Source organism: Clostridium ihumii AP5, assembly GCF_000612845.1.
Taxonomy (GTDB): domain Bacteria; phylum Bacillota; class Clostridia; order Clostridiales; family Clostridiaceae; genus Clostridium_J; species Clostridium_J ihumii.
Genome location: NZ_CCAT010000062.1, coordinates 230686 through 271585, shown reverse-complemented (window position 1 = coordinate 271585; position 40900 = coordinate 230686). Strand labels below are relative to the sequence as shown.

The 40900-nt window shown below is 24.8% G+C and carries 40 protein-coding genes (1 of these 40 cut by a window edge); 24 read left to right on the top strand and 16 right to left on the bottom strand.

The window, feature by feature from the left end:
- The first annotated feature begins 568 nt into the window (after window positions 1-568).
- On the top strand, window positions 569-1327 hold the full coding sequence (locus BN346_RS12470; RefSeq protein WP_040328984.1) for a SatD family protein: 759 nt from the start codon (window positions 569-571) through the stop codon (window positions 1325-1327).
- Entirely contained in the window at window positions 1317-2126 is an 810-nt protein-coding gene (locus tag BN346_RS12465; RefSeq protein WP_040328981.1) for a DUF3307 domain-containing protein, read from the top strand. Before BN346_RS12470 ends, BN346_RS12465 begins: the two co-directional genes overlap by 11 nt.
- Here the strand turns inward: BN346_RS12465 and BN346_RS12460 are convergent.
- A complete protein-coding gene (locus BN346_RS12460) occupies window positions 2106-2489 on the bottom strand; it encodes a SatD family protein (RefSeq protein ID WP_040328979.1) in 384 nt (127 codons plus the stop codon). The two genes, BN346_RS12465 and BN346_RS12460, sit on opposite strands and share 21 nt — an antisense overlap.
- Window positions 2490-2665: 176 nt before the next feature.
- On the opposite strand from BN346_RS12460, the gene BN346_RS12455 reads away from it, so the two are divergent.
- Window positions 2666-3049, top strand: a complete 384-nt coding sequence (locus BN346_RS12455) for a YbgA family protein (RefSeq protein WP_040328978.1) — start codon at window positions 2666-2668, stop codon at window positions 3047-3049.
- 18 nt (window positions 3050-3067) lie between these two features.
- Here the strand turns inward: BN346_RS12455 and BN346_RS12450 are convergent, their stop codons facing one another.
- The gene (locus BN346_RS12450) at window positions 3068-3463 is read right to left on the bottom strand and encodes a hypothetical protein (RefSeq protein ID WP_040328976.1); all 396 of its coding nucleotides are present in this window, start codon (window positions 3461-3463) and stop codon (window positions 3068-3070) included.
- A gap of 155 nt (window positions 3464-3618) precedes the next feature.
- Between BN346_RS12450 and BN346_RS12445 the strand changes: the two genes are divergently transcribed.
- The 7 genes from BN346_RS12445 (at window position 3619) to BN346_RS12415 (ending at window position 10956) form a co-directional block, all read left to right on the top strand.
- The gene (locus BN346_RS12445) at window positions 3619-4161 is read left to right on the top strand and encodes a signal peptidase II (RefSeq protein ID WP_040328975.1); all 543 of its coding nucleotides are present in this window, start codon (window positions 3619-3621) and stop codon (window positions 4159-4161) included.
- A 152-nt stretch (window positions 4162-4313) separates the two neighbouring features.
- Window positions 4314-4811: a hypothetical protein gene (locus tag BN346_RS12440; protein WP_040328974.1), complete on the top strand. Its 498-nt coding sequence runs from the start codon at window positions 4314-4316 to the stop codon at window positions 4809-4811.
- 14 nt (window positions 4812-4825) lie between these two features.
- Window positions 4826-5608 (top strand): class I SAM-dependent methyltransferase, encoded by a 783-nt coding sequence (locus BN346_RS12435; protein ID WP_040328972.1) that lies wholly within the window; start codon window positions 4826-4828, stop codon window positions 5606-5608.
- 32 nt (window positions 5609-5640) lie between these two features.
- On the top strand, window positions 5641-6252 hold the full coding sequence (locus BN346_RS12430; protein WP_040328971.1) for a P-loop NTPase fold protein: 612 nt from the start codon (window positions 5641-5643) through the stop codon (window positions 6250-6252).
- Window positions 6253-6560: 308 nt separating this feature from the next.
- Window positions 6561-8648: a methyl-accepting chemotaxis protein gene (locus tag BN346_RS12425; RefSeq protein WP_040328970.1), complete on the top strand. Its 2088-nt coding sequence runs from the start codon at window positions 6561-6563 to the stop codon at window positions 8646-8648.
- Window positions 8649-9070: 422 nt separating this feature from the next.
- Window positions 9071-9409 (top strand): winged helix-turn-helix transcriptional regulator, encoded by a 339-nt coding sequence (locus tag BN346_RS12420; RefSeq protein WP_040328969.1) that lies wholly within the window; start codon window positions 9071-9073, stop codon window positions 9407-9409.
- A 329-nt stretch (window positions 9410-9738) separates the two neighbouring features.
- Complete coding sequence (locus tag BN346_RS12415) at window positions 9739-10956, top strand: cytochrome c biogenesis protein/redoxin (protein ID WP_040328968.1); 1218 nt, start codon at window positions 9739-9741, stop codon at window positions 10954-10956.
- 46 nt (window positions 10957-11002) lie between these two features.
- On the opposite strand, the gene BN346_RS12410 is transcribed toward BN346_RS12415, so the two are convergent.
- Window positions 11003-11506, bottom strand: a complete 504-nt coding sequence (locus tag BN346_RS12410) for a GNAT family N-acetyltransferase (RefSeq protein ID WP_051540373.1) — start codon at window positions 11504-11506, stop codon at window positions 11003-11005.
- Between the two features lie 176 nt (window positions 11507-11682).
- Between BN346_RS12410 and BN346_RS12405 the strand changes: the two genes are divergently transcribed.
- The 13 genes from BN346_RS12405 to BN346_RS12345 all read left to right on the top strand — a co-directional run bounded on the left by BN346_RS12405 (window position 11683) and on the right by BN346_RS12345 (window position 24651).
- Entirely contained in the window at window positions 11683-13290 is a 1608-nt protein-coding gene (locus BN346_RS12405; protein WP_040328967.1) for a M20/M25/M40 family metallo-hydrolase, read from the top strand.
- A 392-nt stretch (window positions 13291-13682) separates the two neighbouring features.
- Window positions 13683-14477: a multinuclear nonheme iron-dependent oxidase gene (locus tag BN346_RS12400; RefSeq protein ID WP_040328966.1), complete on the top strand. Its 795-nt coding sequence runs from the start codon at window positions 13683-13685 to the stop codon at window positions 14475-14477.
- A 24-nt stretch (window positions 14478-14501) separates the two neighbouring features.
- Window positions 14502-15164 carry a B3/B4 domain-containing protein gene (locus BN346_RS12395; RefSeq protein ID WP_040328965.1) on the top strand — a complete coding sequence of 221 codons (663 nt, stop codon included), beginning with the start codon at window positions 14502-14504 and terminating at the stop codon, window positions 15162-15164.
- Between the two features lie 129 nt (window positions 15165-15293).
- Complete coding sequence (locus BN346_RS12390) at window positions 15294-16334, top strand: RNA ligase RtcB family protein (protein ID WP_040328964.1); 1041 nt, start codon at window positions 15294-15296, stop codon at window positions 16332-16334.
- 136 nt (window positions 16335-16470) lie between these two features.
- Window positions 16471-17091: an HAD-IA family hydrolase gene (locus BN346_RS12385; protein ID WP_040329027.1), complete on the top strand. Its 621-nt coding sequence runs from the start codon at window positions 16471-16473 to the stop codon at window positions 17089-17091.
- 191 nt (window positions 17092-17282) lie between these two features.
- Entirely contained in the window at window positions 17283-17852 is a 570-nt protein-coding gene (locus tag BN346_RS12380) for a non-canonical purine NTP pyrophosphatase (RefSeq protein WP_040328963.1), read from the top strand.
- Window positions 17853-17940: 88 nt separating this feature from the next.
- Window positions 17941-19317 (top strand): UTP--glucose-1-phosphate uridylyltransferase, encoded by a 1377-nt coding sequence (locus BN346_RS12375; RefSeq protein WP_040328962.1) that lies wholly within the window; start codon window positions 17941-17943, stop codon window positions 19315-19317.
- Between the two features lie 174 nt (window positions 19318-19491).
- Window positions 19492-19971 carry a hypothetical protein gene (locus BN346_RS12370; RefSeq protein ID WP_040328961.1) on the top strand — a complete coding sequence of 160 codons (480 nt, stop codon included), beginning with the start codon at window positions 19492-19494 and terminating at the stop codon, window positions 19969-19971.
- 4 nt (window positions 19972-19975) lie between these two features.
- Window positions 19976-20956 carry a lipoate--protein ligase gene (gene lplA, locus BN346_RS12365; protein ID WP_040328959.1) on the top strand — a complete coding sequence of 327 codons (981 nt, stop codon included), beginning with the start codon at window positions 19976-19978 and terminating at the stop codon, window positions 20954-20956.
- Window positions 20957-20977: 21 nt separating this feature from the next.
- Entirely contained in the window at window positions 20978-21856 is an 879-nt protein-coding gene (lipA, locus tag BN346_RS12360; protein ID WP_040328958.1) for a lipoyl synthase, read from the top strand.
- A complete protein-coding gene (locus tag BN346_RS12355) occupies window positions 21850-22410 on the top strand; it encodes a hypothetical protein (protein ID WP_040328956.1) in 561 nt (186 codons plus the stop codon). The genes lipA and BN346_RS12355 overlap by 7 nt, the downstream gene beginning before the upstream one ends.
- 458 nt (window positions 22411-22868) lie before the next feature.
- Window positions 22869-23732 carry a BfmA/BtgA family mobilization protein gene (locus tag BN346_RS20615; protein ID WP_051540371.1) on the top strand — a complete coding sequence of 288 codons (864 nt, stop codon included), beginning with the start codon at window positions 22869-22871 and terminating at the stop codon, window positions 23730-23732.
- A gap of 115 nt (window positions 23733-23847) precedes the next feature.
- Window positions 23848-24651, top strand: a complete 804-nt coding sequence (locus tag BN346_RS12345) for a M55 family metallopeptidase (protein WP_040328955.1) — start codon at window positions 23848-23850, stop codon at window positions 24649-24651.
- A 199-nt stretch (window positions 24652-24850) separates the two neighbouring features.
- Here BN346_RS12345 and BN346_RS12340 read toward each other — a convergent pair whose 3' ends face one another.
- Window positions 24851-25357, bottom strand: coding sequence for a hypothetical protein (locus tag BN346_RS12340; protein WP_040328954.1), 507 nt, complete (start codon window positions 25355-25357; stop codon window positions 24851-24853).
- 797 nt (window positions 25358-26154) lie between these two features.
- Here BN346_RS12340 and BN346_RS12335 point away from each other — a divergent pair.
- Complete coding sequence (locus BN346_RS12335) at window positions 26155-26643, top strand: dCTP deaminase/dUTPase family protein (protein ID WP_040328953.1); 489 nt, start codon at window positions 26155-26157, stop codon at window positions 26641-26643.
- 42 nt (window positions 26644-26685) lie between these two features.
- Here the strand turns inward: BN346_RS12335 and BN346_RS12330 are convergent, their stop codons facing one another.
- From BN346_RS12330 to BN346_RS12280, 12 genes are all read right to left on the bottom strand, one after another.
- Window positions 26686-27111, bottom strand: a complete 426-nt coding sequence (locus BN346_RS12330; RefSeq protein WP_040328952.1) for a PqqD family protein — start codon at window positions 27109-27111, stop codon at window positions 26686-26688.
- Window positions 27112-27172: 61 nt separating this feature from the next.
- Entirely contained in the window at window positions 27173-29110 is a 1938-nt protein-coding gene (locus BN346_RS12325) for an OPT family oligopeptide transporter (RefSeq protein WP_040328950.1), read from the bottom strand.
- Between the two features lie 951 nt (window positions 29111-30061).
- Window positions 30062-30508, bottom strand: coding sequence for a PqqD family protein (locus BN346_RS12320; RefSeq protein WP_242838430.1), 447 nt, complete (start codon window positions 30506-30508; stop codon window positions 30062-30064).
- 103 nt (window positions 30509-30611) lie between these two features.
- Complete coding sequence (locus BN346_RS12315) at window positions 30612-32546, bottom strand: OPT family oligopeptide transporter (protein ID WP_040328947.1); 1935 nt, start codon at window positions 32544-32546, stop codon at window positions 30612-30614.
- 518 nt (window positions 32547-33064) lie between these two features.
- Window positions 33065-34051, bottom strand: coding sequence for a tyrosine recombinase XerC (locus tag BN346_RS12310; protein WP_040328946.1), 987 nt, complete (start codon window positions 34049-34051; stop codon window positions 33065-33067).
- 510 nt (window positions 34052-34561) lie between these two features.
- Window positions 34562-34777, bottom strand: coding sequence for a hypothetical protein (locus tag BN346_RS12305; protein ID WP_040328945.1), 216 nt, complete (start codon window positions 34775-34777; stop codon window positions 34562-34564).
- Between the two features lie 58 nt (window positions 34778-34835).
- Window positions 34836-36137, bottom strand: a complete 1302-nt coding sequence (locus BN346_RS12300) for a helix-turn-helix domain-containing protein (protein ID WP_040328943.1) — start codon at window positions 36135-36137, stop codon at window positions 34836-34838.
- 93 nt (window positions 36138-36230) lie between these two features.
- Window positions 36231-37163, bottom strand: a complete 933-nt coding sequence (locus tag BN346_RS12295; RefSeq protein ID WP_051540369.1) for a CPBP family intramembrane glutamic endopeptidase — start codon at window positions 37161-37163, stop codon at window positions 36231-36233.
- Between the two features lie 79 nt (window positions 37164-37242).
- Window positions 37243-38892 (bottom strand): acyl-CoA dehydratase activase, encoded by a 1650-nt coding sequence (locus BN346_RS12290; protein ID WP_040328941.1) that lies wholly within the window; start codon window positions 38890-38892, stop codon window positions 37243-37245.
- Complete coding sequence (locus tag BN346_RS12285; RefSeq protein ID WP_040328940.1) at window positions 38873-40159, bottom strand: 2-hydroxyacyl-CoA dehydratase subunit D; 1287 nt, start codon at window positions 40157-40159, stop codon at window positions 38873-38875. Before BN346_RS12285 ends, BN346_RS12290 begins: the two co-directional genes overlap by 20 nt.
- A 164-nt stretch (window positions 40160-40323) precedes the next feature.
- The gene (locus BN346_RS21705; protein WP_158644490.1) at window positions 40324-40482 is read right to left on the bottom strand and encodes a hypothetical protein; all 159 of its coding nucleotides are present in this window, start codon (window positions 40480-40482) and stop codon (window positions 40324-40326) included.
- Between the two features lie 24 nt (window positions 40483-40506).
- On the bottom strand, window positions 40507-40900 hold the 3' end of the coding sequence (locus BN346_RS12280) for a glycoside hydrolase family 73 protein (protein ID WP_040328938.1). Its footprint extends 524 nt past the window's final position; only the last 394 of its 918 coding nucleotides appear in the window; the start codon falls outside the window, past its right edge — the gene reads right to left on this strand; it ends in the stop codon at window positions 40507-40509.

Below are 40900 nucleotides of genomic sequence, written 5' to 3'. Positions count from 1 at the left end.
AGTAATTATTTAAAACGTTATTCATAAAAATTTCAAAGAAACTCTAATGAATTTGCTATTTTATTTTCAAGACTAAACGGCTGAATCGACGTCCTGTCTAGGCAGGCGCTGAACCCGTCCTTGGGTTCAGGTCTTGAAAATAAAACACAAATTAATAAGATTTTCTAAATCAATTTTTAAAGAAATACTAATTTAAATAATTCCTGTTTCTTGATGAAATAAAAAAGTTATTCATGTTTCAACTTAAAATTTTAACTCTAAGTTTTAATCTATAACTTTTCACTCTTCACTCTTACTTTTTAATTGGTTTCCAACATGATAATAGAATAAACTGTAAACTCAATAATATAACTTGATAAAGATGTTATTTAAACTTCGAACTTGGAAACCTATATGAAAGCTAAGTTATATGTATAGGATTAATTTATAATATTATTATATAATTTAATAAATATGGTAATACTATAAATGTTGTGAGTAAATGAAGGATTATAATATTATAAGTAGAATTTAATATAGATAAGCTTAATGATTCTTTGAATTTGAACTTCAGAAGGAGATAAAAATAATGTACAGCGTCATAAATATAGATATTGTAAGTTCTAGAAAAATAAAAAAACGAGAAGAACTTCAGGAAAAATTGAAGATGTTTTTTAAAATAGCTAATGAAAAATATAAAAATATATTAGTTGCACCTATAAATTTTACACTAGGTGATGAATGGCAAATTGTTTTAAGTGTTCCACAAAAAAGTTATGATGTATTTAAATATTTTCAAAGATATCTATTAAAAAACAAAATAGATATTTATTGCGGCATAGGTATAGGAAGAATATCTACAAATTTATCAAAAGATACTCGAGAAATGGATGGAGAAGCATTTATTAATGCAAGAGAAGCCTTAAATATAGCTAAAAAAATTAAAGGATTCTATGGACAAGATATTAAATCAAAATATAATAAAGTATTTTTTAAGGGTCTTGAAATCCCAACAGATTTTTATAATGAGTTTATTTTAGATGAAATAGCCGTAACAACTGAAGATACTGAAGTAGTAACTTTAAACCAAGTAATAAATAACTTAATTGAAAATAATGAAACTATTGAAAATAAATTTACAGATAAGCAAAGAGAGTTTATAGAATTATATGAAGAACATGGGTCATATAATAACATGATAGATATAAATTCTAATTTGTCTAAATCAAATATTTCTCAAAGATTAAATTCTTGTAGTTACTTTTTAACAGTTTATAATAGAAAAATGATACGATCATTATTTAAAACTTATTTACAAGTGTTGGAGAGGAGTAATAATGTATTTTAGCGTATTGTTAATATTTTTAATTTCTCATTGTATTTTTGACTTTACACTACAAAATGAATACATAATAAATCTAAGATTTCCAAAGGATAATAATAAAATATCTATATTAAAGGGAAATACTATTCATAGTATTTTGCATTGCTTAGGTATGTTTTTATTGCTTTGGATTTTTTCTTTATTATCTAAAATGTCCATAGTGAATTATTATATAAGTATACTACTAATTTCAATTTTTCATTTTATTATAGATTTACTAAAATCATTATTTATAATTAAGTATTCTTGGCTTAAAAGTAGTGTAATTGTATTTGTACTGGATCAAATTTTTCATATAATTGTTATAGTTATTTTTTGTCCTAATATTAATTTCAATAATATAATTAATTTTAAGTCAATGTTAAATTGGAATAATAAAGTATTACTTTCAATTTTAATAGTTTTAATATGTACAAGCTTTACTGGTATTTTTATAAAAATGTTTATAAGCTCTTTAAACACTAAAAGGTACAAGTTTCTATATAAAAACAATATTTATATTCCTAATACAAATAATAATAATGGCGCAGAACATGGTGGACTTATAATAGGGAAATTAGAGCGAATATTTATAATGATTATAATATTTATAGATCAACCCTCTTTAATAGGTTTTGTTTTAGCTACAAAATCTATAGCACGATTTAAAAAGTTGGAAAATGAAAGTTTTGCAGAGTATTTTATTATAGGTACTTTTATTAGTTTTATAACTGCGTTAATAGGGGGGCTAATTATACGTAAACTATTCTTTCATAATAATTAATGAACAATTATTCTTTTTAGCGTATTTTATAGCTTTCCTTGCAAGATAAAATGATGGACCATCTAATTGATTTACTGTTAATTCAAAATTATGAATGGTTATAGCACCAATACCTATTCCGGTATAAAATTTAATGTTTTGTGGTAAAGACTGTTCAAGAAATGAGATTATATCTAAATAAGGTGTGTTTTCTATTAAAAGACCTTGCCACTCATCACCTAGAGTTATTATAAATGGTGAAACTATATATTTCTCAAAAATACTATTACATTTTTTCAATGTGCTTATAATCTCCATCTGAACAAATTCTCTATTATCTATATGTCTTGAGTTTTTAATATCACAAATCATAGTTAAAAACATAAGTTCCTCCATACACAATAATTAACGTAAAAGAGTTTACTAAATACAGTTAACTCTAATATAGTTTATGTTTTTAAGTTAACTTGTATTTAACTTATAAGTATAAATTAACCCCTATAACATAATATGTAAAATATTTTAAATTGAAACAATGTATTTTTAAGGAGGTTTTAATCTTGAATGAAAATGTTTCTAGGAAAAATATAGATATTACTTGGGCAAAATATAAATATGTTGTTATGGAAAGATCCTATAAAAAATATAAGGATATAAGTAAAAACATTGGATTAAACATGTATACATATGATATGTTCACAGCTGAAATAGATTCTATTTGTAAACTAGAGCCTGTAAAAAGTCAGTCCATAAACACATTACAACATATATGGGGGTACTTTAAAAAAAATGCCTCCAAAGAGGATAAAAACGTTTTCTTAATGTATCTTGAGAAGTATGTTAATGATGAAATTGAATTATATAAAGTAAAGAACGTTTTAAAAGAATATGCAATAAAATATAAAAGTTCCTATTTATTAAACTCATATTATTTTGATTATTAGTTTTAAAAGAAAATACAATTAGGAGTTAGATGTCCTAATTGTATTTTCTTTTAAAACTTTAAGTAAACTTTCTTTTATATATGGATTTTTATAAACAAGTTCTAAAGAAAACCTACATCTTTTAACTAACCCCATAAAAGTTAAGTTTTCTTTGGAATTAAGTATTTTACTTGTAGCTCTATTTATTTTATCATCTATAACTTTTATTTCTTTTTTTAGTTTTATATTTTCTAATATGTACATTCTAAGTTCTGGATACTTACTTATAGTAATAGGAGTTATATCTACATTCTTAACTACTGAAGCAAATGTTAATCTCTCATTTCTATTTAAAATATCTTGAATTGCATTATCTATATCATTTTTATAATCTTCTACATCTTTATAAGAAGATAAATTCAAACAACTTTCCACAACTATTCTCCTTATATGACAAATTTTATAATTTAATAATATACCATTTTATAAAAATTGTATATAAAATTTTAATAAGTAAAATATATAAAATTTAAATTTTATATATTTGCATATTATGTTAAAATATACAAAAACACCTTTAAGGAGGATTTATGAAAAAGAAAAATATGAAATACATTATGTTAACATTTATATTAATAGTTTTAGATCAAGTTATTAAACTTATAGTTAAAAATTATTATAATATGAGCAAACCACTAATAAAAGATTTAATATCTTTTTCACCAACGTTGAATTCTAAATATTCCTACATTAATTCTTTATTAAATTTAGATATGAGTAAGATTTTTTCTACACTGTTGGTTGTTCTTATTTTATTGGTATCGTATTCAATTTATATGTATTACAACTATCGTTATAAAGAAAATCTATTTAGTAATCTATTTGGAGTTTTCTTTTTTTCAGGTGCAATATGTTCAATTATAGATAAAATATTTTGGAATGGTAGCCTGGATTATATAAAAATACATGGATTTTTTACTTTTGATATGAAAGATGTATATATAAGTATAGCTGAAATTATAATCCTAATAGCTGCATTACGAAATTTAAAAAAGTTAAATGATTTAGATGAAAAGGCTCTAAGGAAAGATTATTATATATTTATAAAAAATCAATTTAAATTAAAATCATAGTAACTTTTTAGTTTTACAAGCTTCATTTGTTTTTTAGAAAAATTACTAAAGTTTAAAAAATTAAAATAAATGAATTCAACATTAACTTGTTCTAAATTGTATTGTTGTAGTAATAAAATTTAGTATATTAACTTTATAACTGGAGGATTTAAATGAAAAAGTTTATAAAATTTATTATAGTAATTTTAGGAATTGTACTTCTATTTTTACTTATTAGATACAATTTAAGTACAGGAATGAATTTTTCATCTAATGATAAATTACTTATATATGATGATGATAGCAAGATAGCTTTAGATTATGATAGTTATTCTTATTTAAGTGAACGTGGTGAAAATAAGAAAAATACAACTAATATAAAGTTTAACTTTACTGGTATGGATACACGATGGAAAATTGAAGCAGAAAAAGATGCAGTTTTAACTATAAATTATGACTCCAAAATTTCAAAAGGTGATTTTAAAGTTGTAATTATATCACCACAAAAAGAAGTTAGTACAATTTTAGAGCAAAGTGCTTCTGGAAGTAAAGATATAAACATAAAGAAGGGCACTAGTAGAATTAAAATTGTAGGTAAGAACGCAAAAGGGAAGCTTAAATTAAAACTTAAATATTCAAAAGATGTTAAGCCAATTTCAATAGATTCATAGAAAGGATTTTTATTATGAGTAAAACAAATTCAACTTTAATTTGGGACAAAGTAGCTACAAGTTTTAGTAAATCAGGTAATGATTATTGGAATAGATTTGGTGAAAAGTTAGTTTCTTTTTCAGACATAAAATTAAATTCAATAATATTAGATATTGGTTTTGGAAGAGGTGCTAGTTTGTTTCCGGCCATAAGAAAAGTTGGTGTTAATGGAAAGGTCATTGGAATTGATATTTCAAATGAAATGATAAAGGAAACATATAAAGATATTAAAAATAACAAATTTAATAATGTAGAACTTATAAATATGAATATAAATAATTTAACATTTCCAAATAATTATTTTGATAATGTATTATGTGGTTTTAGTATTGAAGTAAATGAAAATAATTTAAATGAAATTTTTAGAATTTTAAAAAACAATGGTAAACTTAATATAAGTATTTGGGGAATTCAATTAAATCAACAATGGTTAAATGCTATTGTTAACAAATATTTACATGTTAAAAATAATATTAAAAAAGTAGCAAATTATAATGATTTATTAAATTCTGTAGGATTTACAAGTATAGAAATTATTCAGTGTTTAGAGAAGGTTATCTATAAAACAAAAGATGATTGGTGGAATGAAATGAACTCTAATGCATTTAGAAACATAATAGATGCAGTTTCAAATTTAGGCCTTGAAAAATTTCATTCTTTTAAAAGTGATATTTATGATGCACTTGAAAATTTTTATGATGAAGATAATTTAGTTTTTGAAATGCCTGTAATATATATTTCAGCAAAAAAATATTAAATTCCTATAATATTGATAGGATGTATTATGTAATGGATAAAATATTACACAAAATTTTAAATGAAGATTTTTCTAATAAAATATATGTAATTGGTGTAGATGGTGGAACAGGTGCTGGCAAAACTACTTTTGTGAAATCATTAAAATTGAACTTAAATCAAAAGGGCTATAAGTGCAGTATACTTCATATCGATGATTTTATAACACCTAGAAATGTTCGATATAACGATTCAAATGAAGAATGGTATTGCTTCTATAATCTTCAATGGAGATATGATTATTTACTAGAAGAAATATTAAAGCCTATTAAGTTAAATAATGAATTTGAAAATACAATAGAAATTTATAATAAAGAAAATGACAACTATAATAAAAAATTTCTATCTTTAAAGCAGGGAGAAATTCTAATAATAGAAGGTGTATTTTTACAAAGACCTATTATAAAGGAATACTTCGATTTTATGATTTTTATAGATGTACCACAAGAAATTAGATTAAAGAGGGTTTTAAAAAGAGATGTCTATATAGGTAATGAGAATGCTATTAAATCTAAATACAAAAGAAGATATTTTCCAGCTGAAAAAATATATTTTTCAGAATGCTCTCCAAAAGAAAATGCAGATTTTATTATATGTGAATTTTAACTTTTTTAAGAAAAAATTAATTGCTATACATTAATAAAATATGATTTATTCTTGAAAATTTAATTAGTAGTTTAAATATATATAAGAGAGCATGTGAAAACATGCTTTTTTTACTTAATGTTAGAATTTATTTTGTCAATGTTTATATTATATACAAAATTCAACAATAATTTCAATTTATTAGTTAAATTATAAAGTTTTTATATTTTTCTTCGATTACTAATAGTAAGTTTTATATATTTATAAAATCTTATTTATAAATGCAGAAAATTTAAATATTATTAATTAATTAGGAGGAAATATAGTATATGCGTGTTTTTGGCTTAAACTTAAATTATTTCAAGTTTAGAAAAGGTATTCAAACAAGATTAATATCAAGTGTTTTAGTTATATTAATTGGAATGTCAGTTGTTATAAGCTTAGGACTAAATATAAGTATAAAAAGTATATTAAAAGAAGAAAACATAGAAAAATTAAATAATCAAAGAAATATTCTTCAGTTAAATTTAATTAATTTTCAAAAATCTCTTGAAAACGATATAATGCTTTTATCTAAAAATGATAAAGTTACAAATCTTACCGGAACTATAACTTCTTATATGAATAGAACAGAAGAAAAAGTTCCAATGACCCCTTCTAAAAATGGAGGATTAGAAACAGAATTGTATGAAATTTTCAAAAAATATGGAGAAACTTATTCTGGTACTCAATATGTCTATTTAGCAACTAAAGATGGTGGCTATGTTCAATGGCCGGAAACTTCAATAAGTTCAAAATATGATCCAAGAGTCAGAGAATGGTATACAAATGCTGTTGCAAATCCAGATAAAATTAACATAAGTGATCCATACATAGATTTTGAAAATAAATTTGTTGTAAGTAATACTACTGCTGTTAAAAATTCAAAAGGTGAGATTATTGGTGTTATAGGAATTGATGTTTATGACAATAGAATTTCTCAAATTTTATCAAGTATGAAGAATGATGAAAGTGAAAAGTATCTGTTACTTGATAAAAATGGAGTAATATTAGCAGATTCAAGTGAAGAAAACACCTCTAAATCCATAAAAGATTTAAATATAAAAAATCTCGATAGTGCATTAGAAAAAGATAGCTCAACATTTACTACAGAACTAGATAAGATTAAATATATTGTTCAAAGTAATAAAATAGATGGATTGGATAGGACTTTAGTAAGTTTTATTAAAGAAGATTCTTTATATGGAATAATAAAAACAATTAATAAAGTTATAATATTTTTAGCATTGTTAACTATAGGAGTTGCCTTTATAGCTTTAGTAATAATAGCATATAAAATAACAAATCCTATAATTAAAACATCAGAAGTTCTAAATGAAATTGCTTCTGGTGACTTAAGTGTAGAATTAGATGGAAATATAGCAAATAGAAACGATGAAACATCATTATTAATTAAATCTACAAAAAAATTAAAAGATGATATGTGTTCTATTATAGGGGATATAAAAGATTTAACTCTAAACTTAGAGGAGAGATCTTTAAATTTAACAAAACTATCTACAAACTCATCTAAGACAACAGAAGAAGTAGTTAATGCTATGGAGAATTTAGCTACAAGAACTGTAACACAAGCAGATAAAGCTTCTAATATTAGCGAAAATCTAGGGTATGTAGATACAAGTATAGGAACCATTTCTAAAAAGATTAATGAAGTTAATAGTGTCTCTACCGAAACTAAAACTAGTAGTTTAAATGCTTTAGATGAAATGCAGGGGTTAAAGGAAAAGAAAAATGAGAGTATTGATAAATTAATAGAGTTTGAAAGCATTATAGATAAAATAGTTAGTAATGCCAATAATGCACAAAACTTTACAGATGCTATCCAAACAATATCATCTCAAACAAATCTATTGGCGCTTAATGCATCTATAGAAGCTGCTAGAGCTGGGGAAGCTGGTAAAGGGTTTGCAATAGTAGCAGATGAAATAAGAAAACTATCCAATGAGACAGAACTTGCTACCAATGATATAAATAATTTCATAAAAGAAATTAAAGATAATTCTAAAAACTCAGTAATTATGATGAAGGAAGTAAAATCCGTAGTAGAAGATTTAAATAGTGCCGTTGAAAGTTCAGAGGAAATATTTAAAAAGAATATAAGTTCAATAAATACATTATCTAATGATATAAGTGATGCTTTAGACGAATCTTTAAGATTAAATCATGTTAAAGATGATATAATAAATTCTATTAATAAAATTGTAGATGGAGTAGAAGAAACCTCATCTATAGCTGAGGAAGTAACAGCTTCTGCTGAAGATCAATTTAATATGACAAAAGAAGTGTCTAACTTATCTACATCATTAAATATTATCTCAGAAAAATTAAACCAAGCTGTTGATAAATTTAAAATCTAACTTTATAAATAAAATAATTAGAAATCAAATAACTAATAATAAGAACTGTATACATTTGTATATGGTTCTTATTATTTTGGTGGTTACTAAAAAGTACCTAATTGATTGTATGCTATGATATTTGATATAGTATTCATACAAATATACAATTAGTGCATGTTGCTTTATCAATTAATATAGGAAAACAAGCTGAAAAATGAAATTATTTAAGTATTAAATGAGAATAGTAGTAGTAAAGAAAAAGTTTTTCATTTGAATTTGAACTTGGAACCCTATATAAAAAGACTAAATAAAAATACTATTATTATAAATACTTTAAAGTTAACTTGGATGAAAATAATATATTTTCCATAAATGCTAACTTTGAAAAAAATATAGAATAAGGTATAATTATGGATTATAAATAATTAGGAGAAATAAATATGTATAATGCAGATAATATTATATATCAATGCCCCATAGAGGCACTTTCAAATATTCTAGGTAAAAAGTGGATTGCTGCTATAATTTGGAGAATGAATAATAAAAAAATGAGATTTGGAGAATTACAAAAATGTATAGATGGTTGTAGTAAAAAAATGTTAAAGCAACAATTAGAATTATTAATTGAAAACGGAATTGTAGTTAATGAGAAAAAGTTATTCAACAACACTGTGGAATCAACATACTATTTGAGTAATTCCGGTGTTAAACTTCTTCCAATTATGGAGAAGATGATTTGTTGGAGCAATGATAACCTTAATTGTGATAAACACATTTAATTGATAACTGGCAGTCATTCAATAATCAATAATCATATAGACATCAACTTTCAAATTCATTTTAGTTATCATATAGTGAAACAAGCTTGTACAACTTTCATAGGAATCCAAGGTTAAACTTTAAATCATTCATATTTCAATTGTCAACTAGTTTTACATACAAGGCTAGGAATTAAATTTAAAACTTGAATATGCTTAATAATTAGACTATCTTGGAATTCCTTTTAAATAAACATTTGTTTTGAAGGCAACATATTTACAGCTAAAAAGGTTCAAATTCAAAATTGTTTCTTATATAATAGTGAAACTTTACAGAAAAGAGGTATCAAATGGATAAAATTAATTTACTTGTAGTTTTTGTTGAAGGCTTACTTTCAATATTTTCCCCATGTATCCTTCCAATACTACCAATATATTTAAGTATGTTAGCAAATAGCAGTGTAGATGATATAAAAAGTTCAAAATTTAAAAATAATATACTTGTTAAAAACACTATATTTTTCACACTAGGTATATCAGTTACTTTCTTTATATTAGGTTCATCTATGAATATTCTAACATCCTTTTTTAATGCTAATAAGGATATTATAATGATTTTAGGTGGATTTATTATAATTGTCATGGGTTTATTTTATGTTGGTATTATAAAATCTAACATTTTAAATAGAGAAAAAAGAATTAATTTTAAAACTGATAAAATTAATTCTTTATCAGCATTTATACTAGGATTCACATTTAGTTTTGGTTGGACACCTTGTATAGGTCCAATTCTAGCATCAGTACTAATAATGTCTTCTAGTTCAGAAAGTGCTTTAACTTCAAAGTTACTTATTCTAATTTACACATTGGGATTTATCTTACCATTTATAATATCGTCACTATTTTATAGTAAATTATTAACTAAGTTTGACAAAGTGAAACATCATATGGATAAAATAAAAAAGGTAAGTGGAGTTATTATTATATTAGCAGGAGCTATAATGATTTTTAATGGTTTTAGAAATATAAATGATAAATTGCTTATTAATAATGAAAGCAGTAATATAACTAATAATTCTACTGAAACTCAAGACAAAAATACTACAAATGACAAAGCTGAAAATTCAAGTGATGAAAGTAAGATATATCCAATAGATTTTACACTAATAGATCAATATGGTAAAAAACATACTTTAAGCGAATATAAGGGTAAGACTGTATTTTTAAACTTTTGGGCAACTTGGTGTCCACCATGTAGAGCTGAAATGCCTCATATTGAGGAATTATATAAAGAATACAATGAAAATAATGATGATGTAGTTATTCTTGGTGTAGCTTCACCTAATTTAGGAAGAGAGGGTACACTTGACGAAATATCAAACTATCTTAAAAAAGAAAAATATACTTTCCCAGTAATATTTGATAATGATGGTCCTCTTGTATATCAATACGGAATAAATGCTTTTCCAACAACATTTATAATAAATAAAGAGGGATACATAAGTAAATATATACCAGGTGCTATAGATAAAGAAACAATGAAAAATCTCATTGAAAGTGAAAGATAAGTAAAAAAACAAGCGTAAAACAAAATTCTTAGCGCTTGTTTTTCTTTTAGTTTAAATTTAAGTTATATATGATAGTACTTCCTTCTGTTTTAACATATTTAAATCCTAATGATTCATGTAATTTTTGAGATGGTATATTGTAGCTATAAACCTTTTGACCATAAATTTGTTTTATACCTAATTCTTTAGCTCGATTTATAATAGCTTCCATAACTTTTTTTCCAATGCCAATTCCTCTATACTGGGAACCTCCAATTACTATTGGTAAATTTTCTTCTTTTAATGTAACATCACCAATTGGTATAAATTTATGATTTTCTTTAATTTCAATAAAATATAATTCTCCATTTACTTTTAAATAATCATACATTCTTTTTACATAGTTTTCATCAGGTATTTTTAAAATATCAGTTATACCTTCTGAATTATAGTAAACTTCCTTATCTCTATACCATGATAATGCTATTTCATACTCGTCTTTATATGCTTTCAATCTAAGATTTTCACTTATATAAATAATTTCAGGTTGTTTAAAATTTTTATATGCCATAAAAACTGTACTCCTTTTCTAATATTAAATATATATATATTAAATTTTACCATGGACTATTCTATAAAAGATATAAGTGGTAAAATTAATATAAATTTACATTTAAAGTATTTATATTAAGGAGGTGAAAATGTTACAAAAACATATATTTTAAATAGTTTTTAGTAACACTCATCATGAATTATGATATAAAGAAAATATTATTAGATTTAATCTCTATACAAAGTGATACTGGAACATATAAAGAATGTAATATAGAGAACTATATATTTGACATTTTAAAAAGTTCTCCTTATTTTACAAAAAATACTGATTTATTAGGTTTATACGGAGAAAATGATATTTTAAATAGGCATGTAGTTTGGGCACTTAAAGATAATTATGTTAAAGATACTATAATACTAATATCACATTATGATGCTGCACCTATAGACAATTATGGTCCACTTGCTAAGTATGCTTTAAACCCTGAAATGTTAAGAAAAGAGCTCAAAAGTATAGATTTAGATGATTTAGCAAAAAAAGATTTACAAAATGATGATTGGCTTTGGGGAAGAGGCTCTTGTGATATGAAATCAGGAATTGCTATAAATTTGAATACAATACTTACTAATGAAAGTAAAAAAAATAATATCTTATTTCTTTCTGTTCCTGATGAAGAAAATATATCTTGTGGAATGAGAAGTGCAACTAATCTTCTTTATGATTTAAAAGAAAAATATAACTTGAATTACAAACTACTTATATTAACTGAACCTCATCAGCGAAAAAATTTAAATACCTTTAATATACATTGTGGTTCTGTTGGGAAAATAATGCCTTTAATTTTTGTTAAGGGAAAAGTAAGTCATGTAAGCAATATACTTACTGGTTTAAATCCTATACCATTATTAAATGAATTAGTTAATAGATTAGATCTAAATAAAGATTTTTGTTTTAGTGATAAAGGCTCTTTAACATCACCACCTACAGTTCTGGGTGTAAAAGATCTAAGACAAAGTTATGATGTATCTATACCTGAAATGAGTGCAGCATATTTTAATATGAATTTCTTTAAGAATGTACCTATAGAAAACATTTTAGATAAAATACTAGAGCTTTCCAAAGAAACAGTAAAAAACTATTTATTTAAACTTAAAGGTGTATATAAAAATTTTAATGATACTTCATTAGAGGTTCCTCATATAGAGGTTTTAAGTTATAGGGAATTCAAAAATATTTATTTAAATAAATTGAAGAATATAAATTGCACATTATCATCTATATATAAAGAAATTGATAATAAAGTAAACTCACAACAAATGAACTTACAAGAAAGCAGCATATATTTAATAACTAGGTTGGTAAAGGAGTGTAATATAAATCATCCTATAGTAATAATAGGAGCTATTCCTCCATATTATTCTGCTGTAAACAATGATTATATAATTAATAATAGATATGAGGGTAATATTAATATATCAACTTATTTATCTTCAACTATAGATATTATTAAAACAACACTAATTAAGTATGATTTAAATTTAGAAATTCAACCGTATTTTATGGGTATTTCTGATTTAAGTTATACATCATGTACAGATCCATTTTCTGAAAAGCAAATGCTAGATAATTTAATAGTATCACCTAATCTATATAATATAGATTTTGAAAAAATTTCAAAATTAAATATACCATCTATAAATATTGGACCATTTGGAAGGAATCTTCATGAAAATACAGAAAGAGTTTATTTAAAAGATGTACTAGAACACATACCTAAAATTTTAAACAATATAATATGAAATATTTTCAGAAAAGTTGAAAAATTATTTCGTTTAATATATAATTAATAAAATTGTAATAAATTACTTTTAAATAAATAAGTATATATAATTACTAAAGGTATACAAATTAACTTTTTAATTTGTATATCTTTCATAGGAATCAAAGTTTAAACTTTAAGTTATGCATATTTCAATTGATAATTTTAATTCTAAGTTTTAATATCTATTTTTAAAATTGACAATGGATAGTGAATGTGAAAACATTAATAAGTTGTAACTCTAAAATTATCATTTAATAAAAATGTTGCTTAAACTTTGAAACCTATATTACTCTTAATAATTTAGATAAATTTAATTATCTTATACCAAATTAAAATAATAATATGTTTATATTTTTTAGGAGGATTTAAATGTTATTGGGATGTAATTATTCAAGCGAGTTAATAGAATTACTTAAAGAAGGAACTGTTGATATTGATTACATAAAGCTAGGATTATATGATTTATATAATGGAGTTTATGAAGAAGCTCTTTCATTTAAACCTATATTACTACATGGACTAGGCTTTTGTGAACGTGCTAGTATGCAAAATATTGAACAAATAGATTGGAATTATGTTAATACTTCCTTTAAGGTTTTTAAATCTCCTCATTATGCAATACACCTACTAGCTCATAGTGATGATTTTTTTGATACCTCTGAAACTAATAACATGATAGAATATATAATGAAAGTTGTTGATTTTTGGAAACAAAATTGCAATATACCTCTGTTAGTTGAAAATGCTCCCTATTCTGATTATGATGAAAAAGAATTTGGAGTAATTAAATTTTGTACAGATGCTAACTTTATTAATGATATTATATCTAAATGTGATGTTGATTTATTACTAGATTTATCGCATGCTAAAGTTGCTTCATTTAATAGAGGTGAAGACATATTTTCATATTTAAATAAGTTGCCACTTAATAGAGTGAAGGAAATTCATGTTTCAGGTTCCGAAAAAGTGTGTAATGAATTAAGAGATAAACATATTGAAATGAACGATGATGATTATGAAATCCTTAAATGGACTTTAAATAATACTTCTCCTAACATAGTTACTCTTGAATATGGTGGGCCAGGTGAAATATTCTCTTGGAGAAGTAATAAAGATATTTTAAAATATCAGCTTATTAAACTAAGAGAAATCATAGATAAATAATAATTTATTAGCAAAGGAGAAATTATGATAAATATAACAATAGATAACATTTTAAAAGAAAAATGTCCTAACTTAACTTTAGGATGTATAATTGCAAATGTAAAAGTAAACGATTTTAATGAAGAGTTATGGAAAGAGATAACAAAGGAATGCACTAATATAGAAAACTCACTAGAAATTAAAGATGTTTTAACTCTTGAAAATATAAAAGCATCTAGAGATGCATATAAAAAATTCAAAAAAGATCCTAGCAAATATAGATTATCTTCTGAATCACTACTAAGAAGAATTGTTAAAGGGCTAGGACTTTATACGGTAAATACTATTGTTGACATTAATAATCTTATATCATTAAAAACTAACAATTCTGTTGGTACTTATGATTTAGATAAAGTGAATGGTAATATAATTTTCACTCTAGGTCATGAAGGAGAAAGATATGAAGGTATTGGTAGGGGTGAAATCAATTTAGAAAATCTACCAGTATTTGAAGATGCTATAGGTAAATTTGGCAGTACTACTTCAGATTCTACTAGAGCAATGATAACTAAAGATACTAAAAGTATTTTAATGAATATAATATCATTCAATGGTGATATTAATATGGAATCACATATAAATAATGCTAAAAATTTGCTTGAATTATATAGTAATGCTAAAATAGTAGAAACAAGAATAATTAAATAAACTATTTTATGAAAAGGACGTGATTAATATGATGTTATTTATAAAGGTGAGAGAAGTTTAATAAAAAAGTAGTAAAAATAATTACTTCTCTCAATAATAGTAATTTATAAATAAGGAGAGAAGATATTAATGTATAAAATTTTAGCAAGTGAAAAAACATGGATGGAAAGTGAAGCTGTAGATAGTGTAAAAGGATTATGTAATTTAAAAGGAGCTGTATATGTAGTTGGCTATCCTGATTTACATCCTGGTAAAACTCCTGTAGGTATATCATTTATTAGTAAGAAAATTATATATCCCAATCTTATAGGTAATGATATTGGATGTTCTATAAGTTTATTTGAAACATCTACTTTAAAACGAAAATTTAAAATAGATAAAGTTATGAAAACATTAAATAGTATAGAAACATTAAGTGAATATAATGATTTTAATAAAGGATCTATAGGTGGTGGAAATCACTTTTGTGAGTTTACAATTATTGATAAAGTATTAGATGAAAATGAATATAATATTTTAAATTTGGATAAAAACAAAATTTACTTATTAGTTCATAGTGGATCAAGAGGCTTTGGTGAATTTATACTTAACAGGTATATAAAAGAATATGCTCTTGAAGATGGCTTTGTAGAAGGAAGTTCTGAATTTACTTCCTATATGAATGATCATAATAAAGCTATAACTTTTGCAAAAGAAAGTAGACAAGTTATAGCTACAAATATGTGCAATACTTGTAATGTAACTTTAGATAAAATAATTATAGATAATATTCATAATGGTATTGAAGTAAAAGATGAATACTATATTCATAGAAAAGGTGCTTCAAGTAGTAATGATGGCTATGCTATTATAGCTGGTTCCCGTGGAACACCATCTTATATAGTAAAACCTATAAATTCATCTTTAGAAAGTGGTTTTTCTATATCTCATGGTGCCGGAAGAAAATGGGCTAGGAAAAGTTGCAAAGAAAAATTACAAGGTAAATTTTTAAGAAAAGACATTAAAAGTAATAATTTTGATTATAACTTAGTATGTAAAAATAAGAATTTAATTTATGAAGAAGCTCCAGAAGCATATAAAAATATAGATTCTATAATATCTGATTTAGTTAATTTTAATCTTATAAAGGTAGTTGCTAAATTAAAACCTTTAGTTACTTATAAAGAATAATTAAAACATAAACTCTAAGAATGATTTTTCTTAGAGTTTATGTTTTATATAATTAATAAATAAGTATAAAATAAGCAGTAATATTAAAACCTATATTAAATAGAATTAAAATATATTAAGAGGTGAATTTATGAATATTAATATAGATAGTCTCATTTTTGATTTAGATGGAACTCTTTGGGATGCTATTGATACATTGGTTTTATCTTGTAATGATGTTTTAAAAAATCATCCTGATATAAAAAAGAACTTTAGTAGAAAAGATTTTGAAAGTGTTATGGGAATGCAATTAGATGATATAAGCAAAAAATTTTTTAACAATTTGAATGAAACTGATCGAAATAGTATAATGAAAGAGTTTTGCATTGTTGAACAAAATTATTTGGCTAAAAATGGTGGCAAATTATATCCAAATTTAGAAGAAACTCTTTTGGAATTATCAAGAAAATTCAAGTTATTTATAGTTAGTAATTGTCAAGTTGGATATATAGAAACTTTTCTTAAATATCATAAATTAGAAAAATACTTTATAGATTTTGAAAATCCAGGAAGAACAAATCTAAGTAAAGGTGAAAACATTAATTTAATAATTAAAAGAAATAATTTGAAAAATCCTGTGTATGTAGGCGATACTACTAGTGATTTAGAAGCAGCCAAATTTGCTAATATCCCATTTATATATGCAAACTATGGTTTTGGAAATGTAAATGAGTATGATTATGCTATAAATAATATAGAAGATTTATTAAACTTTTAATAAATAAATACTACAAAATGAATTTATTTAAAATTAAATTTGTTTTGTATAATTTATAATATTATTAATAAATTTTAAAATAGCTCTTGTCTACTTGTAAATTTAACAATATAATATAAATTAAAATGGAGTTATTATATCTAATTTTGTAACTTTTTACTAGTTGGATATATTTTGGACGGAGGGGTATTTTGAAAGATATAATTTTCGTAACAACTAATAAAGGAAAAATCGCATCAGCTCAAAGAGAACTTAAAGATATACAAGTACTACCTTATAATGCAGAATTAATAGAACCTAGAAGTGATGATATTAAAGAAATCGCAAAACAAAAGGTTATTCAAGCTTATAAAATTGTAAAAAAACCTTGTATCGCTCTAGATTCAGGTTTCTTTGTTCATGCACTAAATGGATTTCCTAAAGCATATGTAAATCATATGTTAGAAACAATAGGAATAAATGGTCTTTTAAAGCTAATGAGCGGAGTAGAAAATAGATATTGTGAGTTTAAATCTTGTTTAGCTTATTTTGATGGAACAAAATTCGAGTTTTTTGAAAGTAAAGCACCTGGATTTTTATCAACTAATATTAGAGGAAATGAAACTGAAATTAAATGGTCTGACTTATGGTATATTTTTAAGCCACAAAATTTCAACAAAACTTTAGCTGAACTTACTAAAGAAGAATTTTCAACTTACGATTCTTTAAAAGAGGATACTTGTATAAAAAAATTTGGTGATTGGTATAAAATTCAAAAGTAAATAACATAAATATTATATAGCTATTAATTAAAGATATAAATTTAAAATTGACAACTATATATAAATTCTGAAATGGAGACGATTTTTAATGAATTGTAAATTAAATAAAGTAAATAAACTTTTAAAAGAATATAATCAAGAGCATCTTCTTAAATTCTATGATGAATTAAATGAAGATGATAAAGAATTATTACTTGATGAAATATTAGAAATAGATTTTGAATTAATAAAAAATACATATAAAAAAATAGGTGATGCAAATAACTCTAATACAAAAAATGAGTTTAATCCAATGATTGCAAAAGTACTAAATATGTACTCTAAGGAAGAAAAAGAAAATTTTTATAATATGGGAATAGATGCTTTAAAAGATAATAAAGTAGCAGTTTGTTTAGTTGCTGGAGGACAGGGAACTAGACTTGGTCATAATGGACCAAAAGGAACTTTTAATATTGGATTACCTTCAAATAAATCGTTATTTCAAATTCAATGTGAAAGATTAATATATTTATCAAAACAAGTAGGTAAATATATTCCATTTTACATAATGACAAGTACAGAAAACTATAGTGACACAGTAAATTTCTTTAAGGAAAATAATTATTTTGGATATGATAAAGATAAAATAATGTTTTTTAAGCAAAATAACATGCCAGCAATAAATGAAGAAGGCAAAATATGCTTAGCTAATAAAAATAAAATAAATATGAGTGCTAATGGAAATGGTGGATGCTTTATATCTTTAAAAGAATCTGGTGCATTAAAAAATATGAAAAATCAAGGTGTTGAGTGGATTTTTCTATATGGAGTAGATAATGCCCTAGTAAAAATAGCAGATCCATATTTTATTGGATTCACTATTTCTTCAAATCAATTAGCTGCTAGTAAAGTGGTTGCTAAAAAACATGCAACAGAAAAAGTAGGGGTGTTATGCTATAAAAATAATAAACCTTCCATTGTTGAATATTCAGAACTTCCAAGAGAATTATCTGATGAAATAGATTCAAATGGTAAAATTGTATATTCAAATGCAAATATATTAAATCACTTATTAAATATTAAATTTATTGATGAAATAGTAGATAAAGATTTGCCACTTCACACTGCACATAAAAAAATAAAATACATAAATGAAAATAATGAAAAAATAGAACCATGTAAGCCAAATGGTTATAAATTTGAATATTTCTTATTTGATACTTTCGAATTATTAGATGATATGGCTGTTTTAGAAGTGCTACGTGAAGAAGAATTCGCTCCTGTAAAAAATGCAGATGGAGATGATAGTCCTAAAACTGCTAGAGATTTAACATTAAATTTGCATAAAAAATGGTTAACCGAAGCAGGTTTAGATAAAAACATCTTAAAAAACAATGTAATTGAAATATCACCACTTATATCTTATAATGGTGAAAACTTAAATAAAGATGATATAGCTATTATACTTAAAGATAATAACTTATAATAATAATCTTTTAAAATAAGAATTCATTTATTTAATTGGATTCTTATTTTTTTATAGTTTATATAATAGTTTAACATAATGATTTAAAATATTACCTTGATCATTGACTTAAAAATGTAAATATAATACAATAACTTTGATACATATTTAATTTTAAAAGAGGTGATTACCCTTATGAATTTACAAAAGTATAATAAAGCCTATGTTATAAAAAATTCAACTGAATCTTCAATAATTATGTCATTTATCAATGTAATATATTTTTCATATGCTTTTTTTAATAATACTCTTTTTAAATCATATAATATAGTAATTTTTATTGTAATGGCTCTATGTTATTATTCTACATTTCAAGATATAAATTTTAACTTGTATAATGTAAACCTAAACACAGTAATTGAACTACTTAATAATTATTTTGATTCTAAAAATTTTAAATATAAATTTTCAGATAATAAATTTGTAATTTATGTAGATTATAAAGTAATTAATATAATATTAACTAAACATTTATTCTGTATAAATATATTTATTGATGATAATAATTTTGAAACTGATATATTTTTAAATATTATAAAATATTTAAAAGCAAATTTGAACAGCAATTACACTATGTTAGATTCAAATAATCAATACTTAAAAGAAAAGAGGTAGTTTGATGTTATTTATTAATCATAATAATATAAATCCATATTTTAACCATGCCGCAGAAGAATATGTACTTAAAAATTTTGATGATGAATGTTTTATGTTATGGCGAAATTCACCATGTATATTAATTGGGAAAAATCAAAATGCTTTTGCCGAAATAAATACTGATTATGTAAAAGAAAATAACATAATAGTTGTACGACGATTAACTGGTGGTGGTGCAGTTTTCAATGATTTGGGCAATATAAATTTCACTTTTATTTCTAAAAATAAAGGTGATATAAACTCTAATTTCAGAAAATTCACACTTCCTATTTTGAAAGCTCTTGATTCTTTAGGCATAAATGCAAGTTTTTCAGGCAGAAATGATATAACTATAGATGGGAAAAAAATTTCAGGAAATGCCCAGTATTATTACAAGGATAAAGTATTACATCATGGCACATTGCTATTTTCTAGTTCAATATCAAATTTATCTGAAGCTCTTAAAGTAAATCCATTAAAAATTAAATCTAAAGGTGTCAACTCTGTTAGTGCAAGAGTTACAAACATACATAACTATTTAAACACTGATATGGACGTCTTACAATTTAAAAATTATATAACAAGTTTCGTAATGGATTACTTTAACGAAAAAAATTTATATAATTTTACAGACTATGATTTAAAAAATATAAATATAATTATGGAAGATAGATTTTCTAAATTCAGTTGGAATTTTGGTAGAAATCCTGAATATGAATTTAGAAAAGAAATTCGATTTAAAGGTGGTACAATAGAAGTTAATTTTAATGTTGTTAATGGATACATAAACGATTTAAAATTTTATGGTGATTTTTTCTTTAAAGACAATATATCAAAATTAGAAAAAAACTTTTTAAATATAAAACATGATTTTAATAATATTAATTGTCTTTTAGATAAAATAGATGTACAAGCTTATATTAATGATATGGAAAAAGAAGATTTATTAGAACTTCTTTTTTAAAAATAAAGGGGGACATTAATTATGTATAAAAGAAAACCTGAATGGTTAAAAATTAAACTTGAACATGGGGAAAATTTGAAAAAAATAAATGCACTTACTTCATCTCTTCATCTTAATACAGTATGTCAAGAAGCTAATTGTCCTAATAGATTAGAGTGTCATAATAAAGGAACTGCGACATTTATGATTTTAGGTTCTATTTGCACTAGAAATTGTAGATTTTGCAACGTTTCTTTTGGAAAACCTAATGAAGTTGATAAAAATGAACCACTTCATGTAGCAAAAGCAATACAAAAATTAGGATTAAAGCATGCTGTAATAACATCTGTTACTAGAGATGATTTAGATGATGGAGGTGCTAGTCACTTTAGAGATGTTATATATGCTATAAGAGAGTTAAATCCTAATACAACTATAGAAGTTTTGATTCCTGATTTGCAAGGAAACTTTAATGCTTTAAAAATTATTACTGATGCAAAACCAGAAATTTTAAATCATAATATTGAGTTAGTGCCAAGACTTTTTAAAAGTATAACACCTAATTCAGTATATAAACGTTCTCTTGATCTTCTTTTAAAAGTAAAAGATTTAGATGATTCTATTTTAACTAAATCTGGGTTTATGGTTGGTCTTGGCGAAAATGAAGCTGAAGTCATAGAACTTCTTAAAGATTTAAAAGAACATAAGTGTGATATCGTAACTATAGGTCAATATCTTCAACCTTCAAAAAATCACGCAGAATTAGTTGACTATATAACACCAGAACAATTTGAAAAATACAAGAAAATTGGTATGGACATGGGATTTAAATATATTGCTTCCTCACCACTCGTAAGAAGTTCTTATAATGCTAAAGAAGCTTTAGATTGTTCACATAATATACAATTAACATCGTGTTAGTCTTTATTGATGCAATAAGAGTTCTAGCTTTTACATTAGGTGTAGGTTCTTTAATATACTCATTTTTAATATTATTTAAGAAAAACTCTGTAATAGAACTTAATACATTTATTTGTTTTATAATCCCACTTATAATAACAGAATTTGTAGTAAATGATTCATATTCTTTAGGCTATTTAATAGAAATGATTTTGATGATTTTTTTAATGAGCTTATTTTGTAAAGATTATGTTATTTATCATCCAAAAGACGTTGAATTAAAAGATATTATAACTAATGTATTTAATTCACATAATATTGGATATAGAGAATTTAAAAACAACAACTTCTTTTATTTAAATTTGTATTTAAAAGGAACTCTTGTTACAGCAAATATAAACAAAAATTCTCTTAACTTTAAAAGTGATTTAAAATTTGAAAAGAAAGATATAAATGAAATAATATTATTTATAAATGAGTATCTTAAAAATAATAAAAACAATGCATGGAAAAGATACTTCCTCATTTATATATTGATATCACTACTATGTTTTATAATATATTTTTTAACATAAATTTTAAAAATAAAGGCAAATCAATATATGCCTTTATTTTTTTGTTTAATTTTTAAAATTATTTCAAACTAGTATTTATACATTTACAAAAAACTTTTTTTCATTTTTGAAATTTAAATGAATGTATTTATTTTTTAGATTGCTTCCTCTTTTTATACTTAATTTTCATTGAAAAAAACTTAAATTATTAAATTTGCTATTTTTCTAGAAAATTACTTCCTCTTTTTATTATTTTAAATTTCTATATATTTTTCTATATAAAATCTAACTCCATATAATAAAAGTTATATTGAGTTAGATTGTTTTATTGCATTATTTTAGGTTTTTCTTTTCAAAGTTTACTTATTTGTGTTATAATATTTATTGTAAACATTAAGTTTACACAGTAAACTTAATGTTTACAATAAATATTTCTATATAAAAAGTGTACATAAGTTTTGATTTTAGGAGGATTTTTTATGGATACAACTTTCAGTGTAAGAATAAGTGATGAGTTAAAGGATAAATTTAATAATTTAGCTATTAAAGAGGGGATTAACAATAAAGAATTCATGGAAACCATGATCAAGTTCTATGAGTTAAACTCTATTAAAGATGATAGTCTAAATATTTCAGAAGATATAAATGAATTACAAGCATTAACTAATAGAATGGTTGATATTTTTATAAATTCAGTAGAAAGAACTAAAGTAAAAGAATTAGAGTTAAATAATTTAAATAAAGAGTTTAATTCTAAAAAAGAAACTGAAATTGAAGAGTTAAAAGAGGAAGTAAATAAACTTAAAGAAGAAAACAAGAAAATTAAAGAATTAAATAAAGAAATTGAAAAGAGGGACGAAAAAATAAAATCTTTAAATAGAGATTTAGATCAATTAAAAGGCTTTAATGAAATGTTAGAAGAAAAAAACAAAGAAATGGAAAAAGCAGTTTTTGAAGTTAATTCTATAAAAGAAAATGAAGTTAAGATGAAGGAGTTTATATCAAACTTAGAGAAAGATATAATGAATTTAAATTCTAACATAAAAGAAAAAGATATTTTATTAGAATCAACTAAAGATAAATTAAATGCATTAGAGGACAAATATGAAAAAGATATAGAAAATCTAAAAAGCCAAAATACTTCTATTTCACAAATGGAAAAAGAAAAGTTAAACTTAGATTTCCAACGAGAACTTTTAAATTTAGAACAAGAGTATAAAGAAAAACTAACTTTAAGAGAAAATGAATTAAACGGAAAAATAATGACTCTTATGGAGAAAAGAGAAGAAGATGGAGAAGTTATAAGAAAGCTTATAATGGGTAAGCAAAAAGAGGAAGCATAATTTTTTTATATTATTATTTTATAATAAGTCTTATTAAATATTAAAAGCAATTTACAAAACAAATAGCGGTTTAGTGATTATATTATTTAAACTCTAAATATAAGGAGGAATAACAATGAAATTATTTATAAGTGCTGATATAGAAGGCGTTAGTGATATTTGTGATTGGAAAGAAACGACTAAAGGCGAAGAGGATTATAATGATTTTAAATTACAATTAACAAGAGAAGTAAATTCAGCTTGCACAGGAGCTTTAAATGCAGGAGTTAACCATATAGTTATAAAAGATGCTCATGATTCTGCTAGAAATATAATGCATAGAGATTTACCTCAAGAAACAACATTAATAACAGGGTGGGCATATCATCCTTATTTGATGATGGAAGGCTTAGATAATACTTTTGATGCTTCTATTTTTATAGGATATCATTGTGCTGCTGGAACTAATGGTAGTCCTCTTGCTCATACAATGGACCCTGTTAAAATATCTTATATAAAAATAAACGGAGAAATTGCAAGTGAATTTAAAATAAACTATTATACTTCACTATATACAGGAGTACCATTAGTACTTGTAACTGGCGATAAAAACCTATGTGATGAAGTTAAAAGAACCAATGATAAAATAGAAACCATAGTAACCAAAGAAGGAATAGGTGGCAGTGCAGTAAATTTACATCCAAAGACTATAGAAGATACCATTTTAAATATAACAGAAACAATATTTAATTCTAATAATTTAACTGAATATCTAGAGACTTTACCTAAAGAATTCAACATAGAAATTCAATATAGCAATCATACCGATGCTTATAAAGCTAGTTTTTATCCAGGTGTTACTATTAAAGATGGCTTAACTATAAAATATAAATCAAATGATTATTTTGATGTGTTAAAAATGTTTTTATTCTTAACTTAATGCTAATAAACCATTAAACATTAAAATAAGTGTATGCTTTAAATCAAGTTTTTGTCTAATAATCTCTTTGCTTTGCTATTATATTTACAAAACTATATTATATCTTTGAATTAATTAAATTTACAAAAGAGATGCAATTTCGAATAAAGGAAAGATAAGAAACAAAACATTATCTTTCCTTTATTTAATATATATCTGCTTATCCAAACCTATATAATAAGAAAGGTACACTAATAACACAAATCAATATCATAATAATTATAACAGAACTTATTATATACAAGTTTTTATTCTTACATTTTTTAAAAAGTATTATACCTAAAGTTGCTATAGAAATTATTAAAAGTAAATTGAAACTAAAATATTTCAATAGATCAGTTTTGATTTTAAGATTTGAAGAAGTTGTTATACCATTTAATAAGAAAATAGCTGCCCATGCATAACAAAATACCACATTACTTTCTTTAACTCGTTTTCTTTTCATATCATTGCTTATCAAATATTTATTATACTCATTTTTATTAGTATTCTTTATAAAATACTCGTGAAATTTAATATTAGTTTTTAATAAAATAGATAATATCATAAATGAAATGGATAATATAAAGAACATTAATTTAAATCCTACAAAATGACTAATAAAAATTGAAAACAATATTATAAGTGAAATTAAAATACAACTTTCCAAAAAATTTTTAAATGTCATATTTTCACCACCTTACATAATATACCTTTTATATATTTTATCATTTTAAAAGTAAAAAGACCTTTTTTATTTTATAACTTTACATTAAATTCATTATCTATTTATTTTTCGAATCTAACTTAAAATTCAACTTATAATTAATCATGCGAAAGTATAATTTAATACAAAAACATCTATTTTTTTCAAATTATATTATATACTTTTATAATTACAGTATTATAAATATTCATAGTTAAATCTTTAGCTTTTGAAATATAATTTTAATATAATTGCAATTTCAAATCATATATAAAGTGTTTTATACGGTATTTTTTTAATAATCATGTATTTTTTGAATTAATATACATCCTTATAATTCTTTTTTCAATAAAATAAATCACTATTATATATATTTTTTATTATAAATTATCATTAATATTGAATATTATTTCATTTTTATAGATTTTATACAAATTTAAATAGTATTTCTCATGTTTTTTAATATTTTTTTGATATTGAATAGAGTTAAATATTTCATCTTTTAGTCATTTTAAAGATATATCCCCGTATATTTTTTCATTTTTATATTATTTTTGACATATTGCCTTCTATTAAATTGCATTTTTATATATTTGAGCATAAATTTAAATACTATATTTTAAATATAAATTACTAAATCAATATTCTCATTATATATGAATTTAAAACGTTGTTAATATTATACTCTTTGTGTATAATTATCATATATATTTACTGTTTATTAATTATATTTAATCGTAAATATATATTAAGTTTAAAATAGAAGAGGAGACATTTTAATGAACAAAAGAACTAGAGGATTTGAGCTAATTTCTGAAAATCAATTTGAAAAGGATTTTCAAGATATTGATATTAACTATTCAGAACTAAAATTACCTAAAAGAGCAACTGCTAGAGCAGCTGGTTATGATATATATTCAACTATAGATTTTAAACTTGAACCAGGAGAGGACATAAAATTACCTACAGGTTTTAAAGCTTATATGTTAGAAGATGAAAGCTTAGAATTATATCCAAGAAGTAGTATGGGTTTCAAATACTACATAAGAATTGCAAATACAATTGGACTAGGGGATAGCGATTACTACAATTGTGAAAGTAACGAAGGTCATTATTTTATAAAACTTAGAAATGAAGGTTCTAAAATTTGGGAAGTAAAAAAAGGAGATGCAATAGCTCAGGGTGTATTTAGAAAATATCTTCTTTCAGATAATGATGATTTCATAGGAGAAGAAAGAGTAGGGGGCTTTGGTAGTACAAACAAATAACTTTAATAAAGAAAAAACAGGTCATAATTTATTATGCCTGTTTTATTTCTCATTCTCTTTATTTAGTACCATATCTGAAAGTTTAAAACTAATCCAACCTTTTTTAACCATATATCTCAAAAACATTATAAGTCTAGCATAAATAGGGTGACATCCATCTACATAATCTTCTTTTTTTATATCTTTATACTCTTTTTTTAATTCTGGCATATCTAAAAGAATTTGACCAATATCATATACTGTCTTTTCACCATCTAAGTTTTGCCAAACAGTACTTCCAAGCCTATCCAATTTAATATCACTTACTGCTGGTTTTTTAGCTATCTTTTGAAGTATTTTCTCTGCAAATTTCTTATGATGAAATATAAGGTGAACATTTCCTTTTCTAATTTCATATTCCTCATGTTTTTTTACTGGAACATACAAAAGAAAGTTTTCTTTCTCATCTATTTTTTTATCCTTTGCCATAAAATCATTCCTTTCTTTTAATAAAAGAGGGTAGAGATTTAAACTCATACCCTCAAATATATTATTCTGCTTTTTCTTCTACTTTAGATGCAAATTTGTATACTAAGAATGCTAGAATTACAAATGCAACTAATGCTGTCCATGGACTGTTAGCAAGCGCTGGTAACATTTTTGGACCTATAGCAACTTTGTCTGCTACTCCAAATGTAGTTATTAATGCAACTACGATACCTGTTAACGCATCTCCAGCAACAAGTCCTGAAGAAAGAAGTATTCCTCTTTCAGTTTGAAGTTTAACTTGATCTTCATTACTCTTGAATTTCTTCTCAACAAGTTTTCTTATGATACCACCAGTTAATATTGCAGCACTTAAGTGGATTGGTAAATATAATCCAAGTGCAACTGGAAGTATTGGAAGTCCTGCAAGTTCACAGAATATTCCTATTACAGCTCCAACTATAACAAGTGCCCAAGGAAGTTGTGCAGTCATAACACCTTCAACAACCATTGACATTAATGTAGCTTGAGGTGCTGCTAATGCTTCTGATCCTAAACCATATGTATTGTGAAGTAATAATAGTACTGCTCCACCTGCAGCAGATGCAATAACTATTCCTGCATACATACCCCATTCAACTTTCTTTGGAGTACCACCAATTATGTAAGTAGTTTTTAAACTTTGAGAAACTCCTCCAGCAACTGAAGTACCAATTGAAACTATAGCTCCTGCAGTAATTGCAACTAGCATACCAGCTTTACCTTGGTATCCAACAAGTTTTAAAACTCCTGTTACAAATAGTAATGTAGCAATTGTCATTCCTGAAACTGGGTTATTAGAAACTCCTATGATACCAGCCATTCTTGCAGAAACAACTGCAAAGAAGAATGTGAATAAAACAGCAAGGAAAGATCCAACAACACCAATTTTTAAACCTGGTAAGAATATTGCAGCAACAAATACAAATATTGCAGCTACTAATACCCAGCTAAGTGGAGTATCAACTTCTGTTCTTTTTGTAGCAGCTCCACCTTTATCACCACCAAGACCTTGCATAGCTGTTTTAAATGATTTTATTATAGTAGGTAATGATTTACCAAGACTTATAAATCCACCAGCAGCAACAGCTCCAGCTCCTATGTATCTTATGTAGTTCTTCCAAATATCCCAAGCTCCCATATCAGCTATTAACTGAGTAGAAGGGAATAGTGGTGTTTGAAGACCTGCTCCAACATACTTGATTAGTGGAATAAGACCAAACCAAGCAACTAAAGCTCCACCAAACATGTATAAAGCAACTTGAATTCCAACTATGAAACCAACTCCAACAAGTGATGCCATAGCATTAACTCCAATGATAGTTCCTTGAACAGGTTTTATAACCCACTCAGGTGATTCTTTCCAAATTTGAAGGGCAGCTGAACAGAATTTAAATATTGCTCCTCCACCTATACCAGTAAGAACTGTCTTAAGACCACTTCCACCTTCCATTCCTGTAACAAGAACTTCAGCTGCAGCCATTCCTTCTGGGAATATTAATTCACCGTGTTGTTCAACAATTAGGTATTTTCTAAATGGTATAACAAAAACTATTCCTAATAATCCTCCTAATGTTGTACAAAGTATTATAGTTGGAAGTTTTAAATCCATTCCCCATAATATTATTGCAGGTAGAGTGTATATAATACCTCCTGCGATAGATTCACCCATAGCAGCAACTGCTTGAATCATATTAGCCTCTAAGATGTTATTTCTCTTAAACACTGCTTTAAGTAATGTTGCTCCTAAAATAGATGCTGGAATACCGGCTGCAATTGTCATACCAACCTGTAATCCTAAATAAACATTAGCTGCTGCAAATATGCAAGCAAATATGATACCAATACCAATAGAAATAGCACTTACTTCTGGCATTGCTACATCAGTAGGAACGAAAGGCATGTAATCTTCGCCTTTAATTCCACCGTAGGCATTATGAGATAATTTCTTACTTTCTGCCATTTTGTCTTCATCTCCCTTATTTAGTTTTTAATTTGCCATTTAAATAATAAAATTTGATTAATTATTATTTTAAAATTTAAATGTACATTATGATTTTATTATGGAATCGGTTTCAAATTTTAAAAAATAAATTCAAAATCTATTTTTAAAATGTAAAACATAACAAAGTTAAAATTATTAAATGGTATTAATAGAATATTAACGTATAAAATAAAAATTTAACAATGTTTTCAATTTCCTTACACATAATATCAAATGTAAAAAATAAAATCAATACATTTTGTGAACTTTTTTTGAATAAAGAATGAATTGAATTTTATTTTTTTATAAAAATTCAATTCAATCTCATATTTATACATGTTTAAAATTTCTAAATATTGTTCTAAATTTAGGAAATTAGCAATAATATTAATAATTTAAAATAAGGGTGTATTGAATAAATTTTCATATGTATTTTTTAAAAAATTTATTTTAAAATCCTCATATATTTTTAAATAACTATTATTACCAGTTTTTATTTTTTTCTTTCAAGAAAATTAAATAATTTTTAAAAATTTACTGATTAATATGTAAAATTAATTAAATTTAGAATAATTTCATTAATTGTATTTTTAATAATTTTATAATTTGACTAATTTTATATTCAATTGAATAATTTTGTTCATATTTTTTGATGTTTTTCGACTTGAATTATTGTTAATATATTAACGATAATTGTTTCATTAATATTATTTAGTAAATTTGATACTTAATTTAGATATTATTTTATTTTTTAATATTAAACTCGAATTTTATTACTTTTATTGGATATTTAATTTTTATTTAGTAACTATTTCTTTAATCAAATTTTGCAAGTTTTAATTTATTTATTTTACTATAACTAAATCTATTTAATTGTATTTAAACACTTTATAATAATAAAATAGACAGGAATAACTGTATAATTCCTGTCTATTCTAATTCATCATTTTTTTGTTCATGATTTTCTGCTACTTTAAATTTAATCCAACCTTTTTTAACCATATACCTTAAAAACATTATTAGTCTACTATAAATAGGATGACAACCTTCTATATAATCATCTTCTGTTATATCTTTATATTCTTTTTTTAATTCTGGCATATTTAATAATATTTTACCAATTTCATAAACATTATTTTCTCCATTTATATTTTGCCAAACACTGCTTCCAAGCCTATCTAATTTCACATCACTAACTGAGGGTTTTTTAGCTAACCACTGTAATACTTTTTCTGCAAATTTATTATGATAAAATACAAGATAAACAAAACCATTTCTAATTTCCCAATCATTATGTTTTATAACTGGAATATATAATAGAAAGTTATCCTTATCACTGCTCTTTTCTTTTTTAGACATTAAATTTCTTCCTTTCACATTTATAAAAATTTATATTATTTTATCCATTTCATGTTTATTTTATTAATATAAAAATTATAAAAAGGGGAGAGCACTAACTCTCACCCTTACTTTTAAAACATTAAGCTTTTTCTTCCACTTTAGATGCAAACTTATAAACTAGGAATCCTAATATTAAGAATGCAACTAACGCTGTCCATGGACTATTTGCAAGTGCTGGTAAGAACTTTGGTCCTATAGCAATTGCTGAATCTAACTTTAATGTTGTAAGTATTGCTATTACAATACCTGTTAATGCATCTCCAGCAACAAGTCCTGAAGAAAGAAGTATTCCTCTTTCTGTTTGAAGCTTAGCTTGAGGTTCATTACTTTTAAATTTCTTTTCAACAAGTTTTCTTATAATACCACCAGTTAATATTGCAGCACTTAAGTGAATTGGTAAGTATAATCCAAGTGCAACTGGAAGTATTGGTAGTCCTGCAAGGGCACAGAATATTCCTACAATAGCTCCAACTATAACAAGTGCCCAAGGAAGTTGTGCAGTCATAACTCCTTCAACAACCATTGACATAAGTGTTGCTTGAGGTGCTGCTAATGCTTCTGATCCTAAACCATATGTATTGTGAAGTAATAATAAAACTCCACCTGCAGCTAATGAAGCAATAAATACTCCTGAGTACATACCCCATTCAACTTTCTTTGGAGTACCACCAATTATGTAAGTAGTTTTTAAACTTTGAGAAACTCCACCTGCAACTGCAATTGCAATACAAACTACAGCTCCAGCTGTGATAGCAACAAGCATTCCCTCGTTACCTTTATATCCAACTAATTTTAAAACTCCTGTTACAAATAATAACGTAGCAATTGTCATTCCTGAAACTGGGTTATTAGAAACTCCTATGATACCAGCCATTCTTGCAGAAACAACTGCAAAGAAGAATGAGAATAATACAGCAAGTATTGATCCAACAACTCCAATTTTTATTCCTGGTAAGAAAACTCCACCTATAAAAACAAGTATAGCTGCTGCTAATACCCAAGTTAAAGGAGTATCTACATCTGTTCTTTTTTGAGCAGATGAACCTTTATCACCGCCAAGACCTTTCATTGCAGTCTTAAATGATTTTATTATAGTAGGTAGTGATTTTGCAAGACTTATGAATCCACCAGCAGCAACAGCTCCAGCTCCAATATATCTTATATATTGACTCCATATGTCCCAAGCTCCCATATCAGCTATTAACTGAGTAGAAGGGAATAGTGGTGATGCAAGTCCTGCTCCAACATATTTTATTAAAGGTATAAGTCCAAACCAAGCAACTAATGCTCCACCAAACATATATAATGCAACTTCTATTCCTACTATGAAACCAACTCCAACAAGTGATGCCATAGCATTAACTCCAATAATTGCTCCTTGATATGGTTTAATAACCCATTCTGGAGCCTCTTGCCATATCTTAAGAGCTGCTGAACAGAATTTAAATATTGCTCCACCAGCTATACCAGTAAGAACTGTCTTAAGTCCGCTTCCACCTTCCATTCCTGTAACAAGAACTTCAGCTGCAGCCATTCCCTCAGGGAATATTAACTCACCATGTTGTTCAACAATTAGGTATTTTCTAAATGGTATAACAAAAACAACTCCTAAAAGTCCACCTAATGCTGTACATAAAACTATTGTAGATAATTTTAAATCCATTCCCCAAATAATTATTGCAGGTAATGTGTATATGATACCTCCTGCGATAGATTCACCCATAGCGGCAATTGATTGAATCATATTAGCCTCTAAGATGTTATTTCTTTTAAATACTGCCTTAAGTAATGTTGCTCCTAAAATAGATGCTGGAATACCAGCTGCAATCGTCATACCAACCTGTAATCCAAGGTATACGTTTGCTGCTGCAAATATGCAAGCAAATAAAATACCAACAACTATAGATATAGCACTTACTTCTGGCATTGCCACATCAGTAGGGACGAAAGGTACATAATCTTCACCTTTAATTCCACCATAGGCATTGTGGGAAAGTTTTTTCTTTTCTGCCATGTTATTTTCCTCCTTAGTTTAAAAATTTAAAATTTAAGATAAAAAATCTAAATTTAATAAAAAAGTTCAAAGCTTATAAAAATTTAAAATATTTATTTGAGCATAAGCATAAATTTAGACTTTGTTCTTATCATATATAAATATAAAAATATAAAAGAAAAGGGGATAACCTCATAATTATTTTCCTTTATACTTTTTTATCATTAACATAACAGCTTGTACAAAACAATCTAATAATCCTGATCATTATTAAGTTTTAGTATTTCAATATATATTTGAAATACTTTCAAATATTATCATGTATTTTACATATAAATCAATAATTTATGATTTATTTAAAACTTAATTAAACATTTGTTCACAATATATCAATAATAAAGAGGTTTTATTCATATTTTAGAAATAATATTATATAGAGGAGTATTTTGTATACATTTACTTTAAGATAAAATTATAAAAAATAAAGTGAGATGTAATTATCATTATTCACATCTCACTTTACATATATTTTTTTATTTTTATTCATCGCTCAAAGGATTTTTATTTATAGCAATTCTTAATGTTTCATCATCGACATGTGTATAAATTTGAGTTGTAGACACATTTTCATGTCCTAGTATTTGTTGAAGAGTTCTTACATCTACATTTCCATGTTTGTGCATTAAAGTTGCACTAGTATGCCTCAATTTATGTGGTGTGTATTTATCTTTATCAAGTCCTGCTAAACCTATATATTTTTTTACTATTCTTTCAACAGTTCTTTTATTTATTCTTCTATACTTTCCACTTATGAATAAGGCATCTTTATCTTCACTTGCTACTCTAAAGTTGATTTCATTTCTCATAGGCATATATTTCATAATAGCTTTTAAAGAGGCTTTATTTAAATATATTGTTCTTTCCTTATTTCCTTTACCTATAACTTTCAATGTATCACCCTTAATATTAGATAAATTTATGCCACATAACTCAGAAAGTCTTAAACCACAATTTAAAAATAATGTTATTATACAAAAATCTCTCTCTGAATTTTTATCTCTGTTTTGAGTTACATTCAAAAGATCCTTACTTTCATCTAATGTTAAATAAATAGGGGACTTCTTTGGAAGTTTAGGCGACTCTAATTCTAGAGTTATATTATAAGGTATTAATTTTATCTTATTAGTCAAATAATTAAATAAAGATTTTAAACTAGCTATTTTTCTTGCTTTTGAACTAGACCCATTATTTCTAAAATTATCTAAGTAGGAGATATATGCATATAAATCACTGATACTTAAATTTTTAAGAATATCAATGGATATGTCATCAATTTCCAAATCATCTAAATTATCAAAGGTAACATTAGATTTAGATAAATTTTTATGGATTTTTATGAACCTAAGAAAAAGATTAATATCAGATGTATATGCAGTTAAAGTGCTACTTGAAAGACCTTTAACAGTTCTCATATAATTTAAAAAATCTTCAACATAATAGGGCTTTTTACATTTTAAACTTGACATAAATTCCTCCTTAATATAGTTATATAAGTAGAGAATATATAACTAATATGTATAATAATTATATTATATCACAAAATATAGCATTATGTCGTGAAACTTACATTTCACGACATAAATATTGCAGATAAAAAGAGCCATATATAATATATTATATACTTTAATTTCATTAACTCCACTCACTTCATATTATTCTTTAGTTTAAATTCGTAATTATAGTTATAAAGTTATAATTTTACTCGTTCATCTATATCAATAAGATGTATTTTAAATCTAACTAGTGCCATTAAAATGAATAATTTTTTTATAATTCCCAACTATTAGTATACTATTAAATTTACTTATAATTTTTGTATTTATCAATGCTACACTACTTCTAAACGTTTTATATAATTTTGCATTTAAAATTTAAATTTGTATAAAAAAATATATGCTAGAACTTCTTGCCTAACATATATTTTTGTGTTTATTCACTTTTAAAAAAAACTTGAATAATTAAGATAATCTAAATAATTATCCTAATAAAGGTGGTCTATCTGATATTAAATTCATTAATACAGGTGGATCTTCTGAAAGATTTCTTAACACTGGCGGATCCTCTGAAGAAACTCTAGCAATATTCATTAATACAGGTGGATCTTCTGAACGTAAATATGCTGACATTCCTATGCCAATAGTTCCTACAAGCATTAAAACTGTTAATAGTAATGATGTAACTCTTTTTTTCATAAATAAATTACCTCCCTATATAAATATAATATTTATTTATAATATTAAAATAATATTATTAACTTATTTGAGAATCGCATATAAGTTCTTTAATTTTTGTATTGCAAAATTGCACATTTTTATAATCTTCATCCTTGAAGCACAATTCTGATAATTCGTTGTAATACTTAATTTTTAAAATTTTATTTTCTAATAAATTTATTATCTTTTTAATTATATCTTTTTCTCTATTTCTTACACCAAGATTTTTATATATATTTTTCATAAACTTATATCCTTCAATTGCATATTGTTTATCATTATATATATCTGAATACTCAATACCTAATTGCAATAAAACCATTGCTTCATTATATAACTTTGAATCTAAATAAACTTGTGCTTTTTCTATTAATGTATGTCCTAAAAGCATTCTATCATGTTTAAATCTAATATTTTGAGCTTCACTGTAATAAAAAATTGCTTCTTCTGTCTTTTTATTTTTAAAATATAAATATGCTAAATTATTGTATAAATGCCCTAAAACTTTCTTATCTAAACTTTTATTATTACTTATAATGTCTTCAATAATATTAATAGCATAATCAATATATCCTTTAGCCTCATAACAACTAACTTGTATACCTTTTGCATATATAACATTATTAATATCTTCAGAATTCTCACTTTTCCAATACTGATTAATAAATATCTGTGCTTCATTTATTGCTTTTTCATATTTTTCTATGTTTTTATAACAAATAGACAAATTATATATAGCATAATAATATATTTTTTCATCTTTAACCTCTTTAGATTTATCTTTAGCTTTATTATAGTAAATTATTGCTTCATGATAATTCAATAGTTTATACTTACATACACCTAATTTATTATATATATTAGCTTTTTCAATATTATTTTGTTTATTATCACTACTTATTAAATCTAAAGAATAAAAATAATTTTCAAAAGCTGTTTCATATTCATTTTTATTATAATAAATATCTCCTATCAACATAAATGCTTTAGACATATATGTATCTAAGTTGTATTCTTCTGCAATATCTTTTATTATATCTAGTTCTTCCAATTTGATTTTGTCATTTTCTAATTTTTCTTTGCAATATTTTTCAGCTTCTTCTTCCCTTGTTCTCAAAAAGTATCTATCATCTATATCTAAATTATAGTTTTTTTCAGCTAACACTTTTTTAAATTGCTGAGTTAAAACTTTCGATGCTTCTTCTGTAATATTTCGCCTGCCATTTTCCATTAATCCAATATATCCTCGTGATAAGTTTGTTGTCGCTAAATCTTCTTGTGTAATTCTTGCTTTTTTTCTTAGATATAAGATTTTTTCGCTTCCATTTAAAAAATGCAAAATTTCCACCTCGTTTCTTCCGATACACCCTTTATACAAATTGTATCATTTTTACATATTTTTGTCAATTTTTTCTATTAAAAAAATATATATTTATTTAAACATTGTAATTTTACTATTTGATAATGTTTCTTTTTCCTTTTTTATCATATATATAAGTACCAATATTGAAACTCCTAATACTATAGTTCCTGCTAATCCAGCTTCTGGTCCAAAGATACCTCCTGAAAACATATCATTTCCTACTAATCTTAAATCTATAATTGAACCAGCTTTCATTGGAAGTCCACTTACTTCAAATCCAAAAATATTTCCTTGTGCAAAATTCCAGGCTGCATGAATTCCACAAGCACCCCATAAATCCTTTGTTTTTATAACATATAATCCAAATAAAAGTCCTGATAATATTATATTTAATATTGCTATAAAACTAATATTGGGATTTCCTAAATGTAATAATCCAAAAAGTGATGCTGAAACTATAAGTGCTATAACGCCATTATATCTAGCACCTAAAACATTCATGAGCCATCCTCTTGTAACAATTTCTTCTGCTGCACTTTGAATTATCCATCCTGGTAAAATAATTAGAACATTTAAAATAGCAAATTTACCTACAGGTTGAAGAACATTTTTTTCTATTTCAACACATCCTGCCAAATATAAAAGTGCTACAACTGCACTCATAAGTAGTATTCCAACTCCAAATCCTCTTAAATAATTTAATAGTAAATTTTCTTTTTTTAGTCCCATAGTAGTAACACTTCTTTTCCCTATGAATTTAACTACTAAAAATACTAAAATAATAATAAATACAAAACCTATAGTAAGATTTAAAAATTGCATCAGTAATGCATTATTAAAATCCCATCCTAAATCCAAACTAAAAAGTATATGAAGAATTATACCTCCAATAAATTGACCTACAAATACAAATGTATAAGCTAAAATTACTGCTAAAATAAAATTAGGTAATTTCTTGCTTTGTCTTGTTTCTAAAAATAATTTTTCATCTTTTAAAATCATTTTGCCCCCCTCTTATTAAAATCATTTCATTAAAATACTATGATTACTTTTTATAGTTTATTAGTGATTTATATAGTTTCTATTCTTCTAATGCAAATAAGGCGGCACCCAACGCTCCACATATTTGCCCTTCTTCTGGTACAATTATCTTAGTACTTAAAGATTTTTCTATTTCTTTTACTACTCCTCTATTTTTAGACACTCCACCTGTTATCATAAACTTATCATTTTTTCCTACCCTATTTACAAGTGACAATACTTTAGATGCTACAGCTTTATTAATTCCATGCACAATATTTTCTATTTCTTCATTTTGTGCAATTAATCCTATAACTTCTGATTCTGCAAATACAGTACACATACTAGAAATAGTTACATCATTAGTATATTCTAATCCTAATTTGCTCATATCTTTTAATCCTAACTCTAATGTTTTAGCCATCATCTCTAAAAATCGTCCTGTTCCAGCAGCACATTTATCATTCATTACAAAGTCTTTTACATCTCCATTTTCATCTATTCTAATTACCTTACTATCTTGACCACCTATGTCTATTACTGTTCTTATATCTTTATTTAAAAAATTTGCCCCTTTTCCATGACAAGTTATTTCTGTTAATTTTTTATTTGCAAAAGGAATAGAAATTCTTCCATACCCTGTAGATATTATAAGTTTTAGGTCATCTTTTTTTAAAGCTGCTTTATATAAAGCTTCTTCTAATGCCTTATATGCTCCTTCTATAGACTTGGCACCTGTTTTAACAATTGAATAAGATATTATCTTTTTATTCTCATTCAATATAACCACATTAGTGGATGTAGATCCACTATCTATTCCTGCAACAAACTGTCCACTTTTATTATCTTTTTTAGTTTTAGTTTTTGAATCATTTATTTCCTCTAAAAGTGCTTCAATTCTAGTTTTCATTTGTTCTGAATTACCTTTAGTATAATCTGATTCAATTTTAACCATAGGCACTGTAACTTTATCTTTTAAATCCGCATATTCAAAACCATAATAATCACAAAACTTAATAGTGTTGTATATTATTCCCTTTAACTTATCATCTTTAATTAGTGTTTTTCTATTTTCTATGTTTTCCATTCTCATACAAGACATTTGATTTAGTAAATCACTTGCGTATATTTCCATAACATCATCTAATAAATTTAAATCTTTATAACAATTTGAAAATTTATTCTTATAGCCTGTACAACTACAGTTTTTTACTGGTAATGACGATATTTTCTTTATCTCTTCATAAAGATTAGGACTCATACGTCCTCCTAATACACTTATATAATTAGAGTCACTCTTTTCCTCTTTTTCTACACTAAAACTCTCTTTAAACTTTTCTAAATCAAAAGTTTTTGATGAGTAATTTTCATATGAGATTATAAATTTTAAAAGTTCATTTTTAAATATTTGTATTGAAAAAGGTGTTACTTTTCTCGGAATATCAATAATGTAACAAAATTTAATTTTTTCATCTTTGCATAATATATCCTTAACTCTCCTTAATGAATCACAACAATTTATAAGTAATACTTCATCTATATTCATTTTCTTAACATTTTCAAGTATAGTCTTACAATAACTACATAGATTATTATGAGTTACACTATGAGCCACATCAAAGTTTTCCACTTCAAAATCTATTTTTATTCCCTCTTCATCAAAACCCTTAAAAAGTTCTTTAGGAGTATATTTACAAACATATCCTATCATGTCTTTTCTCCTTTTCTACTATGTCTAAAAATGCTTCCATTCTAGTTCTGATTTGCTCATCGTTACCATTTCTTTTATCAATACCATCACCATCAATTATAAGTGTTTTAATATTGTTACTTTCTAATTTTTCTTTTAGAATATAAGCACCTCCAAAGGACTGTTTACATCCTACATGACATAAATGTACTACTCCATCTATTCTTAATTTATTGCACATTTTTAGTATGTTATCTACTTTTCTATCATATCCACCATTAAAATGATTTAAAATTAATTTTTTAGCTATGCTCTTATAAGGATTGTCCACATCTAATTCTATAAGTGAATCAAAATTAAAATCACAAATAACTAATTGATTATCTTCATTCAAGTTAAAAATTTCTCTTAACGGCTCAGAGTAAAATGGAATTAAATGTGTCCATAAAATTCTATTTCCTTCTACCTCTCTACATTTATCAATATCCTCTAATAAAAAACGATAATATTCTAAAACTTTATCATGTCCTAAAAAAGCATGTGTTGCAAAAATTCTATACATTTCTAATGTTAGTGTATTAGGATAATATTTATATGCTAATTTATCTAAAAATTTCTTATAATAATCTATAGATTTATTTTCATTTAAAATAATCTTTTTTAGATTATCTTCATTAAGTTTTCTATTAAAATTGTCTTCTAAAAAAGATACCATTTCTTTAAGTTGCATTTCTACATATTCTTCAGCATCTTTAGAGTATTCATAAGGAACATCTATTACATATTTATTTATTCCACACTCTTTAGATATTGCCCTAAAAGTATTTATATTGGCATCACAAGCAAGTGAAGTTGTTATTGCACATTTAGGTGCTGGCAAAACTTTTGAAGTAGCTGCACCTAAAAAAGCTTTATGATATGAGCAAAAGTTATCACTAATTCCTTCTTTTTCTGCAAAATCTATAAATGCACTTTCACAACCTGCTCCTGATAAATAAGATGAAAATGCCTCTATAAATTGTGGATATATGTTCATTGCATGTAAAAATTCACAGGGTGTAAATATATTAACCAATGCCGAATTACTAGAATGCTGCATTGGCTCTAATACAAAATCCATAGATATTTTAGATAAATACTTCTGCGAATTCAAAAAATCTTTTTCTTTAAATTTACTTAAAACATTTCCCTCTAGCCAATAACCAGCTTTAAGAAGATTAAAACTTACATTAGGCTTATATTCTATATTCTTACAAACTAAATCACTATATAAGTTAAATAAATCCACATGCACACCACCTTAGTTTTATTTTCATTCAATTGTTGGTAATAATTTATATTTTAACACATAATTTGAAATTTTAAAATTATTCTAAATACTATTGCATTGATTTATTTTAAAATAAAAAGTATCAGCAATGATTTTAATAATCTTTTGCTGATACTTTTTATCTATTTTTTTATGTATAACATTTTTTTTATACAAGTATTTTTCCTTTGTATCTTTTTTAATTTGAATTTAAAGTTTTCTCCAATAACAGTAAATATCATTCCATTGTTTTTTAATTTAAGATTTGTATCTACACCTAATTTTCTATTTTTCTTAAACATCTATTAACACCCCTTAACATACAATTATTCTTTGGTTTGCACTATACTATCTATATTTTGAAGACTATATTCTCTTATAAGTTCAATTAAAATATCTGCATAAATTTTTTCACCAAATTCATTTTCAGCAGTACTATATCCTGCATTTTCTAGTGCTTGTGCTTGAGTTATATATGTTTTTGCTTCAAATAGTCCATTTTCTTTATATCTTGAATTTACAACTAAGAATTCACCATGATCTTTTATTGATTCGTCTATACTTTTGTATTTTCTAAAGTTAGCATTAATTATTGTATTATGAAACTCTTGTGTTTTAAAACTTATATAATCTCCCTTATAATTTGCATCTGCTTTAATTCCAAACAAATTATTTCCCTTTACAGAAAGTTCAGATCTACCAAAGTCAGATTCTAATATA

What these genes read in the sequence shown, in the direction of transcription:
- BN346_RS12470 (WP_040328984.1), top strand. Translation starts at nt 569, where the DNA reads ATGTACAGCGTCATAAATATAGATATTGTAAGTTCTAGAAAAATAAAA.
- BN346_RS12465 (WP_040328981.1), top strand. Translation starts at nt 1,317, where the DNA reads ATGTATTTTAGCGTATTGTTAATATTTTTAATTTCTCATTGTATTTTT.
- BN346_RS12460 (WP_040328979.1), bottom strand. Translation starts at nt 2,489, where the DNA reads ATGTTTTTAACTATGATTTGTGATATTAAAAACTCAAGACATATAGAT.
- BN346_RS12445 (WP_040328975.1), top strand. Translation starts at nt 3,619, where the DNA reads ATGAAAAAGAAAAATATGAAATACATTATGTTAACATTTATATTAATA.
- BN346_RS12440 (WP_040328974.1), top strand. Translation starts at nt 4,314, where the DNA reads ATGAAAAAGTTTATAAAATTTATTATAGTAATTTTAGGAATTGTACTT.
- BN346_RS12435 (WP_040328972.1), top strand. Translation starts at nt 4,826, where the DNA reads ATGAGTAAAACAAATTCAACTTTAATTTGGGACAAAGTAGCTACAAGT.
- BN346_RS12430 (WP_040328971.1), top strand. Translation starts at nt 5,641, where the DNA reads ATGGATAAAATATTACACAAAATTTTAAATGAAGATTTTTCTAATAAA.
- BN346_RS12425 (WP_040328970.1), top strand. Translation starts at nt 6,561, where the DNA reads ATGCGTGTTTTTGGCTTAAACTTAAATTATTTCAAGTTTAGAAAAGGT.
- BN346_RS12420 (WP_040328969.1), top strand. Translation starts at nt 9,071, where the DNA reads ATGTATAATGCAGATAATATTATATATCAATGCCCCATAGAGGCACTT.
- BN346_RS12415 (WP_040328968.1), top strand. Translation starts at nt 9,739, where the DNA reads ATGGATAAAATTAATTTACTTGTAGTTTTTGTTGAAGGCTTACTTTCA.
- BN346_RS12410 (WP_051540373.1), bottom strand. Translation starts at nt 11,506, where the DNA reads ATGGCATATAAAAATTTTAAACAACCTGAAATTATTTATATAAGTGAA.
- BN346_RS12405 (WP_040328967.1), top strand. Translation starts at nt 11,683, where the DNA reads ATGAATTATGATATAAAGAAAATATTATTAGATTTAATCTCTATACAA.
- BN346_RS12400 (WP_040328966.1), top strand. Translation starts at nt 13,683, where the DNA reads ATGTTATTGGGATGTAATTATTCAAGCGAGTTAATAGAATTACTTAAA.
- BN346_RS12395 (WP_040328965.1), top strand. Translation starts at nt 14,502, where the DNA reads ATGATAAATATAACAATAGATAACATTTTAAAAGAAAAATGTCCTAAC.
- BN346_RS12390 (WP_040328964.1), top strand. Translation starts at nt 15,294, where the DNA reads ATGTATAAAATTTTAGCAAGTGAAAAAACATGGATGGAAAGTGAAGCT.
- BN346_RS12375 (WP_040328962.1), top strand. Translation starts at nt 17,941, where the DNA reads ATGAATTGTAAATTAAATAAAGTAAATAAACTTTTAAAAGAATATAAT.
- BN346_RS12370 (WP_040328961.1), top strand. Translation starts at nt 19,492, where the DNA reads ATGAATTTACAAAAGTATAATAAAGCCTATGTTATAAAAAATTCAACT.
- lplA (WP_040328959.1), top strand. Translation starts at nt 19,976, where the DNA reads ATGTTATTTATTAATCATAATAATATAAATCCATATTTTAACCATGCC.
- lipA (WP_040328958.1), top strand. Translation starts at nt 20,978, where the DNA reads ATGTATAAAAGAAAACCTGAATGGTTAAAAATTAAACTTGAACATGGG.
- BN346_RS20615 (WP_051540371.1), top strand. Translation starts at nt 22,869, where the DNA reads ATGGATACAACTTTCAGTGTAAGAATAAGTGATGAGTTAAAGGATAAA.
- BN346_RS12345 (WP_040328955.1), top strand. Translation starts at nt 23,848, where the DNA reads ATGAAATTATTTATAAGTGCTGATATAGAAGGCGTTAGTGATATTTGT.
- BN346_RS12340 (WP_040328954.1), bottom strand. Translation starts at nt 25,357, where the DNA reads ATGACATTTAAAAATTTTTTGGAAAGTTGTATTTTAATTTCACTTATA.
- BN346_RS12335 (WP_040328953.1), top strand. Translation starts at nt 26,155, where the DNA reads ATGAACAAAAGAACTAGAGGATTTGAGCTAATTTCTGAAAATCAATTT.
- BN346_RS12330 (WP_040328952.1), bottom strand. Translation starts at nt 27,111, where the DNA reads ATGGCAAAGGATAAAAAAATAGATGAGAAAGAAAACTTTCTTTTGTAT.
- BN346_RS12325 (WP_040328950.1), bottom strand. Translation starts at nt 29,110, where the DNA reads ATGGCAGAAAGTAAGAAATTATCTCATAATGCCTACGGTGGAATTAAA.
- BN346_RS12315 (WP_040328947.1), bottom strand. Translation starts at nt 32,546, where the DNA reads ATGGCAGAAAAGAAAAAACTTTCCCACAATGCCTATGGTGGAATTAAA.
- BN346_RS12310 (WP_040328946.1), bottom strand. Translation starts at nt 34,051, where the DNA reads ATGTCAAGTTTAAAATGTAAAAAGCCCTATTATGTTGAAGATTTTTTA.
- BN346_RS12305 (WP_040328945.1), bottom strand. Translation starts at nt 34,777, where the DNA reads ATGAAAAAAAGAGTTACATCATTACTATTAACAGTTTTAATGCTTGTA.
- BN346_RS12295 (WP_051540369.1), bottom strand. Translation starts at nt 37,163, where the DNA reads ATGATTTTAAAAGATGAAAAATTATTTTTAGAAACAAGACAAAGCAAG.
- BN346_RS12290 (WP_040328941.1), bottom strand. Translation starts at nt 38,892, where the DNA reads ATGATAGGATATGTTTGTAAATATACTCCTAAAGAACTTTTTAAGGGT.
- BN346_RS21705 (WP_158644490.1), bottom strand. Translation starts at nt 40,482, where the DNA reads ATGTTTAAGAAAAATAGAAAATTAGGTGTAGATACAAATCTTAAATTA.